Below are 57,671 nucleotides of genomic sequence, written 5' to 3'. Positions count from 1 at the left end.
GAACGTCAGGCAGCCTTGACGGTTAAGGTCACGCAGGATCGACAGTTGAGGGGGCGGAGCAGAACGCGCTCCGCCAATTTGCGAAGAAAGACCAGTGACGATGAATTATGTTTGTGCCCACGACGATGAGTTCGATCCGGATAATCCGATGGGCAAGCCGGACGTGCCCGAGCATGTGCAGGACGCGATCCGCACGCTGCTGGAATGGGCGGGTGATGATCCGACGCGCGAAGGCCTGCTCGACACCCCCAAGCGGGTTGGCCGCGCATGGCTCGAATATTGCGAAGGTTACAAGGAAGACCCGGCGATCCATCTCAGCCGCCAGTTTTCGGAAGTCGGCGGTTATGACGAGATCGTGCTGCTCAAGGACATCCCATTCCAGTCGCATTGCGAACACCACATGGCGCCGATCACCGGCAAGGCGGCGATTGCCTATCTGCCCAACAGGAAGGTGGTCGGCATTTCCAAACTCGCGCGGGTCTTGCACGGCTTTGCCCACCGGCTTCAGATCCAGGAGCGGCTGACCGCCGAGGTCGCGCAATGCATCTGGGACAATCTCGAACCGCACGGCGTGGCCGTGGTGATCGAGGCGCAGCATGGCTGCATGACCGGTCGCGGGGTGAAAACCCACGGGGTGGAGATGGTGACCAGCCGAATTCTTGGCTGCTTCCTCGAAGATCATCGCAGCCGCAAGGAAGTGATGAGCCTGATGGGCTATTGACCGTTTGGCCGGTCCGCGCACGGGGGATGAGTTATCATCACCCCATGATTGGCGATCTGGCTGCTGTTTGCTATATTCAGGTTGCGACCGGTCGCAAAAGGCCGGAGCACAGCAGGAGACACGATGATGAAGAAGCTCGCATTTGCGGGATTGGCGATCGGCATGTGCTTCAGCGCGCCGGCGTTGGCGCTTGAACACGAGATCGTGATCGATCATCCCGCCGGGCCGATTGCGGCAGATTATGAAGGCTCCGTTCGGGTCGAAACCCGTCAGGTCGGCACCGCCGGGGTGGCCGGGAGGCCTAGCACGTTGCGCTGTCAATGGAGCGCTGCGCTTGACCTCGAACGGACCGCGAAGCTGGGCGAGACGCTGCAAACGCGCCGCGTGATGACCCGTGATGATGTGGCCAGCGGCTCGACTTCGGGCTGGTGCAACAGCAGCGCAAGAACGATCGACCGGCTGGTCGAGGCCCGGCGCGATTCCTTCCGCAGCGCGATGCTCGCGATGGTCGAGCAGGATCGCACCATCATCCTTGCCGAGGCCGAAAACGCTGCCGTCAATGGTCGCGACGGCTGACCTGCTGGCTTGTGCCGGATCGCAAAAGATGCGGTTTTTTGGGGTGTCGCTTTTGTAGTGGAGCGGAGGCCGCGTCTGGAAGGCGCGCCGACGCCGACCCGGATGACTGACCGATAAGGGGTTGGGCGCAGGTTCTGTTTGCGATGCGGGCCAATGCGGCATAGTTTGCCTTCAGGGATCCGTTCGACTGCCTCTCAAAGGAGTTCTGTATGAATCGCAATCTTGCTTCTCGCCCTGCCTTTCCCGTTGTCATCGCCGCCGCGCTTGCTGGCGTGTTGGTTGCCTGTTCCAGCGAAGCCCCGACGCAAGCCCCTTCTGAGGCTGAGCCTGCGGTTCTGAAGGAACGGCATGATAATTTCGAAGCAATCGGCGATGCCTTCAAGGCAGTGCGCGGCGAGCTTGAGAAAGACACGCCCGATTTCGCGCTGATCGCGGCCAGCGCCACCGACATCAACACCCGTGCGGGCAACATCACGAACCATTTCCCGGCCAGCACCAGCGTCGATGATGGCTATGACACTGAGGCACTGGCGACGATCTGGGAAAAGCCCGAGGAATTTTCCGCCGCTGCGCAAAAGCTGGTCGATGAAAGTGCCCAGCTCGCCGCAGTCGCGGGCGAGGGCGACAAGGCGGCCGTTGGCGCCCAGGCGATGACCATGGGCGGCGCGTGCAAGAACTGTCACGATACGTTCCGGCTCGACGACGACAAGTAGGCCGATGAGCGCTCCGCTCGGCAAAACCGCCGTGACCGAGCCCGATGTCAGGGTATGGGATCCGCTCCTGCGGCTATGCCACTGGAGCTTCGCCCTGCTGATCCCGGCGATGTGGTGGACGGCGGAAAATTCGGCCTGGGGGTGGCACAGGCGGCTCGGGCTGGTGCTGCTCGGGATCCTCGTTTTCCGCGTATTGTGGGGCTTTGTCGGGCCTCAGACCGCGCGTTTCGCCAGCTTCGTCAAAGGGCCCGGCACGGTCATCGCTTATCTGCGCGGGCAAATGGCGGACGCCGCGACGCGGATCGGGCATAGCCCGCTGGCTGGCTGGAGCACGCTGGCACTGATCGGCGCGATGCTGCTGCAGGTGGGGATGGGGCTTTTTTCGGGCGATCCCTATGATGGGATGACGGGGCCGCTCAATCCGCTGGTCGGCGTGATGACAGCCGACATGCTGACCGATTGGCACGAGACATTCTTCAACGTGGTGCTTGGCCTGATCTGCCTACATCTCGCCGCGATCGTGTTTTACGCATCGGTCAAGCGCGAGGATCTGGTGACCCCTATGGTCAGCGGCGATCGCCCGCCAATGCAGGGCGTTACGGGCATCGGGCCAGTGCCGTGGCTGCGCGCGGGGCTAGCGATCATGCTGGCCGCCGGTTTTGCCATATGGATCGCCGCAGGGGTGCCGCCGCTGGGTTGAAGCGGCTGGGTTGAAGCGGCTGGGCTGAAACCGTGCTGCGATGAAAAAAGGGGCGCTTTCCTTTCATGGAAAAGCGCCCCTTTTCAGATTGCTACGGGTAGTGGTTCAAAGCTGGCCGAGCATGTGTTCAGCACTCGACACCTTGAAGTCACCCGGATCTTCGACGTTGATCTGTTCGACGACGCCATCATTGATGACCATCGAAAAGCGCTGTCCGCGCTTGCCCATGCCAAAGCCCGAAGCGTCCATCGTCAGGCCCAGCGCCTCGACGAAATCGCCGTTGCCATCAGCCAGCATGGTGATGGCGTCGCTGCCCGCGGCCTTGTTCCAGGCGCTCATCACGAAGGCATCATTCACGGCTGTGCCCACGATTTCATCGACACCCTTGGCCTTCAGATCGCCGGCCTTCTCGACAAAACCCGGCAGGTGCTTGGCCGAACAGGTCGGGGTGAAGGCCCCGGGGACCGAGAACAGCGCGACCTTCTTGCCAGCGAAATATTCGGAAGCCTTGACCTGCTGCGGCCCTTCGGCGGTGGCCTTGACTAGCGTGACATCGGGGAGCGTGTCGCCAACGGAAATTGTCATGTGCCTTGATCCTTCGTGACAGGGGGAAACTGTGCCTTCCTATAGCGCCCCAGCGGAGACGGGCAACAAATAGACATATAAAGATAAGTTTATATTTGCCTCTAAGGCAGGGTGCGGCTAGGGGCTGGCGGCAGGAAATCCCCCGCAATGCGTGCATTTGACGCAGGAGACAGACAAATGGCCACTCTCGCCCCGACCCAGGAATATGTCATCAAGGACATCGCGCTGGCCGATTTCGGCCGCGATGAAATCCGCATCGCCGAAACCGAAATGCCCGGCCTTATGGCGCTGCGCGAGGAATATGGCGCGGCCCAGCCCCTGAAGGGCGCGCGCATCACCGGTTCGCTGCACATGACCATCCAGACCGCCGTGCTGATCGAAACGCTGGTGGCGCTGGGTGCCGAAGTGCGCTGGGCGACCTGCAACATCTTCTCGACGCAGGATCACGCCGCGGCCGCGATCGCGGCAAGCGGCATCCCGGTGTTCGCGATCAAGGGCGAAACGCTGGCTGATTACTGGGATTATGTCGGCCGCATCTTCGATTGGGCGACCGACGAGAACCCCGATCTCACCTGTAACCTCATCCTCGACGATGGCGGCGATGCCACCATGTTCGCGCTGTGGGGTGCACGCCTCGAAGCGGGCGAGGAAATGGGCAAGCCGACAAACGACGAGGAAGTCGAATTCCAGCGCGCGCTGAAGGCCTTCGTCGCGGCGCGTCCGGGCTACCTCACCAAGACAGTCAAGGCGATTCTGGGCGTTTCGGAAGAGACCACCACCGGCGTAATGCGGCTCTACCAGATCGCCAAGCAGGGCAAGCTGCCCTTCCCGGCGATCAACGTCAATGACAGCGTCACCAAGTCGAAGTTCGACAACCTTTACGGCTGCAAGGAATCGCTCGTCGACGCGATCCGCCGCGCGACCGACGTGATGCTGGCAGGCAAGGTCGCCTGCGTTGCGGGCTACGGCGATGTCGGCAAGGGTTCGGCAGCCTCGCTGCGCGATGGCGGTGCCCGCGTGATGGTCACCGAAATCGACCCGATCTGCGCGCTGCAGGCGGCGATGGACGGGTTTGAAGTCGTGACGATGGAAGACGCCATCAAGCGTGCCGATATCTTCGTGACCGCCACCGGCAACGAAGACGTGATCACCGCCGAGCACATGATGAACATGAAGCCGATGGCGATTGTCTGCAACATCGGCCACTTCGACAGCGAGATCCAGATTTCGGCGCTTTCCAACTACAGCTGGAAGGAAATCAAGGAAGGCACCGACCTCGTCACCTTTCCCGATGGCAAGTCGATCCTGATCCTTGCCAAAGGCCGACTGGTGAACCTCGGCTGCGCCACCGGCCACCCCAGCTTCGTGATGAGCGCAAGCTTCACCAACCAGACGCTCGCCCAGATCGAACTGTTCACCAAGGCCGACGAATACGACAACGACGTCTACGTCCTGCCCAAGCACCTCGATGAAAAGGTCGCCGCGCTTCACCTTGAAAAGCTGGGCGTCAAGCTGACCCAGCTGTCGGGCAAGCAGGCCAGCTACATCGGTGTGCCGCAGGCTGGTCCGTTCAAGCCCGATCATTACCGCTACTGATCGTTTTCAGGCCCCGTTCTGTCCTCGGCTTTGCCCGGGACAGTGCGGGGTTGTGGCTTCAATGCCTTAACCCCGTTGCACTGACGCGTGCACGCGCATAGCGGTGAGGCGATGGACATTTCGCCGCTCTCGCTCGTGCTGATTGCGCTGGTGCTCGCCGCATGGGCGGTGGGCGCGGCGCTGGTGGTGCTGCGCGCCAGTCACGGGATGAAGCGTGCGCGGGCGCTCAAGGCCAGCATCAAGCGGATGCAGGCGCTGCTCGATGTCGCCCCGGCGGTGCCGCTGCTGGTGCGGGTTGACGGGCGGATCGAGGCGCCGGACAAGCTCGCGCGGCTGCTCGGTCTCAAGGCGATGCCGAAATATCTTTCCGAACTCGCCGCGCCGCCGGATGATGCCGGGGCGGGCGGGCTGGCACCCGAGCAGCTTGACCAGTTTTGGGCGCGGGTACAGGCGACCCAGAAAAGCGCCGCGCCCTTTCGCATGGCGCTCAATCCCCCCGGCTCGCAGCGCAGCCTTGCGCTTTTCGGCACGCTTGCCGATCCGCAGGTATCGCCCGGCGGCGCGGCGCTGGTCTGGGTGTTCGACTTTACCGAAAGCCACGCCGAAATGGCCCGCCTGCGCGTTGCCGCTGCGCGCGCAACCGGGGATTTTGCCGCGCTGGTAGGCCTGATCGAAGCCGCGCCCACGCCGATGTGGTTCCGTGGCAGCGACCTGTCGCTCCAGCTGGTCAACCAGGCCTATGTCGATGCCGTGGGCGGCGGCAATGCTGCCGAAGTGGTGGAAGGCCAGATCGAACTGCTTGAGCCCGAAGATGGGCGCAGTCCTGCGGAAATCGCGCGCGAAACGCTGCAAAGCCAGAACAAGTTCGAGCGCAGCGTTGCCGCCACCATCCACGGCGCGCGCCGCACCTTGCGGGTCAGTGATCTGCCGCTGGGGCACGAAGGCGTGGCCGGCTATGCCATCGATATAGAGGAACAGCAGCAGGTCGCGCGCGAATTCCGCGCCTTCCGCGATGCCCAGCGCGCGCTGCTCGATCAGCTTTCGGTCGGCGTCGCGCAGTTCGATGCCGAGGAGCGGCTGACCTTCGCCAACCGCCCGTTTCGCCGCCTGTTCGTGCTCACCGACGAGGCGATCGAGGCGCGCACCCCGTTCGAACGCTTTCTGGCCGAAGCGCGTGAACGCGGGCGGACGCCCGAAGTGCGCGACTTTCCCGAATGGCGGCGCGAACGGGCCGGATGGTTCGAGGCCAGCACCACGCTTGAGGAAGCATGGCCGCTGCCGGGCGGCACGCATTTGCGGATCGTCGCGCAGCCGCTGCCCGATGGGGGCCTTGTGCTGATCGCCGAGGATCGTACCGAGCAGCTTGCCCTTTCTGCCGTGCGCGACACGCTGTTGCGCACCCGCACCGCCACGCTCGACAGCCTGTTCGAGGCGCTGGCGATCTTTGCGCCCGATGGATCGGTGCAGCTGTGGAACCGCAGTTTTGCAGGCACCTGGGGTCTCACGCCCGAATTGCTCGACGCGCATCCGAGCGCCGATGAATTGCTGGGTGCGATCGGGCGCAATCTGGTGCGGCCTGAAGAGGCCGGACTGATCGGCGCTGCGGTGCGCGCAGCGACGCTCGACCGGCGCGAGAAGGGCGGACAGGTGGAACTGGCCGACGGGCGCACCCTGCGCTTTGCCGGGGTGCCGTTGCCCGATGGCAACGGGCTGCTGACGGTGCTCGACATCACCGCTTCGCAGAAAGCCGAACAGGCACTGCGAGAACGTGCTTCGGCGCTGGAGGAGGCCGACGCGGTCAAGGCGCGCTTCCTCGCCAACATGTCCTATGAATTCCGCACGCCGCTGACCACCATCGGCGGCTATGCCGAGTTGCTCAAAAGCGGAGCGGCACAGGGCCCCGAACAGGCGGGCGAATATGTCGATGCAATCCTTACTGCCGTGGAGCGGCTGACCGAGCAGGTCGAAAACGTGCTAGACCTGTCGCAAAGCGAGGCGGGGCTGCTGCCGATCCGCAAGGAACGGCTCGACCTGCTCGAATTCCTCACCACGCTGGTGCGTGAGCGTGAGGCGGCGATCATCGCAGCAGGTCTGAGCCTTGATCTCAAGGGACGCCGGGGCCGTGTCATCGATGGCGATCCGCGCCAGTTGGGCCGGGCGATCGGCAATCTGATCGACAATGCGGTTGCCGGAACCCCCGATGGCGGGCGCATCGTGATCGAGATCCGCAAAGCGCCCGAGGGCGGGGCCGGCGCAATGGAATTGCGTATCGCCGACAATGGCCGGGGCATGACGTCGCAGGAGCTCGCCCTTGCACAAGGTGGGGTAAAGCCAGGCATCGACGGTGCGCCCGAACGCCGTACCGGGCTTGGCATCCCGCTCGCCCGGCAGCTGGTCGAGGCGCATGAGGGGACGCTCGAGATCGCCAGCCGCAAGGGCGCGGGCACCACCGCAGTGATCCGCCTGCCGTGAAGGAAACGCGTGAGGCTTTGCCCGATCTGGCGGCAATGGCGGCCTATGGTGCGCGGGTCGCGGCACGGCTGCGGGCTGGCGATGTGGTGGCGCTGTCGGGCGGGTTGGGGGCGGGCAAGACCACTTTGGCCCGCGCGATCCTTGCAAGCCTCGGGCATGCAGGCGAAGTGCCATCGCCGACCTTTACCATCATCGAGACCTATGACAGCCCGAACTTGCGGCTGCCGGTGGTGCATGCCGATTTCTACCGGCTTGATCACCCGTCGGAACTGTTGGAAATCGGCCTCGACGATTATCGCGAAGGCGCGGCGCTGCTGGCGGAATGGCCCGATCACGCAGGCGGTTTCGCGCATGAGGCGGGATGCCTCGAAATCACGCTTCAACCTGCCGGAGAAAGCGGGGAGGGGGGACGGATTGCGATTGCCCGGGGGGCTGCGGATTGGGTAGGGCGGATGCCATGAATCAGCTTCCCGATGGCCTTGCCGAATTTGTCGCCCAAGCGGGCTGGGGCAATGCGCAGGTTCACCCGCTGCCCGGCGATGCTTCGTTCCGGCGGTATTTCCGGCTTCAAAGGGATGGCGAATCCGCGATGCTGATGCACGCTCCCCCGCCGCATGAGGACCCCGCGCCCTTCCTCCACGTTGCGCAGTGGCTCAACACCAACGGGCTGCGCGGCCCTGCGATCATTGCCGAGAATGCGGCGCAGGGCTGGGTGCTGACCGAGGATTTCGGCAATGACCGGATGCGTGACTGGCTGGACGCGAACTCCGCCGACGAGCGCGAAGCCTATGAAGCCGCGGTCGAGGCGCTGGTGGCGCTTCACCAGATCGCACCCGGCCCCTTTGCCCGCTACGACATGGCGACCTACAGCCGCGAGGCGGCGCTGCTGACCGAGTGGTATTGCCCGGCGCAGGGGCTTCACGTCGATGCGGCAGGCTATGCCCGCGCGTGGGACGAAGTACTTGCGCCCATGCTCGAACGCCAGACGCCCGGTGTGACGGTGCTGCGCGATTATCATGCCGAGAACATCATGCTGCTGGGCGGCAAGGCCGGGGCGCCGCAGGGCCTGATCGATTTTCAGGACGCGCTGGTCGGCCATCCGGCCTATGATCTTGTCTCGCTGCTGCAGGATGCGCGGCGCGATGTTTCCGAAGACCTCGAAACCGCAATGCTGCTGCACTATGCCCACCATTCGGGGCGCGCGGATGAGGATTTTCTTGCCGATTACGCGCGGCTCGGCGCGCAGCGCAACGCCAAGATCGTCGGCATCTTTACCCGGCTTGACCGGCGCGATGGCAAGCCCAGATATCTTGCGATGATCCCGCGCGTCTGGGCCGCGCTCGAACGCGATCTGGCCCACCCGGCGCTTGCCCCGGTGGCGCATTGGTTCGACGCCAACATTCCCGAACCCTTGCGTTTTGCCCACGGAGCCTTCGCGGCATGAGCGGCGGCGCGCTGGTTTCCGACACTGCAATGGTGCTGGCTGCAGGGCTGGGCAAGCGGATGCGCCCGCTCACCGCCAGCCAGCCCAAGCCGATGGTGCGGGTCGCGGGCCGGGCGCTGATCGACCACGCGCTCGATCGCCTTGCCGAGGCAGGGGTGGCGCGCGCAGTGGTCAATGTCCATTACCTCGCCGACGCGCTTGAAGCCCATGTGACCGCATGCCGGACGCTGCAGGTGACGGTGTCGGACGAGCGTGCGCAGCTTCTTGAAACCGGCGGCGGGATGGTGAAGGCGCGCGCCCACCTGCCTGATCCCTTCTTCGCCCTGAATGCCGACAACATCTGGCTCGACGGGCCGAACAACGCTTTTGCCGAATTATCGCGCCGCTGGAACCCGGAACAGATGGACGCGCTGCTGCTGCTGGTGCCGCATGCGCGCGCGGCCAATTTCAACGGGCCGGGCGATTTCCACATGGACCCGCTTGGCAAGCTGACGCGCCGCCGCGACGGGCGGATCGCGCCGTTCATCTATACCGGTATCCAGCTGGTATCGCAGCAATTGCTGCGCGATGCGCCTGAAGGGCCGTTTTCAACCAATATCCTGTGGAACCGCGCGATAGCAGAAGGGCGGCTTTATGGCCTGTCCTTCGGCGGGCTGTGGTTCGAGGTCGGCACGCCGCAGGCGATCCGCCCGACCGAGGAGGCCTTGCTGGGTGGCTGACCCGCGCCGCACCGGTCCGCTCGTCTATTCGATCGCCGCGCATCGCGGGTTTGCCGATGCGCTGGTGGCGGGGCTGGTCCCGCGCTACCGAGAGCCGGGTTTCGGGCTGGCTCGCCTGACGTTGCTGGTGCCGTCCAGCCGCGCCGCGCGCACCCTGTCCGAAGCCTTCATCCGCCATGCCGGGGAAACGGGCGAGGGCGGGCTGTTGATGCCGCGCATGATCGCGGTGGGCGATCTTGATCTTGACGAAAAACTGGGCGCGGCGCTCGATCCGCTGGGGGCGGCGGAGATTCCCCCGGCTTGCGACCCCCTGCATCGCTGGCTCACGATCGACCGGTTGATCGCTGAAGAGCGCGCCGCCGAAGGAATGGAGCCTTTGCCGGGCCGCGCGCGGCTCAATCTCGCGCGCGAAATGGCGCGGACAATGGATCGGCTGCTGGTCGAGGAAAAGCGCCCCGAGGATCTCACCAGCGACGCCGTGCTCGACCAGCTTGGCGGGATTGCCGGACACTGGCAGCACGCGATCCGCCTGTTTGCGCGGGTCAAGCTGCGCTGGCAGTCGGAGCTTGAGGCGCGTGGCCAGGTCGATGCCGCGACCCGGCGCAATCTGCTGTTTGACCGGGCCGTGCGGCGCTGGCGGGAAACGCCGCCGCCGCATCCGATCCTTGCCGCAGGCGTCACCAGCGCCGCGCCCGCGCTGGCGCGATTGCTGCGGATGATCGCCGAATTGCCAGGGGGCGCGGTGATTCTGCCTGACTTCGACCGCGAAATCAGCGATTCTGCTTGGGACGAACTGGGCCTTGCCGGTGCGGCGAGCGAGCCGGGCGGGGCGGTGTTCGGCGCGGGCGATGCGCTGACCCATCCGCAATACCACCTCAAGCTGCTGCTGGGCCGCATGGGCGTGAACCGCGCCGAGGTGCAGCCGTGGCACCGGCGCGGGATTGCCGCGGCCGAACCTGCGCGCAGCCGGGCGATATCCTCGTTGTTCCTGCCCCCGCTCGCCAGCCGGGCATGGGCTCAACTGCCCGCCGACAAACGCCGCCTTGCCGGGGTACGGTTGCTGACCAGTGCCACCATCGAGGAAGAGGCGCAGACCATTGCTCTGATGGTGCGCGAAGCGCTGGAGCAGCCGGAAAGGCGCATCGCCGTCGTCACCGCCGACCGGGGACTGGCGCGGCGGGTGGCGCAGCACCTCGAACGCTGGAACATTGCTGCTGATGACAGCGCCGGCCAACCGCTGGCACTGACCCCGGCGGGAAGGCTGCTGGGGCTGCTGGCGGCAATCGTCGCGCATGGCCCGGATCCTGCCAATCTGGTCGCGGCGTTCCATCATCCGCTGGTGCGCGGCTGGGACGGCGAGGCCCGCCGCGACTGGCTCAAGGGTCTGCGCGCCTTCGATCGTGAATTGCGTGGGCCTTCGCCAGCGCCCGGCATGGCGCCGCTGCGCGAGGCGGCCAGCGCGGCAAAGGTCGAAGCGTGGTGGGACGAGGCCGAGGCGCTGATTGCGCCGCTTGCCGATTGGCCACGCGAGATTGCTCTTGCCGAGGCGCTGAGCCGGCTTGCCGCTGCCGCAGAGGACTTTGCCCGCTCCATGGTGTGGGAGCGCGAGGACGGACGCGCGCTGGGCACCATGATCGCAGAGCTGCGCGAGCATTCGCAGGCGTCCGGCACGATGATCGAGACCGCTGATCTGGCGGGTATCCTGCGCGATGCGATGGACGAGGTGGCGGTGCGCCCCGGCTATGGCGGGCACCCGCGGGTTTCCATTTACGGCCTGCTTGAAGCGCGCATGGCCCGTGCGGATCTGGTGATCTGCGGCGGGCTGAACGAAGGCAGCTGGCCGCAGCCGCCCGGGGCAGACGCGCTGCTCGCGCCGCCGATCCTGCGCGCGCTTGGCGTGCCGGGATCGGAGTTCCGCATCGGGCTGGCCGCGCATGACCTGGCCGGCGCCATGGGCGCTCCGCAAGTGGTGCTGAGCCGGGCCTTGCGCGATGCCGAGGGGCCAACACTGCCTTCGCGTTTCCTGCTGCGGGTTGAGGCGCTGCTGGGTGATGATCTGGCCCAGGAACACCGCGAAAGCGCGATCCCGGCGCTGCTCCCGCATCTCGACCGGCTGCGCCCGGCCACCACCGAATATCCCCGCCCCGCGCCCGATCCTGCGCCTGGCTTGCGCGATGTGGCGATCAAGGTCACCGCGCTCGACCGGCTGCTGGGCGATCCCTACCAGTTCTATGCGCAGGCGATCCTCGATCTCAGGCAGCTTCAACCGCTCGCCGCTGATCCGTTCAGCGATCCGGCGCTGCGCGGCACGCTGGTGCATGATCTGCTGGACAAGTGGCACAAGCAACGCGCCGCCGATCCGGGCCTTGCGCTTGGCCCATTTGCCGCTGCGCATTTCGCGGCCGAGCGCGTCCACCCGCTGTTCCGTGCGCTGTGGCAACCGCGGCTGATCGCCGCGCTGGAACATTTCGAGCAATGGATTGCCGAGGATACCGCCGAAAGAGGGCGCACGGTGCTTGCCAGCGAGATTTCGGGCGCGATGACCTTTGATGGGGTCAAGGTGATGGGCCGCGCCGACCGGATCGACCGGCTGGCCGATGGCACACTTGCCATCGTTGACTACAAGACCGGCGCTCCTCCGGCGAAAAAGCAGGTGATGGCGGGTTATGCGCTGCAACTGGGCTTGCTCGGTCTGATTGCGCAGAACGGCCGGTTCGCGGACCGAGACTCCGGGCAGGTTGTCACCGGCATTCCGACCCGGTTCGAATACTGGTCGCTGCGCAAGGCCGATGGTGCGTTCGGCAAGCGCGAAACCCCGATGAAGGAGGGCAATGCCAAGACCGGCCTCCTGCCAGAAGAATTCCTGCCGTTCCACGCCGAGCAGCTATCGCGAGCGATCCGCGACTATATCAAGGGCAGCGCGCCCTTTCGTGCGCGCGAGAACCCCGATTACAAGGGCTATAATGAATATGACCAGCTGATGCGGCTGGATGAATGGATCGTGCGCCTGACCGAAAAGGAGCGCGAGGCATGAGCGGCGGCAACGGCTCGGTTTTCCCGCTTGCAGGCAACCAGCTGCTCGCCGCCGAGCCGCAGGACAATGTCTGGCTTTCCGCCTCGGCTGGTACGGGCAAGACACAGGTGCTTTCCGCGCGCGTGCTGCGGCTGTTGCTGCGCGAGGATGTGGAGCCGTCGCAGATCCTGTGCCTGACCTTCACCAAGGCCGGCGCGGCGGAGATGGCCAACCGCATCAATGCGGTGCTGGCGCGCTGGGTGCGGCTGCCTGCGGCCAGTCTGGCAAGGGAGCTGGGGTATCTCGGCGCGGATATCGGCCCGGCCACGCAGGAGCGCGCCCGCAGCCTGTTCGCACGCGTGCTCGATTGTCCGGGCGGCGGCCTCAGGATCGACACGATCCACGCCTTCGCGCAGTTCCTGATCGGCCATTTCCCGGAGGAAGCGGGCCTCGCACCCGGCACGCGGGTGATGGATGATCGCAGCCGCGAATTGCTGGCGCGCGAGGTGCTGGCCGAGATGGTCGAGGAGGCCGAGCGCACCCATGACGTGGCGGTGCTTGACGGGCTCGAACAATTCACCACCCGCAAGGACCCGGCGAGCCTCCACAACTGGCTGATGCGCGCCGCCGGGGCGCATGAACTGTGGGAAGGGCCGGGAAGCTGGCAGCCGCCCATGGCGGCGCGGGTGCGGCAACTGCTCGGCATGCCCGCCGATGCGGATGATGCCTGGGCAGCTGAGCCGCTCGATCCGGACATTTTCCCTGACGATGTGCTGCTCGCCCTGCTGCCTGCGCTCGATGGGTGGAAGGCCAAGACCGGGCAGGAGGCCGCGGGTTTTGTGCGCCACTGGCTGACGCTCGACCTTCCGGCGCGCGTCGCCGCTGTCGAGGGGTTCTACAAGACCCTGCTCAAGAAGGACGGCGACCCGCGCAAGATGGAGGGGGCGGCCAAGCTCGATCCCGACTTCACCCGCTATCAGGAGGACATTGCCGAGGCGCTGCGCATCCTCGAGGAACGCCGCGCGCTTGTCGCCTGCGCCGCGATCATCACCTCCGCGCTCGAGATCGGCCGCGCCTTCGCGCTCCGCTGGGAGGCGAGGAAGGCGCGCGAAGGCCTGCTCGATTTCGCCGATCTCATCCGCAAGGCCGCGACATTGCTCGGCAACAGCGAAGCCTCGGACTGGATCCGCTACAAGCTCGACCGCGAATTCGATCACATCCTGATCGACGAGGCGCAGGACACCAACCAGAGCCAATGGGACATCGTCGATGCGCTGATCGACGATTTCTTTGCTGGCGAAGGCGCGCGCGGCGACCGCTTGCGCACCATCTTCACTGTCGGCGATTACAAGCAGGCGATCTTCGGCTTTCAGGGCACCAGCCCGGAAAACTTCGCCCGTGCAAAGGAGCGGGTGAGCGCGCGCATTCTTGCCGCGCAGGAGGGCATCCGCGCCAGTCGCACCAATCGCCGCGTGCCGGGCTGGCGCGATCTCGACCTCGGCAAGTCGTTCCGCACTGCCGATATCGTGCTCGGCTTCGTCAACCGCATGATCGACCTGCTGGGCTTTTCCGCCTTCGGGCTCGACAAGCCGCCGCCGCAGCACGAAGGCGCGGTGCGTCCCGGCCTCGTCACGCTGTGGCCGCCGGTGGTTCCGGACAAGGCCGAGCGTGAGGCGGAGGACGAGGACGAAGATAGCAACGAGGGCGCGGGCGCGGGCGAGGGCGGGCGCGACTGGCTGCCGCGCCACGATACCCGGCTGGCCGAACGCATCGCCGCACAGGTGCATCGCTGGCTTACGGATGAACCTTTCGTTCTCGAAAAGAGCACCCGGCGCGCGGCGCAGGCGGGCGATATCATGGTGCTGGTGCGTCAGAGGAAGGAACTGGCCGCGCAGATCGTCGCCAAGCTGCACGCGCGCGGCGTGCCGGTGGCGGGCATCGACCGGCTGCGGCTGGGCGCGCCGCTGGCGGTCAAGGACGTGCTGGCGGCCCTGCGCTTTGCCGCGCAGCCGCAGGATGATCTGAGCCTCGCCAATCTGCTCGCCTCGCCACTGATGGGCTGGTCGCAGGACGATATTCTCGCCCATGTCCCGCGCCCGCCCAAGCTGCGCCTGTGGGATCACCTGCGCCGCGAAGATGCGCCCGCCTTTGTTGCGGCAAGCGCCGACAAGCTGCGCGATCTGCTGCGCCGCGCCGATTACCAGACCCCGCAGGCGCTGATCGCCTGGCTCCTGACCGGCCCCTGGCAGGGCCGCGCGCGGGCGGTCGAGCGGCTGGGGGCCGAGGCCAATGACCCGCTCGACGAATTGCTCAACGCCGCCTTTGCTTACGAGGCCGAACACTGGCCGAGCCTTGCCGGGTTTCTGGCGTGGTTCGATGCCGGAACGGGCGACCTTAAGCGCGATTCGGATGCCGCAAGCGGGCAGGTGCGGGTGATGACGGTGCACGGCTCCAAGGGCTTGCAGGCGCCGATCGTGATCCTTGCCGATGCCACCGGCGCACCGGGTGATCCGGGCGATCTGGCGCTGGCGGATGATCCGCTCGGGGTGGCAGGCGAAGCCGCGCGCAAGGTGCCGCTCCCGCCGCTGTCGAAGGACGAACGCAAGGGGCCGATTGCCGAGGCCGAGGAAGCTGCCCGGGCCGCCGCGATGCAGGAACACTGGCGGTTGCTCTATGTCGCGCTGACGCGGGCGGAGGAGGCGCTGTTCATTGGCGGGTCGCTCAATGACAGGGAAGCAAGGAAAGGCGTGCCGCATGACGATAGCTGGTATGCCCGCCTCGCGCCGCTGTTTGAAAACGAGGATCTGGCTGATCCGGTCTGGCACTGGCGCAAGGAATGGGGCGAGCGTGCTGCGCCGATTTTGCCCGATGATGGCGCTGTCGCCACCGGGGCTCCGCCGCCCGAACTGCCGCGCTGGATGACCACCCCGATCGGGCCCGAGCCGCGCCCGCCGCGTCCGCTTGCACCGTCTGCCGCGGGCGAGGAACAGGGCGCCGATCCGCCGCTCCCGCCCGAAGCAGCGCGCCATGCCGCGCGCCGCGGAAGCCTGATCCACCGGCTGCTCGAACGCCTGCCTGATGTCCCCGAGGCCGAACGTCCCGAGGCGGCACGGCGCTGGCTCGCGCGGCAGGCGGATGATCTGGCCGAGGACCTGCGCGAGGAAATGCTGACGGCGGCGCTGGGCGTGCTCGATCATCCCGATTTCGGCCCGCTGTTTTCGGCAGTGGCACTGGCTGAAGTGCCGCTCGCCGCGACGGTCGATAGCGTGGTGGTGGCCGGCACCGCCGACCGGTTGCTGATCGAGGAGGGGCGCATCACCGTGGTCGATTTCAAGACCACCCGCCGCCCGCCCGCCAGCATTTCCGACATTCCGCTGGCGACGCTCCGCCAGATGGCGGCCTATGTCGCCGCGCTTGAGGCGATCTATCCGGCGTGCGAGGTGCGTGCGGGTGTGCTATACACCCACGCACCCGCGCTGTTTGAACTCGCGCCCGAATCCCTGCGGCCTCACAAGAACGCGTTGCAGGCCGCGCAGCAATCCTTGTCGCCGCTGGATATTGAGTGAAAAGTCTCGCGCACTAGATTGCATTCACGCGTCCGGGGCTTCTATGCTTGCCGGCGAACAGGAGAATGCGAAATGGCCACCGTCAACGTCACCGATGCCAGCTTCCAGACCGATGTGCTGGGCAGCGAAACCCCCGTGCTGGTCGATTTCTGGGCCGACTGGTGCGGCCCGTGCAAGATGATCGCTCCCGCGCTTGAGGAAATCAGCGAGGAACTGGCCGGACAGGTCACGATTGCCAAGGTCGACATCATGGAGAACACCGATATCGCCGCGCAGATGGGCGTGCAGTCGATCCCGCTGATGGTGCTGTTCAAGAACGGCCAGCCGGTTGCCCGCAAGGTTGGCGCCGCACCCAAAGGCCAGCTCAAGGCCTGGATCGAAGGCGAGCTGTAATCGCCACAGCGTCATCCCGGTTTGCGCCGGGATTACGCAAGATCACTATCCGATCACCCGGGCGATGAATTCGTCCCAGATCGCCGGGCTGGACGCCCCGACCAGACCGGGCTTGTCCTGTTCGTCAACGCGGTATTCGCTCCCGTCGAGCCGCGCTGCTTTGCCGCCTGCCTCGTTCAGCCACAGCACGCCGGCGGCGTGATCCCAGGCAAGGGTGCGTTTGAAGCTGGAAACGTCGTTTTCCCCCAGCGCAAGGCGCGGATATTGCTCGGCGGCGCAGCGCGGGATGTCCACCAGCGAATAATGCGGGGCAAGTCTGGCATCGACCATCGCCGATTGTTCGGGGGTGAGGAAAATGCGGCTGACGGCGCTGACTGGCCGCTCCTGCCCGGTGGTGCGCGCGGTGATCCGTGTCCCATTCACGAACGCGCCTTCGCCTGCGCGGGTGTGGCAGAAACGATCCCTGTTCGGATCATAGATCCATCCCGCCACCGCGCGGCCCGCATCGGCGAGCGCGATGATGATCCCGAACGGCTCTTTCCCTTCGGCGAAGTTGGCGGTGCCGTCGAGCGGGTCGATGATCCAGCATTGCCCGGAAAGCGCCTCCAGCACGGCCTTGTCGGCATGGACAGCTTCCTCGCCCACCACGGCAACGCCGGGGGCAAGCCTGGTGAGCGCTTCGGTGAGAAAAGCCTCCACTTCGCGGTCGACGATGGTGACGGGGTCATCCACGCCCTTCATTTCGACCTCGTGATCGGCAAGCTGGCGGAAGCGCGGCAGGATTGAACGCTGCGCGGCAAAGCGCATAAGATCGCGGATTTCGTCATCCAGCGCGCTCATGACCGGTAATCCGCGTTGATCGCGATGTAGCCGTGGGTAAGATCGCAGGTCCAAACCGTAGCGTGGCCTTCTCCAAGGCCAAGATCGACCGCGATGTCGATATCCTCGCCCTTGAGATGCGCGGCAACCGGGGTCTCGTCATAATCGTCCACCGGGAGGCCGTTCTTCGCGGCCCACACACCGCCAAACGCGATTGAAAGCCGGTCGCGGTCGGCCGGTTCGCCCGCCTTGCCGACCGCCATGACCACGCGGCCCCAGTTCGCATCGCCGCCCGCGATGGCGGTTTTGACCAGCGGCGAATTGGCGATGGCCAATCCGATGCGGCGCGCGCTGTCATCGCTCACCGCGCCGCTAACGCGGATGGTGATGAATTTGGCGGCACCCTCGCCATCACGCACGACGGATTGCGCAAGATTGCGGCACACATCGGCGAGCGCTGCGGCAAAAGCGTCCGCGCCGGGGCTGTGCCAGCCTTCGATCCGGGCATTGCCCGCCCGGCCCGTGGCAAAAACAAGCACCGTGTCGCTGGTCGAGGTGTCGCCATCGACGGTGATGCAGCTGAAAGTCGCCGCATTGGCGCGTTCCAGCATCTCTTGCAAGAATACTGGCGCGATATCGGCATCGGTGAAGATGTAACCCAGCATCGTCGCCATGTCGGGCGCGATCATGCCGCTGCCCTTGATGATCCCGGCCAGTTCGACCCGCGTTTCGCCCAGCATCGCGCTGGCGCCTGCGCCCTTGGCAAAGGTGTCGGTGGTGCCGATCGCGACCGCGGCATCCTGCCAGCCGCAGGGCTGCGCGACCAGCGCCGCTGCGACCCCGGCCCGTGCCTTGTCCTTGGGCAGCGGCACGCCGATCACCCCGGTGGAGGAGACGAACACCTCGTCGGCCCCGCATCCCAGCGCTGCGCTCACCTGTGCCTGAATGGCCTCCACCGCCTCGCGCCCGCGATAACCGGTAAAGGCGTTGGCATTGCCCGCATTGACGATCAGGGCCTGTGCGCGTCCCCGTTTTACGGCCGCGCGGCCCAGTTCGACCTCGGATGATGCGCAGGCGCTTTTGGTGAAGACGCCAGCAATGCTGGTGCCTTCGGCCAGTTCAACATAGGTCAGGTCGCAGCGGTCCCATGCTTTGTAATGCGCGCGGGCGACACGCAAGGTCACCCCAGCAATCGCGGGCATGGCAGGGAAGGGGCGGGCAAGCGGAGAGCGGTCGATCTGCATGGGGCAAAGCCTCTAGGCGGGGGATGCCTTGCAGTAAATGCGCGAATGCCGGTGGACGAATGCTGCGGGATTCCCTATCTGGTTGCCACCATGACCCGGCAATTCTTCGCCCTTCTGGCCTTGCTTACCGGCCTTGCTGCGATTGGCAGCCCGGCGAATGCTGGTGTGGCGGCGTCACTGGCCGAAGCGCTGGCGTGCGATTCCAGCATTGCCGCTGCTGCCGGGGATGAGGCTGTCCGCGCAGAAACTGCGCCCGCGCAGGCCGTCCCGGCCACGATCCGCGAAAGCCGCGCTGCAGAAACGCCTGAACCACGCCCGGCCATGCCGGCGTCGCTGCGTCTGCCGGTGCTGATGGGGATCGAACGCGCCTACGAATAGGCGCCGTTTTCGTTGATTTCCCGATGCTTCCTGCGCTGCAACCATGCGCGCAACTCCCGCATAGATTCCGGCCCGCACACAGGGCTGCACCGCTTAAAGGCACGCCTGACACATGCTCAACACGATCATCAAATCCGTCTTTGGTTCGGCCAATGACCGTTATGTTAAATCGCTGCGCAAGCTTGTTTCCCAGATCAACGCCCTTGAACCGCAGCTTCAGGCGCTGTCCGATGATGAACTGAAGGCCCAGACCACCAAGCTGCGCGGCCTTGTCGATAATGGCGCCAAGCTTGACGACATCCTGCCCGAAGCTTTTGCCACCGTGCGCGAGGCATCGGTGCGGGTGTTCGGCATGCGCCATTTCGATGTCCAGCTGATCGGCGGCATCGTGCTCCACCGCGGCGAAATCGCCGAAATGCGCACCGGCGAGGGCAAGACTCTGATGGCGACGCTGGCGGTCTATCTGAACGCGATTGAGGGCAAGGGCGTGCACGTCGTGACCGTCAATGATTACCTTGCCCGGCGCGATGCGGCAGAGATGGGGCGGCTGTATAACTGGCTCGGCCTCACTGTCGGGGTGATCGTGCCCAGCATGCCCGAGGAAATGAAGCGCGACGCCTATCACGCCGACATCACCTACGGCACCAACAACGAATTCGGCTTTGATTACCTGCGCGACAACATGAAGCATGAACGCCTTGCCATGTGCCAGCGCCCGTTCAATTTCGCGATTGTCGACGAGGTCGATTCGATCCTGATCGACGAGGCGCGCACCCCGCTGATCATCTCCGGCCCCACGGAAGACAAGTCCGATCTCTATATCGCGCTGGACGAGGTCGCGCGCGAGATCCCCGTGGACTGGCTCGACATCGATGAGAAGGTCAAGCGCGTTCAGCTGACCGAGGACGGGCTGGAGGAAATCGAAAAGCTGCTGATCGAAAAGGGTCTGCTGGCCACCAGCAATCTTTACGATGTCGAGAACACCCAGGTCGTCCACCACCTTGATCAGGCGCTGGTCGCCGTTTTCGCCCGCAAGCGCGATACGGACTACATCGTCAAGGATGGCAAGGTCATCATCATCGACGAATTCACTGGCCGCATGATGGAGGGGCGGCGCTGGTCGAACGGGCTGCATCAGGCGGTCGAGGCCAAGGAAGGCGTGAAGATCGAGCCTGAAAACCAGACCATGGCCTCGATCACCTTCCAGAACTATTTCCGGATGTATCCCAAGCTATCCGGCATGACCGGTACCGCGGCCACCGAGGCAGCCGAATTCTGGGACATCTACAAGGTCGGCGTGGTCGAAATTCCGACCAACCTGCCGGTTGCCCGCATCGACGAGGAAGACGAATTCTACAAGAATACGGTCGATAAATTCGGCGCGATTGCCAAGGCGATCAAGGAGAAGAACGAGCTCGGCCAGCCGGTGTTGGTCGGCACGGTGTCGATCGAGAAGTCCGAATTGCTCAGCCAGTTCCTCGACAAGGAAGGCGTCGAGCATGCGGTGCTCAACGCCCGCATGCACGAACAGGAAGCGCGCATCGTTGCCCAGGCGGGCCGCCTTGGCGCGGTCACCATCGCCACCAACATGGCCGGGCGCGGCACGGACATCCAATTGGGCGGCAATATTGATTACCGCGTCCAGGATGAACTCGGTGAAATGCCTGAAGGGCCCGAGCGCGAAGAAGCCATCGCCCGGATCAAGGCCGAGGTCGCGGCTGAAAAGAAGCAGGTGATCGCCGCGGGCGGCCTGTTCGTGCTCGGCACCGAACGGCACGAATCGCGCCGGATCGACAACCAGCTGCGCGGCCGTTCGGGCCGTCAGGGCGATCCGGGCCTGTCGCGTTTCTACCTGTGTCTTGAAGATGACCTGCTGCGCATCTTCGGCCCTGACACGCTGTTTTCCAAGATGATGAAATCGAACCTCGCCGATGGCGAGGCGATCGGTTCCAAGTGGCTGTCGAAGGCGATCGAAACCGCCCAGAAGAAGGTCGAGGCGCGCAATTACGACATGCGCAAGCAGGTCGTGCAATATGACGATGTGATGAACGACCAGCGCAAGGTCGTGTATGAACAGCGCGCTGAGATCATGGATTCCGAAGCGGTCGATGATGTCGTGGTCGATATGCGGCATGACACGATCAACACCATCGTCGGCACTGCCTGCCCGCCGGGATCCTATCCCGAACAATGGGACATGGAAGGCCTCAAGACCAAGGTCGAGGACATCTTCGGCCTCCAGCCGCCGTTCGACGAATGGCTGGCCGAAGATCAGGTCGAACCCGAACTGCTCGAAGAACGTCTGCGGACGCTGACCGATGCGATGACCGAGGAAAAGATGGCCACCAACGCGCCGACCTGGCGGATCGTGGAAAAGGACGTGCTGCTGCGCCAGCTCGATTATCACTGGAAGGAACACCTCGCCACATTGGACGCGCTGCGGCAGGTGATCTGGATGCGCTCGATCGCGCAGAAGCAGCCGATCAACGAATACAAGCAGGAAGCCTTCGGCCTGTTCGAATCGATGCTCGATACCCTGCGCGAGGAAGTGACCAAGATCCTGTTCCGTGCAGAACTGCGGATCGAGCCGCCGCAGGTGCAAAGCTTGCCCGAACTGCCTGATTTCCTCACCGGCCATATCGACCCGCTGACCGGGCTCGACAATTCGAACGACGGTGACGGATCGGAACTGCGGCCCGAATTGTTCGGTTCGCTCGCCGGAAGCCCGCGGGCAGCTTCGGGGCCGGGCGGTGCCAATCCCGACAATCCCTTCGCCAATCTCGACATCAGCCGCAATGCGCCGTGCCCGTGCGGCAGCGGCAACAAGTACAAGCACTGTCACGGCGCGGTCGGCGCCAAGCAGATCGTCTGAGCCGCCACCAGCGCGCGGCAGGGGGCTGAACGATGATCGGGGCGGTGCCCGTGCTGCTGGTGTTCGGCTTCTTTGTCACGGCACTGCTTTATGCCAGTGTCGGGTTTGGCGGAGGGTCCACCTATTCGGCGCTGCTGGCCTTGTCGGGGCTGGATTACCGGTTGCTGCCGCTGGTCTCGCTCGCCTGCAACATCGTGGTCGTGGTTGGCGCCAGCATCCGCTTTGCGCGTGCGGGCATCACGCCGTGGCGGCCTGCACTGGTGCTGGTAGGCCTTGCCGCACCGGCGAGCTTTCTGGGCGGTCTGATACCGATCGGACGCGAGGCGTTCCTGACCTTGCTAGGAGCAAGTCTCGTGCTTACCAGCCTTACCATGCTGGTGCCCGTGGCCGAGGAACGCGCGGGCGAGCCGACCGGGTTTGCGCGGTTGATGCCGTTTGTCGCCCCGCCGCTGGGGTTCCTTGCCGGGCTGGTGGGGATCGGCGGGGGCATTTTCCTTGCCCCGCTGCTGCATCTGGCGCGCTGGCAGGGGCCGCGGGCCATTGCGGCGACGGCCAGCCTGTTCATCCTTGTCAATTCGCTGTTCGGTCTGGCCGGGCAGCTTATCAAGCACGGCCCCGGCATGATGGGGCAGGCAATCGGCGCGGCATTGCCCTTGCTGCTGGCGGTGATCATCGGCGGGCAGATCGGCAGCCTGCTGGCCGCACGCCTGTTGCCGCTGCAATGGATCCGCTGGCTGACGGCGCTGCTGGTGCTGGTGGTGGGGGCAAGGCTGCTCGCCGGGGTCTGAAGACCTGTCTGAAGGCCGGTGTGAAGGCCGTATCCCTCATTCTTCCGCCCGCAAAACGTGGATCTGGTAATAGCCACCCGGGCCGCGGGTGCTGACAAGGCTCAGCCCGCGCGCGGCGGCGATGCGCGCGGCGGCTTCGCCCATGGTGACGCGCGGGGCCACATGGAACCTCGCCAGCCACGCGCGCAGCATCCCCGCGAGGGGGCCGGGCAGGCCCGCAAGATCGCCGAAATCGACCACGTGCAGCGTGCCGCCCTTCGCCAGCACACTGGCCGCATGATCCAGCGCGGCTTCCCAGTCGGGGATCATCGACAGCGAATAGGACAGCACGATCCGTTCAAAACCCGGCTCGCCCAGCAGGGCGTGCGGATCGAAGGCACAGGCATCGCCTTGGCCCAGCCGCGCCGCCGTGCCCAGCGCGGCGCGCGCGCTCTTGAGCATTTCTGCCGAGATATCGAGGCCGAACAGGCGCACACCCGGCCATGTCTTGCCGATCCTTGCCAGGTTGCGGCCCGTCCCGCAGGCGACTTCCAGCACCCGCATCCCCGGTTGCGCCGCCAGCCCGGAAATCAGGGCGTCGCGCCCGAACAGGTAGTATTTGCGCGTGACATCATAGATATGGCGCTGCCCGCGATAGACCTCGTCCATCAGCGCGGCGTGGCCGGGGTTCGATCCGGAACTGCCGGATGCCATCAGGCCAGCTCGTAAACATGCACGCCGCCATAGATCGATGAACGATCGCGGCGGGTGAGATCGGCAGAGGTTTCGTCGAGATAGCGCCACTGGCCCAGTATCTCCGCATCCAGCCGCCCTGGCAGCAGGCTGGGTTCAGCCGCGGTGCGGAACAGCACGCGTGCGCCGGGGCGGCTGGCGCGGGTGATCCGGTGCCACAGATCGTCAAGCTGGGCGTTGTTCATCCAGTCCTGCGCATCGAGCAGCACGAACCGGTCCAGGCTCGCCTCCTCGCGCGCGCCGATCCAGTCGGCCATGTTGGCGCGGGTCACGTCGAGCCGGTCAACCCGATCTTTCATCGCGTCCCAGTTGGCGCGCTGGAGATAGGGCGGCAGCGGCGCGCCCTCGGCCCGCGAATAGCCGCGCCCGAAGGCCTGCCAGGCGAAGTAGTTATCTTTCACCGCGAAATCGCAGGCGAGCTTTTCCAGCCGCCGCCGCAGCACTTCGGCCATGCGTTGATCGCCTGCGAGGTGTTCGAACTGCGCTGGCGGAATGCCAAGCCCGAACAGTGAGGCGGGCTGATCGGTCAACCAGCGGATGAACGCCTTGTCGAACACCGGGGCCAGTTCGCGTTCGAACACGTCGCGCTGTTCTTCCAGCGTCTGCGCCTCCAGCACATTCGACAGGTCGATCTTGTAAAGCTTGGCAAAGACATGGGCCAAGCCGATGAAATTGCCGAGCAACCCCTGCCGGTAAATGCCACGCGTGAAGTATGAGATGCGCCTGCGCCCGCGGATGTCGCGCTTTTCCCAATAGGCGCGGCTGTCGGCATCCAGATGCGGCGCGATCATGGTCTTGTAGACCGCGCTGTTTTCCTTGTGATCGGCATGGGCGAAGAAGCGGTGGAACCGCTCGTAATTGGGCAGGTGCCGGATCGCCGCGATCTTGAGCCGTCCCAGTGCCACGTGCGCCTTGTTCAGATCAACCGCGGTCACGCTGGCGGGATTGGCGGTGAGATAGGACAGCGCGTTGCAACTGCCGCTGGCGATGCACATCACGCGGGCTTCCGGGTGGATATCGAGCCCTTCCATATCCACCACCGGGTCTTCCCAGATCTGGGCATAGACCAGCCCCCTGAACGCCAAGGCGAAAGCCTTGTCGAGCAGCTTGTCGCCAAGCCCTGCGTCCTTGCGCATCACCGCATCCTCGATGATCCGCTTTGCCTGTGCTGCCATGCGACCCTTATCCTTCCTGACGTCGCCTTCCCTTACGGCAAGCAGCGATCATTACGCGGCAATCATAGGGGCGGAGCGTGTCGGCAATATGACGCTATCGGCCACTATCCTTCCGACAGCATCCGCGCATAGGCCGCCGGATCGGCATTGCCGCCGGTCAGCATGATGACGGTATCGGCGTCCACCGGCACCTTGCCCTCCAGCGCCGCCGCCAGCGCCGCCGCGCCGCCGGGTTCCAGCACGAGCCGCAGGTTGGCAAAGGCAAAGCGCTGGGCAGTGCGCACTTCGGCATCGGTCACGGTCACGCCGGGTTCGGCGCGGTTTTTGAGCAGGTCGAGGTTGAGCGATTTGGTCGCGGTCGGTTGCAGCGCGTCGCAGATGGTCGTGGGCGCGTGCGGGCCGGCATGGATGATTTCGCCCGCAGCCAGCGCCTGCCCGACCATGTCCCAGCCTTGCGGTTCGACAATGTGGATCGCGCTGCCGGGCGCGCCCAGCGCCAGCCCCGCCGCCAGCCCGCCTCCGCCGCAGCAGGCGATGATCCGGCTGGGCGCGCGGCCCAGTTGCGCAGCCGCCTCGATCGCGGCGCTGCCTTGCCCTTCGATCACCCACGGATCGCCAAAGGCATGCACCAGCGTGCCGCCACGTTCTGCGATGAGTTCGGCTGCGACCGCGTCGCGGTCCTCGCCTGGGCGTTCATACAGCACCACCTCGGCCCCCAGCGCCCGTGTGTTGGCCAGCTTCACCTGCGGCGCATCGCGCGGCATCACGATGGCCGCGTCTATGCCCAGCCGCCGGGCCGCCCAGGCCACGCCTTGGCCATGATTGCCCGATGATACCGCGACAACGCCGCCTGCGCGTTCTTCCGGCGAAAGGTTGACCAGCCGCCACCACGCGCCCCTGATCTTGAAGGCGCCGATGGGTTGCAGGTTGTCGGCCTTCACCCATGCGCGAACATCACCGATTGCCACCGGCAGCAGCGGCGTGGGTGGCAGGATGCTGGCGATGGCTTGGGCGGCGGCCTGCACGCCTGCGTTTGTGGGGAGTCGTTCAGTCACGGGTTGGGACCTGCCTGTAGGAGACACATGAGACACTGTCCTGAAGCAGAAAACCCGCCCACGCGCAAAGGCGGTGTCGCGGGCAGGGCGGGATAGGCAGGGGCGGGGCGGGCAGCAGCGGGCATTCCGGCATCATCGCAATTCACGCCCGTGTAGGAAATGCGGATCATTTGTCGCCTCGCGCGCATTACAGTAGTGCGTTGCCGCAGTGCTACGTTTCCGAAAACCGGTTCCCACTTTTCGGAGCAATGCTCTAAAGCGCGCGCAAGATTCGCATTACGAAAGGTTCTTATGATGTCGGCAGCACAATCCAGCCCTGTACGCAAACCGGTGCTTGTGATCGGTGCGGGCGGGGTGAGCTCGGTCTGCGTCCACAAGATGGCGTTCAACCCGGATATCTTCCCCGAAATCCACCTTGCCAGCCGCACCAAATCAAAATGCGATGCGATTGCCGCGAGCGTGAAGGCGCGCACGGGCCGCAATGTCGCAACCTATGAAATCGACGCGGAAGAAGTCCCGGCGATGGTGGGCCTGATCCGCAAGACCGGGGCGGGATTGGTGGTGAACCTCGCGCTGCCCTATCAGGATCTGCCGATCATGGATGCCTGCCTTGAAGCGGGCGTGGATTACCTCGACACCGCCAATTACGAGCCCAAGGACGAGGCCAAATTCGAATATCACTGGCAGTGGGCCTATCACGACCGTTACAAGGATGCAGGCCTGATGGCCTTGCTGGGGAGCGGTTTCGATCCGGGCGTCACCAGCGTGTTCACCATGTGGCTCAAGAAGCACAAATTGAAGACCATCCGCCAGCTCGACATTCTCGATTGCAACGGCGGCGATCACGGCCAGCATTTCGCCACCAACTTCAACCCTGAAATCAACATCCGCGAAGTGACCGCGCCCGCGCGCCACTGGGAAAACGGGGAGTGGGTGGAGACCCCGGCCATGTCGAACAAGGTCGAATTCGACTTCGAGGCGGTCGGCCCGAAGAACATGTACATGATGTATCACGAGGAGCTGGAAAGCCTCGCCCGCTTCGTCCCCGAGCTGGAGCGTGCGCGGTTCTGGATGACCTTTGGCGATCAGTACATCACCCACCTCACAGTGCTGCAGAATGTCGGCATGACCTCGATCGAGCCGGTGCGCTATCAGGGCAAGGATATCATCCCGCTGCAATTCCTCGCTGCCGTGCTGCCCAAGCCGGAAAGCCTTGGTGAGACGACCAAGGGCAACACCAATATCGGCGTGATCGCCACCGGCGAGGCGCTGGACGGATCGGGCGAGAAGACGTTCTACATCAAGAACATCTGCAGCCACGAGGCCGCCTATGAGGAGACCGGCAACCAGGCGGTCAGCTACACCACGGGCGTGCCAGCCATGATCGGCGCGGCGATGATGGTGCGCGGCGATTGGCAGGGTGAGGGCGTGTTCAACATCGAACAGATGGACCCCGATCCCTTCATGGACATGCTGAACGCGCACGGCTTGCCGTGGACGGTCGAGGAAATGGATGGGCCGGTCGCGTTCTGAGTTTTTCGTTTCTCGCCGAGGCGCAGAGGAAAGAGAGGCAGGGAGAAGGGCGACGGATGGAGATTGATGAACTTTCCGGCATCGTCGTCGATGAATGCATTGCCCTTCACCGTGAGCTTGGACCGGGTCTCTTCGAGAATGTTTATGAAGCCGTCCTTGCCGGACGACTTGAAAAGCGGGGCTTAAGCGTTTTGCGCCAGTTTCCCGTTCCAGTGGAGATTGACGGGCAGATTTTTGACCCGGCTTTTAGTGTCGATATTCTGGTGGAGGGCAGGCTCGTTCTCGAAATCAAGGCAGTCGAGCGTCTCTCTCAGACGCATATCCGCCAATTGCTGACATATCTTCATCTTCTCAAACAGCCAGTAGGGCTGCTGCTCAATTTCTCCCACGGAACGATGAAGGACGGCATTCGCCGAGTGTCCAACGATCACAACTCCAGCTAATTTCTCCCCGTCTCTCTTTCCTCTGCGTCTCTGCGAGAAACCAAAAGGATTGCCAATCCCATGCAAACCAAAGCCGGTGATCCGGGCGCCTTTGCCCATTTTGAGCTGTCGCGTGTCGATAGCCCCGCCTTCGTGGTCGATGCGGCCAAGCTGCGCGCCAATTGCCGGGTGCTGGCGGACGTGCGCGATGCGGCGGCAGCGGACGGGGCGGATATCAAGGTGTTTGCGGCGCTGAAGGCGTTCAGCATGTGGTCGGCGGCGCCGATCATCGGCGAATATCTCGATGGCGTGTCCACCTCCGGCCTGTGGGAAGCGCGGCTCGCGAGCGAGTTCTACGATGGCGAAATCGCCACCTATTCCGCCGCCTTCAAGCCTGAAGAGCTGGAGGAGATCTGCCGCCTGTCCGATCACGTGATCTTCAATTCGCCCTTCCAGCACAGCCGCGCCCGCCTGATCCTCGACAACGCGGCAGCCAATGGCGCTCCGGTCAGCGTCGGCCTGCGCATCAATCCGCAAGTCGCCACTGGAGAGGTTGCGAAATACGATCCCAGCGCGCCCGGATCACGGCTCGGCTTCCCGCTCGACCAGCTGACCGAGGAACACATGGAGGGGGTGGAGGGCATCCATTTCCACAACCTGTGCGAACAGGACTTCGAGCCGCTAAAGGCCACCTGGGACCGGGTGTTCGACGTGATCGAACCGTTCTTCGGGCAATTGAAATGGATCAACATGGGCGGCGGCCACCACATCACCCGCGCCGATTACCAGCGCGATGAACTGGTCGAATTCCTGAAGGATGCCGCCGAAGATACCGGCTGCCAGATCATCCTGGAACCGGGCGAGGCGGTGGCGCTGGATGCGGGCATTCTGGTCGGCACGCTGCTCGATACGATGTTCAACGAAGTCCCCGTCGGCATTACCGATATCAGCGCGACCTGCCACATGCCCGATGTGCTGGAGGCACCGTATCGCCCCGCCATGCTGGGCGAGCTTGGCGATGACACCATGATCCCGATCCGGCTCGGCGGGCCGTCTTGCCTCGCGGGGGATGTGATCGGCGATTACCGCCTGCCGGTGCCCGCCGAACCCGGCGCGCGGTTCGCGTTCCTTGATCAGGCGCATTATTCGATGGTCAAGACCAACACTTTCAACGGCGTAGCATTGCCATCGATCTGGATGTGGGACAGCGAAACCGATGCGCTCGACTGCATCAAGCGGTTCGACTACGAGGATTTCCGGGATCGCTTGAGCTGACCCGGCATTGCCCGGCCAGTGGGCTGTGGGAGGCCATATGAAATTTGCATCCATCTTCGTCGCGGGTGCGCTGGCGCTTGCAGCCGCACCTGCCGCAGCGCAGGATTATGTTGCCGATCAGGTGAAAAAATCCGTGGTCACCGCCGATCTCGCCGCCGTCGTCGGATCGCTGGGCCATCAGGTCATCGAAGCGGGCGAGGGCGACGAGGTGCTGGTCATCGCCGAAGACGCCAACCAGCTGAAATATGCCCTGATCGGCACCGCCTGCGATGCCGATGACATAAGCGGGTGTCAGGGCGTGATGATGCTGGCGCAGTTCGATCTGCCGCCCGGCACGACCTATGAAACGGTGGCCAATGCCAATCTGCAATATGTCGCGCTCAACATCTGGGTCGATTTCGAGCAGAAGTCACTGGGCTTTGCGCGCTATGTCGTGGTCGATCACGGGGTGACCATGGCCAATATCCGGGAAAACGTGAATGTGCTGCTCGGCCTTGCGCAAGAGGCCTATGCGGTCGCTGCGGGCGAGCAATAGGACGCGGATCTAAAGCCCCTTGCGGCCGAAACCGGCGGCCCGGCGCGGCTGCACCAGCGCGGCAGGCGCGGCCAGTTCCTCGCCCGGTTGCTGATCATGCAGCGCGCGCGGCTGGTCGGGTTGCGGCATCCGCGCCTCGCCCAGCACCCGCCCGCGGGTGGTCTGGTTGATTGCCACCGCCAGCCCCGCCAGCGCGGCGAATTGTTCGGCGGTCTCTTCGGCCCGTGCGCGGTCCTGGGTTGCATCCATCGTGCCGCTTTCGAACAGGTTCTTGCCTTCAACCGCAAGGATCACCTCGCTGCGGCTGAACAAGGCGCGCAGTTCCTTCGCCCCGAAGGCGTTTTCCAGCCGCAGGAGATGTTCGATATACGAAGGGTGTACCAGCACGCGGGCTTCGATCCCGTCATCGCTGAACAGGGCAAATTTTTCGGCAAAGGCCGGGTGCACCTGATCAACCCGATCCAGCCGGTGCCCGTCAAAGCTGACCGTGTCCGCCGCGCCGCCCAGCCCGAGCCACTTGCGGTGCTTGCCCGCGCGCTGCAACAGCGTGGTCGAACGGAACGGGCGGCCAAACCCCATCTGGATGATCACCCCGCGAAACACCGTCACCCAGCGGCGATTCTTGCCCGACCCGCGGCGTTCTTCAAGATGGGCTTCGTACAGATTGAAGCCATGCCCTTCGAGCGTGCCGTGCCAGCGATCCTCGAAGCTGGAGCGCTGGAAGGACGGCACCAGTTCGTAACGCTTGGCCGCCTCGAATTCGGCGCCCGGTTCGACTTCGTGATCATAGGCAATGCCAAGGCTGCGGGCGATGGCCGAATTGATGCCCACCTTGATCTGCTTCTTGGCCTCGGCAATCGGCTGATAGCCCCACACGCCCACGCCAATGATCCCGCCGATGCTGGCGATCATCCGCAGCCCGGCCAGCGCTTCCGGCCCGAACCAGAGGAATGCCAGCGGCGGTAACAGCAGCACCGTCCCCCAGGTCCAGCGGTTGGCAGCCTGTTCCTTCGCGGCGGCGCGCATGTCGACCTGCGAGGCCAGCCATTCGCCCAGTTCGCCCTGCATCAGATTGTTCACATTCGCATGCATGACATTGGGTTTAGCGCGATTGCGTCTGCAATCCCTTAACATTTTCAGGTTATGTCCGCAGCAAGACATTGGAGTGGTTGCATCATGGTTGATATTCTTGGCTCGTTCTGGAGTTCTGCGATGCTGGTCATCGCGGTTGGTCTCGTGCTGCTGTTGATCGGTATCTATAATAGTCTTGTGCGCCTGCGGCAGAATGTGCGGCAGGGCGTGGCGGATATTGATGCGCAGCTGCGCCAGCGCCATGATCTGATCCCCAACCTGGTGGAGACGGTGCAGGGCTATGCCGGGCATGAAGCGGGCACCTTGCAGGCGGTGATTGCCGCGCGCAGCGCTGCTTCGCGGGGCGATCCGTCATCGGGAAGCGAACAGCAGCTGCGCGTCGCGCTCGACAACCTGCTGGCGCTGGGTGAGGCCTATCCCGATCTCAAGGCTTCGGCAAATTTCCAGTCGCTTCAGAACGAACTCGGCGATGTCGAGGACAAGCTGGCCGCTGCCCGCCGTGCGCTGAACGCCGCGGTCGCCCGGTTCAACAGCGCACGCGAAGCCTTCCCGGCGGTGCTGTTTGCCGGATTGCTCGGGTTCGGCGAGGCCGATTTCCATCGGCTCGACGACAGCGAAAAGGGCACGGTCGATCAGGTGCCACGGATCGCTTTCTAGAGCGTTTTCGAGCCGGACGGAACGCCCGGCGGCTCGGAAAGCGCGGCAATCAAGAGCGTTTTCGAGCCGGACGGAACGCCCGGCGGCTCGGAAAACGCTCCAGATGCGACGGATCGCATCAAAATCCGGAACTTTCAGGCCATGCTCCGTTATTGGGGCATGGCCTGTCTTTCAAAAGCATCAGTTCTGCCCGGACCGGGCGTTTTTTCGTTTGCAATTTGGCCGCCACACCCTAAATGCGCGCTTCCGCTGCCCCAAGGGGACTTCCAAACCGCAAGGCAGCTTGTCGTTTTATGGTTTCAACAAACCGTTTTGGGGGTCCCTTGAGTTGCACATCTATCCCGATGCCAAGGCTGTAGTCCGCGACCTTCGTCCGGACGAACCCGTCATTCTCAATCGCCCGCATGCCGCGCGGCGCGCCGCCCGTTTCTTCGTCGAGAAGTTCCCGGGCAAGGTGCTCTATGCGGTGAAGGCCAACCCTGCTCCCGATCTCATCGAGGTGCTGTGGAGCGCTGGCGTGACGCATTATGATGTCGCCTCGATTGCCGAGGTGCGGCTGGTGCGCGGGCTGCTGCCGCAGGCTGTGCTGTGCTTCATGCACCCGGTGAAGACCCCGGCGGCCATCGCGGAAGCCTATTTCGATCACGGGGTGCGCACCTTCAGCCTCGATTCGCTTGAGGAACTGGCAAAGATCGTCGACGCCTGCCGTCACCCCGAAACCGGGGAGCCAGCGCGCGATCTGCGCCTGTGCGTACGGCTGCGTGTGTCGAGCGAGTATTCGGAACTGTCGCTGGCGTCGAAGTTCGGCTGCGATCTTGTCGAAGCGCCCGCGCTGCTGCAGCAGGCCCGCCAGCATTGCGACTGGCTGGGCGTGTGTTTCCATGTCGGCAGCCAGGCCATGACCCCCTTTGCTTTCGTGCAGGCGATGGACCGCACCCGCGCCGCGATTGCCGAGGCGAGCGTGGTGATCGACATGATCGATGTCGGCGGGGGCTTCCCGAGCGCCTATCCCGGCCTGGAACCGCCGCCGCTGGAAGATTACTTCGCGATCATCGCGCGCCATTTCGAAGCGCTGCCGATCGCCTACAACGCCGAGCTGTGGTGCGAACCCGGCCGCGCGCTGAGCGCGGAATACAGCTCGATGATCGTACAGGTGAACAAGCGCCGCGGCGAGGAGCTTTACATCAACGATGGCGCATACGGCGCGCTGTATGATGCTGCCCACGTCGCATGGCGTTTCCCGGTGAAGGCGCTGGAAGACGACCTGATCGAGGACGATGCCGATTTCGCCTTCTACGGCCCGACCTGCGACGATGCCGATTACATGAAGGGGCCGTTTGTTCTGCCTGCCGACATTCAGGCTGGCGATTACATCGAAATCGGCATGATCGGAGCCTATGGCGCGGCGATGAAGACCGGCTTCAACGGCTACGGCGCGGCGCAGGTCGTGATCGTTCAGGACGAACCGATGATGAGCCTGTTCAACGGCACCCGCGTGCGCGAGGCGAGCGATAATGTGGTGAGCCTGAGGTAGGCTTGGCCGTTGCGCGAAATTCCGGTTTTCCGCCAGCCTGACCGGGTCGCGCGTGCCGCTGATCAAGCCGGCAAGGCGGGACTTGTGACGATGGTTTCCTGATCGGGGCAATCAGCCATGCTTTGCGCTTGCGCCGGGACTGCGCCATCGATGCTCAACGCGAAAGCCTGCAGCAATTCGCGGTCGAAGTGGCCGGTTGATGCATACATTATCGCCAGGGCCTCAGCCGGGGACGACGCGGTCTTGTACGACCGGTTCGAGGTCAGGGCATCATACACATCGCAGATCGCGCCCATGCGGGCGATCATCGGTATATCTTCGCCGGCAAGTCCCAGCGGATAACCCGATCCATCGATCTTCTCGTGGTGGAGGCGCGCGACATCGGCGGCTGCGGCGGGCAGATCCGAAACATTCTGAAGCATCAGAAAGCCTTCCTGCGCATGGGACTTCACCCGTTCGAATTCGTCATCGGTCAGGGCGCCCTGCTTGTGCAGGACCTGTGCCGGAATCCGCATCTTGCCGACATCGTGCAACAGACCGGCCAGCCCGCATTCACGCGTTTCAGTCTCGGGCATGCCAAGATGCCGGGCAAGCTTGATCATCAAGGCGCAGACTGCCACCGAATGCAGGTAGGTATATTCGTCCGCCGTCTTCATCCGGATTACATCAAGCAGCATGTTTTCCCCGCGGTCGAACATGCCATCGATTTCCCTGACCAGCGACAGCGCCTCTGCAACCGGAACAGCCTTGCCGAGACGGGCTGAATCAAACAGCTGTGTCACAACCGATTTTGCGCGTGATACCGTGCGCACTGCACGCGCGTGCTGCACGCGATCGGCACGCGTGATCAGCCGCGATCCCGGAATGAAGCGCCGACCCGGTCGCTTGTCGCGATTCTCGCCGATGCGGTGCACGATATAGGGCTCAGCGTCTGCATCTGGCTCCACCTCGTCGATTGGCCCGACCCCCAGCTCATCGTCGATCTCGACATAGGGGATCGCGCAATTGCGGAGCCTGTCGACTTCCGCCTGCGAGGTGAGCGTGAAGCGCTTGCGCCAGAAGGGATGACTGAAAAACGAGCCACCGAAACTGCAGACGTACATTCCGATCCGGGCTTGTTCGGGATTGATACGCCTTATCACGCTTATTGACCTTGTTTGCTGAACCGTTTCGCTGCCTGTTCATTTACCCCTTGTCATTGCAGGCCCGGCTGAACGCGATCCCCGTTGGAAATACGTAGACCGGGGACAGAATTCGTTCACATTGACGGGCAGCACAACCGCGCCGTCGTGGCCCGTTCAGGTCTTGCTGATCGACTGTTGGGAAGCCAGCACAAGCCTCGAACGGACCCCTCCCAAGGTACCGAAACCGAGCGGCGCTGCCGAAACCCCGGCAAGCGGCGCGGGGAAGAATGTGGGGAGGTGTGGGGTATCGTCCCGGCAACTATCTGCCATCATGCAGAAAGCGGGAAAGAAATGGCTCCCCGAGTAGGATTCGAACCTACGGCCAAGTGATTAACAGTCACCTACTCTACCGCTGAGCTATCGGGGAGCAACTCTTCCAAGCGGTCTAAGGAAGAGCGGAAGCGCGCCTATATGGGGCAAGGCGGCGGATTGCAAGGGGGTTTTGGCGAGCTTCGGGGCGGTTTGGCTGCCAAGGGATCGGTGAAGCAGCAAGTCGCCATCCGGGCCACGCCTGGCGGCCTGCAACCTGTGCCTCGCAGGTGTTCGGTCGCCTTACCCGGTCACGAATTGTTCGGCGACGATGCGTTCCTCAAGGCTCTGTCCGGGGTCGAACAGCAAGGTCAGCGCAATGTCGTTGGCGATCGCAAGGCGTACCTCGGCGATGTCGCGCAGTTCCTTCTGGTCGGCGACAGCCGCCACCGGGCGCTTGGCCGGGTCGAGCACCTTGAGGATGATCTTCATCCGGTCAGGCAGGATTGCCCCGCGCCAGCGCCGTGGACGGAACGGGCTGATCGGGGTGAGGGCGAGCAGCTTGCTGTCCAGGGGCAGGATCGGGCCGTTGGCCGAAAGGTTATAGGCGGTCGAACCGGCCGGGGTCGATACCAGCACCCCGTCGCATACCAGCTCGGCTATGCGCACCCTGTCGCCCACCGTGACCTCGATCTTGGCGGTCTGGCGGGTTTCGCGCAGCAGCGAAAGTTCGTTGATCGCGCAAAAAGCGTGGCATTCGCCGTCCTGCGTGATCGCCTCGATCCTGAGCGGCGAGATGCTCCAGCGCCGCGCCCGCGCCACCCGCGCAGCAATCGCGTTGCGCCTGTCATAACGGTTCATCAGGAAGCCGACGGTGCCAAGATTCATGCCATAGGCCGGGATCACCCGACCGGCGTCGATCATCGCGTGGAGCGTGTGCAGCATGAAGCCGTCACCGCCCAGCACCACCACCGCGTCAGCCTCTTCAAGGGGCACCCATTCGCCCTGCCGGGACAGGGTCTCGCACGCCTCCTGGGCGCGCGGGGTATCGGACGCCAGCAGCGCGAGACGTTCGAAAGGTGCTGGATTGCTCGCCATGTTCCCCCTCCCCGGGTGCCATCGCCGATCGTGCCACTTATCCCCGGCGCAGTGCTAGCAGAGCGCCCTGATGTGCCAGATTCGGTCGGATTGCAATTGATGCACGCCAATCGCAGGATGCGCGGCTATAGGTGATGCTGAAAGGGCGCAGATGGAACAGGGCCGGTCATCATTGCGCGGCACGGCGCGCGGCACGTTGCCCGGTGTTCGGCCCGGCATGCTGGAGGCCGATCTGCTGGGCGCGCTTGACCGGCGCGAGATCGAGGTTCTGTTCCAGCCGCAATTCGCCTGCATCAGCGGTGCGGTGGTCGGGGGCGAGGCGCTGGCGCGCTGGCGCCATCCGACACTGGGGGCGATCGGCGCGCGCGATCTGTTCGCGATTGCCGAACGCGCCGCGCTGGTCGCGCCGCTTTCACGCCATGTGGTTGCGCGCGCGCTGGAGGAAGCGGGCACCTGGCCGGACAATCTCACCTTGTCATTGAACATCACGCCCGAGGAACTGGGCGACCCGCGTTTTGCCGCCGATTTCGCCGCGTTGATCGGCCAGTCCGAAATCGCGCCGCAGCGGCTGATGCTGGAGATTACCGAGGACCTGCTGCTGCGCAATCTCGCGCAGGCGGCCAGCGCACTGAAGGCGCTGCGGGGGCTGGGCTTTCGCACCGCGCTGGATGATTTTGGCGCGGGCTTCTGCAATTTCCGCTACCTGCGCGAACTGCCGCTGGATGCGCTCAAGCTTGACAAGGCGATGGTCGATGGCGTCCCCGGCGATCCGACCGCGCTGGCGGTGCTGCGGGCGATCATCGCGCTGGGCAAGGCGCTGGGTCTGGCGATCTATGCCGAAGGGATCGAAAGCGAAATCCAGCGCGCCGCGATCACCGCCGAAGGCTGCGATTACTGGCAAGGCTTCCTGCGCGCCCAACCGATGCCGAGCGACAGCATGCTGGCACTGGCGCGCACAGCGCGCGGCATGGGCCACGGATGACGGGCAGCTTTGCACGGGCGTGACCGGGCCGGGCCTGAGGCGAACAGGCGGTATCGTCGGCCTTGATGGTAAGCCAGGCCAAGGGCTGACTGCGATTTCCTTGGGTCTTGGCTGCTGCTTGCCTGCCTGACCGGCCCCGCGCGATCGATCATTACACCACAAGCCGCAGCGGCCCGCTTTCCGGGTCCGTGAGCCATTGCAGCCGGCGCGACCGGGCCGGTTGCAGGTTGCCTTTTGCAGGCATGGTCAAGGTCTACATATCTTGACATTGCAAAATGTTAGACAAAGTTGACCGTGTGACAAGAAATGCAACACGCAAAGAGCATTAGGCCGCGGACGCCGACTCGATGCCTACGGCCGTTTCACGCCTTCGTGCTGCGGTTCATAGTGAATGGGATGTCCATGCTAAGTGCAGCTTGGGGAACAAGGCTGGGGCCATTACCAAGTTTCTTCGGATGCCGTAATCTGAGAAGGAAGTTCGCCAAACAGCAGCAGATGACGCCAAGCTTTACCCGACCGGCCTGACGGAAGGCCAGGCTCTGGAAATCAACGAAGGTTTGAAGTGGGGGACGCGTATCTATTTCGCGATTGCCCTTGCGGCGCATGTTCTGGCGTTCATTTTGACGCCGTGGCTTGGCTAAGGGAGATAGAACCATGAACGAAGGTCGTATTTTCCTTTATGTCAGCCCCGAATGTGATCCTGCCGATCATGTTTCTCATTCTGGTACTGACATCACTCACCGTGCATTTTGCCATTCTCATCAACACCACATGGTTTGGCGATTTCTTTCAGGGAAGTGCTGGCGAGTTTGCTGCCGCACCGGCCGCAGCCGATGCGATGGCGGCGGCTCCGATGGAAGAGGCGGCACCTGCCGCTGATGCTGCGGAAGCTGCTCCGGCGCGCTAAACGGTCAGAACCCGGCCTGTCTTCAAAGGGCCGGCATCACGATCAGAAAGACCCGGCAGCCAATGCCGGGGCTTTTTTATGCGTCGAACGCATGGGTCAGAACGCCGGTTTGGTCAAAGTCGGCAGGATGCTCATGCGCGCGGCGCAACCCCGGCCACAGCCTTGGGGCGGCGAAGCAATGGCACCATCATGATCAGCGCCGCAGCCAGCAGGATCATCTCGAGCAGGTAGACCAGGATGTATCCATTGGTAACCGGTGGCCATGCGTCCGACAGAATGATGCTGCGGCCCACATCACGAATGATCCCGCCCATCGCAGCGCCGATCCCGGCGGCGGTTGCCTGCACCGCCCCCCATGCACCCAGCGCCATGCCGATCTGGCCTTTCGGGGCATGGCGCATTGTCGCGGTCAGCGTGCCATGGCCGAACAGGCCGGCCCCGCATCCGATCAGCAGCACCCCGATCGAGAACACCGAGGCAGACTGCATCGGCGCTGCGGCGATGATCATCGCGAAGGCGGGCAAGCCCATCAGTGCGCCCACGCCGGACATCCTCACCGGATCACTGCCGCGGCTGAGTATCTGTGATGCCATGGTAAATCCCACCAGACTGCCGCCCGCAAGGATGGCCGTCAGCCGGGTGGTCGTGCCCACCCCGAGGCCCAGCGTCTGACCGCCATAGGGTTCAAGCAGCACATCCGACATGGTGAAGGCCAGCGTCCCGACGCCGATCACCAGCAGACGCCGCCGGGCCTGACCCTGCACAATGAACATGTCCCAGCTTTGCCGGAAGGTCGCGGGGGCTGCAGCCTGATCGGCCATCAAACCGCCCGAGTTCAGCGCCTCCTGTTTCCATGTCGCGATCAGGTTGAGCAACAGGGTAATCAAGGCGCAGGCCTGAATCACCTGAATCAGGCGGCCCGGGGTGAAATCGGCAAGAAATGCTCCAAACGCCAGCGCCGCGACAATCGAACCAACCAGCAGGCTGACATACATCAGCCCGACCACATTGGCCTGCTGGTCTTCGCGCGCCAGATCGGTCGCCAGCGCAAGGCCCACCGTTTGCGTGATATGCACGCCGACCCCGACCAGCAGGATCGCAGCCGCTGCACTGATCTGCCCGATCCATGACGGCCAATCGGCCGATTGCAGCGCGCCTGAAAGAACCAGCAGTGCAAAGGGCATCAGCGCAAGGCCGCCGAACTGGATCATGGTGCCGCGATAGATGTAGGGCACCCGGCGCCAGCCAAGCGCCGATCTATGCGTGTCCGAGCGAAAGCCGATCAGCGCACGAAAAGGCGCGAAAAGCAGGGGCAGGGCCAGCATCACGCCGACAATCGTCGATGCAACCTCAAGCTCGACGATCATCACCCGGTTGAGCGTGCCGACCAGCAGGGTAAGCGATATTCCGACCGAGAACTGGATCAGCGAAAGACGCAGCAGGCGCGACAGGGGCAGATTGTCATCGGCTGCATCGGCAAAAGGCAGCACCCGCTTGCCCCAGCGCGTCCAGATCGAGATCAGTTTTTGATCGAGCCGATTCACCGCTGCTCTTTCGACCTTGCATAATTTTCACGTCACGTTGCAAGGCGATATAGGTTGCGCCGCAGGTCCGCAATGGGCTGCGCTTCGCCGGGTGTGGCTTTGTTCCTGCAAACCCGCCTTTCGGTGATCAGGCCGCGGCTTTTTCCCGCTTCGCCTTCGCCGCTTTCTTCACGATTCCGCTCAGCCCCTTGGTCAGCTGGAACAGGCCGTTCAACCGGCTTTGCGGATCGCCCCATGCGCGGTTGATCACCAATTTCATGTCGGGGCGCAGCTTGGCGGTGTCCTTGCCGCCATCATTGAGCCGCTCGACATAGGCTATCAGGCCCAGCGGATCGGGGAAGTCGTCCTTGTGGAAGGTCACCAGCGTGCCGCGCGCGCCGACGTCGATCTTGGCGATGTTGGCACCGATCGCCTGATGCTTGATCTCGATCAGGCGGATGAGGTTTTTCGTGGGCTGCGGCAGGTCGCCGAAACGGTCGATCATCTCGGCGGCAAGGCTTTCGATCTCGTTCTGCCCATCGGCTTGATTGAGACGGCGATAGAGCGCCATGCGCACCGCCAGATCGGGCACGTAATCCTCGGGAATCATGATCGGCGCATCGACGGTGATCTGGGGTGAGACCTTGTCGCGCGCAGGCTCCAGCCCCATTTCGCCCGCCTTGGCGGCCAGAATCGCCTCCTCCAGCATCGCCTGATAGAGCTCGAAGCCGACTTCGCGGATATGGCCCGATTGTTCATCGCCGAGCAGATTGCCCGCGCCGCGAATGTCCAGATCGTGGCTGGCGAGCTGGAAGCCTGCGCCCAGCGAATCGAGATCGCCCAGCACCTTCAGCCGCTTCTGCGCAACTTCGGACAGGGCGACGTCTTTCTCATGCGTCAGATAGGCATAGGCGCGCAGCTTCGCCCGGCCCACGCGCCCGCGCAGTTGATAAAGCTGGGCGAGGCCAAAGCGGTCGGCGCGGTGGATGATGATGGTGTTGGCGGACGGAATGTCGAGCCCGCTTTCGACGATGGTGGTCGATAGCAGCACGTCATATTTGCGATCATAGAACGCGCCCATCCGTTCCTCGACTTCGCCGGGGGACATCTGGCCGTGGGCCGAGACCGACTTGATCTCGGGCACGTGTTCGCGCAGCCATTCCTCGACATTGGCCATATCGGAAATGCGCGGCACCACGATGAAGCTCTGCCCGCCGCGATGATGTTCGCGCAAAAGCGCTTCGCGGATCACCATGTCATCCCATTCCATCACATAGGTCCGCACCGCGAGCCGATCCACGGGAGGGGTCTGGATGGTGGACAATTCGCGTAGGCCCGACATCGCCATCTGGAGCGTGCGCGGGATCGGGGTGGCGGTGAGGGTCAGCACATGGACATCGGCGCGCAGCTGTTTCAACTTTTCCTTGTGGGTGACGCCGAATCGCTGTTCTTCATCGACGATCACGAGGCCCAGGTTCTTGAACCTGGTGGACTTCGAAAGGATCGCATGGGTGCCGACGACCAGATCGATCTGACCGCTTTCCAGCCCTTCGCGGGTCTCGGTCGCTTCCTTGGCCGCGACCAGCCGGGACAATCGCCCGACCTTCAAGGGGAAGCCGGCAAAGCGTTCGGCAAAATTCTGGTAATGCTGGCGGGCGAGGAGGGTGGTGGGGGCGACAATCGCCACCTGCTGCCCGGCCATCGCCGCCACAAATGCCGCGCGCAAGGCCACCTCGGTCTTGCCGAAGCCGACATCGCCGCACACCAGCCGGTCCATCGGGCGGCCGCTTTCCAGATCGCCCAGCACATCGGCGATGGCGCGTTCCTGATCCTCGGTCTCAGACCACGGGAAACGGTCTGTGAACTGGTTGAGGCTGGCTTCCTCGCTGGCCAGCACCGGGGCCTTGCGCAGCGCGCGGGCGGCGGCGACCTGCATCAGTTCGCCCGCTATGGCGGTAATGCGCTCTTTCAGCCTGGCGCGGCGGCGCTGCCATGCCTCACCGCCCAGCCGATCCAGAGGGACGGCCTGTTCGGATGATCCGTAGCGGCTGAGAACGTCGATGTTTTCGACCGGGATGAACAGCTTGTCTCCGCCGGCATATTCCAGCGCGACGCAATCATGCTGGCTCTTGCCCACCGGGATCGGTTCGAGCCCGAGATAGCGCCCGATTCCGTGTTCGATATGAACCACCAGATCGCCGCGCGACAAGGCCTGAAGTTCGGCAAGGAAAGCGTCGGAATCCTTGCGCTTCTTCTTGCGCCGAACCAGCCGGTCGCCCAGCACGTCGGCTTCGGTCAGGAGTTCGAGCGTGTCGCTGGCAAAGCCGGTTTCCAGCGGCAGGACGACAACCGCGACCTTGCCTTTTGCGGCCAGACCCAGCCCCTGCTGCCAGCTGGTCGCCAGCACGGTGGGCGCGCCGGCCTCTTCCAGGATCGACGCGATGCGGCGCGCGCTGCCGGTGGAATAGGCCGCGAACAAGGGCTTGCGCCCGCCCTTGGCGACAGCCTGCAAATGCGCAGCGGCGGCTTCATAGACATTTTCGGCCCGGCCGCGTTCGGGCGCAAAATCGCGCGCGGAACGGAACCCGAAATCGATGGTGGCCGCGCCTTCATCGGCGGCAAAGCCGCTGGCGCGGTGGGCCGGGGCGGCGGCAAGCGCGGCGTCGAACTCGGCGCGGGCAAGATAGAGCGCATCGGGGCTGAGCGGGCGGTAACTGCCCTTGCGTTCTCCCGCGATCCGCCCGCGTTGGGCGTGGTAATCGGCAATATCGGTCAGCCGTTCCTCGGCCGCGCCCAGCGCGGCCTGATCGATCACCACCAGATCCTGCGCGCCCAGATGATCGAATATGGTGGCCAGCCGTTCCTCGAACAGCGGCAGCCAGTGCTCCATGCCCGCCAGCCGCCGCCCATCGGACACCGCCTCGTATAGCGGATCCTGCGTGGCATTGGCGCCAAACATCTCGCGGTAACGGCTGCGGAACCGTTTGATGCTGTCTTCGTCCACCAGCGCCTCGGACGCGGGCAGCAGCAGATGCGAATCGACCCGCTCGACGGTCAGCTGAGTGGCGGGGTCGAACAGGCGCAGGCTTTCCAGTTCATCCCCGAAGAAATCGAGCCTGAGCCCCGCATCGAGGCTGGAGGGGAAGATATCGATGATTGACCCGCGCACCGCAAATTCGCCGTGGTCGATCACGGTATCGGTGCGTGAATAGCCCTGCCGGGTCAGCAGCGCGGCAAGACTGTCATGCCCGATTTGCACGCCGGGGCGGAATTCGCGCACAGATTCGCGCACCCGGAACGGGGTAATCACCCGCTGGAGCACGGCATTGACCGTGGTGACCAGCAATTGCGCGCCAGCCGCCGGATTCTGCAGGCGGTGCAGCGTCGCCAGCCGTTCGGCGCTGATCGACAGGGCGGGGCTGGCGCGGTCATAGGGCAGGCAATCCCACGCCGGGAAGGTCAGCACCTCGACTTCGGGCGCGAAGAACCGGGCCGCCTCGGCCGCGGCGCGCATTGCTGCCTCGTCCGGCGCGATGAACACCGCGCGCTGCCCGCCTTTCACGCCCTGCGCCGCGCGCGCAAGATCCGCCAGCACCAGCGGCAGGCTGCCGCGCGGCAGCGAGGACAGGGTCAGCGGCTCGCGCGCGGCAAGGATGCGGGAAAGGTCGGGCATGGTCTATCCAGTCAAGCCCCGCCGCCGGGGGAGGTTCCCTTCAGCAGGCGGAGCCGGTGCGCCCCTAGCGGGGAATCTCAACGTAATCGAGTTTCTGCATGGCGGTGAGCAGATCGCCGGCCAGATGTTCCGGTGGTGCCGCAGAGCCAAGCGCCCAGGCCATCACGTCGACATCATCTTCGTCCAGCAGGGCTTCGAACCACGCCAGTTCGGCCTCGGTCCATGTCGCATGGTAGCGATCATAGAAACCGCCGATCATGTAATCCGCCTCGCGCGTGCCGCGATGCCAGCTGCGGAACTTTGCCCGCGCCATTCTTGCTGCGAGGGGGCGCTGGTCGGAAGAGGGGGTGTCAGTCATCCCGCTCACCTAGCCACAGGTCTGCGCCGCTTCAACTCGCAAAGACGCAGCAGTGGTGATAGCGAATGCGCGCAATGCGCCCTGAAGAACTCAATCCGCTGTTCGCCGAAGTCGAGACGTTTGAAGGCGTCGGACCGAAGCTGATGAAGCCGCTCGGCAAGCTGGGCCTCGCGCGGGTCAAGGATGTTGCCTATCACCTGCCCGAACGCTTTGTCAGCCGCCACGCGATTGCCGATCTGGACGAGGGGGGCGAGGGCGAGCAGGTGATCATCGCGCTGACCCCGGTGGAACACCGCGCCTCGCGCCCTGGAAGCCGCGGGCCGTACCGGGTGCTGGCGCAGGATGCGGCAGGAAATATCTGCGCGCTGACATGGTTCGGCAAGGCCGCCTACACCGCGAAAAAGCTGCTGCCGGTGGGGGAGACGCGGTGGATCGCCGGGCGGCTCGATCGCTATGGCGACATGCTGCAGATCGTCCATCCCGATCATGTCGAGGTGGAAAGCGCTGCCAACATGGGCCGCTTGTCAGAGCCGGTCTATCGCCTGTCCGAAGGGCTGACCCAGCCGCGCATTGCCGGACTGGTGGAACAGGCGCTGGCGCGGCTGCCGGAACTGCCCGAATGGATCGAACCCGGACAGCTTGCCAAGGCGGGATGGCCCGCATGGCGCGATGGACTGCGCACGGCCCACCAAAGCACCGATGACAAGGCGCGTGATCGGCTGGCCTATGACGAATTGCTCGCCAACAGCCTCGCGCTGCTGCTGGTCAAGGCCGAAGGGCGGCGCAGACGCGGGCAAGCCTTGGTGGGCGACGGAGCCTTGCGGGCAAAGCTGCAACTGCCCTTCGCGCTGACCGGCGCGCAGGCGCGGTCGATCGCCGAGATCGAAGGCGATATGGCGCAGGAAGCCCCGATGCTGCGGCTGCTGCAAGGTGATGTCGGCGCGGGCAAGACCGTGGTGGCCCTCAACGCCATGCTGACCGCGGTCGAGGCGGGCAAGCAGGCCGCGCTGCTCGCCCCGACCGAAATCCTTTCCCGCCAGCATTTCGAAACCCTGCGCACCATGTTGCGGCCCACCGGGGTGGAAATCGCGCTGCTGACCGGGCGTGCGAAAGGCCGGGAACGCGAAAGCATCCTGATCGGCCTGATGGATGGCTCGATCCAGCTGCTGGTCGGCACCCACGCGATCTTTCAGGACACGGTGAATTACCGCGATCTGGGGCTGGTGGTGGTTGACGAACAGCACCGCTTTGGCGTCGCGCAGCGGCTGGCGCTGGCCGCGAAAGGCCGCCGTGCGCCGCATACGCTTGCGATGACAGCAACCCCGATCCCGCGCTCGCTTACGCTGGCGCAATATGGCGAGATGGACGTGAGCCGGCTGGATGAACTGCCCCCCGGACGGCAGGCGATCGACACCCGCGTGATACCGCAGGATCGGATGGAGGACGTGGTCGAAGGGCTCGCACGGCATCTTGCCGGGGGGCAGCAGGCCTACTGGGTCTGCCCGATGGTGCGCGAGATCGACGGGGTGCCCGATCTGGCCGACATCGCCGCTGCCGAGGCCCGCTATGCCGGTCTGAAAGAGCGGTTCGGCGATGCGGTGGTGCTGGTTCACGGCCAGCTGCGGCCCGAGGTCAAGGATGCGGCGATGGAACGTTTCGCCAGCGGGCAGGCCCGGCTGCTGGTGGCGACCACGGTGATCGAGGTCGGCGTGGATGTGCCGGCGGCCACGCTGATGGTGATCGAACAGGCCGAACGGTTCGGTCTTGCCCAGCTGCACCAGTTGCGCGGCCGGGTGGGGCGGGGGGCCGAGAAATCCACCTGCCTGCTGCTGCGGGGCGGCGAATTGTCCGAAACGGGCCGCGCGCGGCTGGCGCTGATGCGCGAGACGCAGGATGGGTTCCGCATCGCCGAAGAAGATCTCGCGCTGCGCGGCGGCGGCGAATTGCTTGGCACAAGGCAATCGGGTGAGGCGGCGTTTCACATCGCCAGCCTCGATCAGGTGCAGCGCATGCTGCCGCTGGCCCATGCCGATGCCCGCTTGCTGATGGAGCGTGACGGCGGGCTGACCAGCGCCCGCGGCGAGGCGGCGCGGCTGCTGCTTTATCTGTTCGAACGGGACTGGGGCGTGCAGCTGCTGCGCGGCGGCTAGAATATTGCTCCAGATTTCTGGATGACCGCGTTTTCCGAGCCTCCGGGCGTTCCACCCGGCTCGAAAACGCATTAAAGCACCGCGTGGATACCTTCGCGCGCAAAGCGGAGGGCAAGGCCTTCGGCAGCCTCGGCGATTTCGTCCCAGACGCTGGCGAACTGCGCCTCGTCACCATAATAGGGATCGGGGATGGACTGGCCCCTGCGGTCTTCAAGCACGTCCATCAGCAATGCGATCCGGGCGGTCTTATCGCGCGGGGTCTGCGCCCGGATGCCTGCCAGATTGGCCTCGTCCATGGCGAGGATGTGGGTGAAGCGGAAAAAATCCTCGCGCGCGATCTGGCGGGCGGCCTGTCCGCCGATATCGACCCCCCTGTCGCGAGCGGTGGCAATGGCGCGCGGATCGGGCCGGTTGCCGATGTGATAGGACGCAGTTCCGGCCGAATCGACATGGCATTCCAGCCCGTGACGCGCCGCTGCTGCGCGGAATGCGCCTTCTGCCATCGGTGACCGGCAAATATTGCCCAGACACACGAACAGCACCGACAATTGATCGTGCCCACTCGCCTGCATGACTGCGTGTTATTACGGGTGCGCCGATATGTCCAGCCAACAATATTACAACTTTAAAAAGCTGTAAATCAGCATGATAGCAGGAAATATCGGGGCAGGCCGAGCATCTGGACGGAGCCCCGACAGATCAGGCTGCGGCGGCTGGCAGTGGGGCGGTGCTGGCGAGCACTTCCTCGGTGATCCGGCGGATATTGACCTTGGCCTTGAGCCGCGCGCCCAACAGCGCAGTGCCCGATACCTTGCGTTGCACGAACAGGGTTTCGATCGGCGGAAAGGCCCAGGTGTCCTTGTCCTGCGCGATGGCATAGCCTTCTTCGCGCAGCAACGGGATGAAGGCCCGGTCGCCAAAATCGAACGGGGCATCCTCGCGCATTTCGTTGATGACGATGTCGATCATCCTGTTCACCCGTTCGGGGTGCTTTTCCGCGACGATCGGCATCATGAATCCGGCCTCGATCGTGGCCACAAGCACCTCCTGCGGATTGCCTTCAAGCCCTGCGAGCAGCATCTTGCGATAGCCATTGGCAACCGCCGGATCGACCGGGCGGCATGCCCCGAAATCGAGAAGCACGATCTCGCCCGTCTCGCGCCGATAGCGGAAATTGGCGAAGTTGGGATCGGTCTGCATCAGCCCGAAATCGAACAATTCGCGCGTCACCAGCCGGATCAGCCGGGCAAAGACTTCATCGCGGCGTTCGGGCGGCTCCTGCCCGAGTTCCTCGATCGAAACGCCATCTTCAAAACTCATCGCCAGGATTGATCCGCGGGTCAGGCCTTCGTGCAGGCGCGGCACGACAAAGCCTTCCACACCCGCCAGCCGTTCACGATACAGTGCCATCTGTTCGCCTTCGCGCTGGTAATCGGCTTCCTCGTGGAGCTGCTGCTTGGCGGCGGCCATCAGCTTTTCCATCTCCAGTTCGGGCGGGGCGAACCCGGCAATTTTCAGCAGGGTGATGACATTGTCGACATCGCTGTCGATGCTTTTGGCGACGCCGGGATATTGCACCTTGATCGCCAGTTCCTCGCCATCGCGGGTCAGCGCCTTGTGCACCTGCCCGATGCTGGCGGCAGCGATCGGGCGGGGGTTGAACCAGCGAAACTGCTTGCGCCAGTCCGGCCCCCATTCCGATTTCAGCACGGAATCAAGCTGCCTGGTCGGCATGAAATTGGCCTGATCGCGCAAGGTGGCAAGAATTCTGGACAGCTCGTCGGGCAGGAAATCGCCTGCGTCCAGACTGATCATCTGTCCCATCTTCATCGCCGCGCCGCGCAGGTGCGACAGGCGGTCGGTCAGGCGTTGGACATTGCCGGGGGTCAGGATCAATTCGCGCGCCGACACGCTGTCCCCGCTCGCCAGCCGCCGCGCGCCCTCGGCCATCATGCCGCCCGCCACCCCGCCGACCAACCGCCCGAAGGTGCCAAAGCGCGCAATCCGGCCCGATGGCACGGCGCGCTGACGCGAACGGTCTTCGGGCAGCTTGTCGAAATCGGGGATCTGGTCGTCTTCGGCCACAGGGAAGGCTTTCCATTTGCGAGAGGCTTTGTCCGGCAACGGTCAGGCAGCGGCCACGTTCCGGCTGAAATGGGGTCCCCCGGCTATTGCACAACTAGGAAATGCACAGGCCGCCATCCACGGGCAGGCACTGCCCGGTGATGTAATCGCTGTGCGACGAGGCAAAGAACACCGCCAGCCCTTCCAGCCCGGCATGATCACCGGGACGGCGCAGCGGGATGCGTTTTTGCATCCATTCGCCAAAGCGCGGGTCAGCCTTGGCGGTGATATCGGTTTCGTAATAGCCGAAAAGCAGGGCGTTGGCGGTGATCTGATGGCGGGCCAGTTCGAAGGAGGCTGCGCGGGTAAGGCCGTTGAGCGCGGCCTTGGACGCGGCATAATCGGATGAACGGTTGACCCCCATGATCGATTGCCCGGAAGATGTGGCGATCAGCTTGCCGCCGGCATCGCCATCCTGCGCGCGGGTGATCATGTGGCGGGTCACGTGCTTGTAGACCAGCGCCGCGCCGCGGGTGTTGATCGCCATGGTGTGATCCCAGCCTTCGGTGGTGATATCGGCGATTGCCGTGCCCGCACCCGAAATCCCGGCATTGGCAAAGCAGATATCCACGCGTCCGAGGGCTGAAAGCGTTGCCGCCATAGCGGCCGCGATGTCCTCCTCGGCGGCGATGTCGCAGGTGAGCGTGATCGCCTCGCCCTTGCCAAGCGCGGCAAGTTCCGTGCGCGCGGCGGCGTTTCTGGCTTCGTTGCGCGCCCAGATCGCGACATTGGCACCCGCCTTGGCGAGGCCCCGCGCCATAGCGAGGCCAAGCCCGCGATTGCCCCCGGTGATGATGGCCGTGCGGCCCGACAGATCGAACAAGTCCATGGGCCGCGTCGTGGCGCAATCGGGCGGATGCTGCAAGAGCGCGGGAACCTCCCGGCGGCCCGATCTTTTCTGCCACCATGGATGCACCCCTTCCGGTTTCCGCCTCGTCGCTGTCTCCCGCTGCCCGGACGCTGGGTTATGCGGGCCTGCTGCCGCAGATTATCTGCCTTGGCATGGTGCTGACCGGCCATGAATGGCGTTTTGTCGCGATTGCTGGCGGGTTTGCCTATGCTGCGGCGATCTTCAGCTTCCTTGGCGGGGTGTGGTGGGGGCAGGCGGTGCACAGCGGCCGGGCGACCGCCGGGGCCTATGCGGTGTCGGTCATGCCAAGCCTGCTGGCGGTGGGCCTGTTCCTGCTATGGACCTTTGGCTGGGAATGGCCCGGCCCGGCGCTGCTCTACCTCGGTGCGCTGATCCTTGGATCACCCCTGATCGATCGGGCGCTTGGCTTTGCACAAGGGGATTTCCTGCGCCTGCGCTGGCATCTCTCGGTAGGCCTTGGCAGCCTGACCATCGCGCTCGGCCTGCTGGCCGGACAGGCAATCTAGCCGCCGCATTGCTGCACATTGCCCGGGGACGACAGGTCGACCCGTCGGGGTCCAGTTTCCAGCCCAGAGCCGCTTCGTTTGTGATGCATTAACCATTACCCGCTAGGGAAAACTTGGGTTTCATCCGGATTTCAGGCGCTCCATGATTTCATCACTGGCATCACTGACGGCATTCCTGCGGCGCAGCTTCGGCTTTGCGGACGTTCCCTCGCCTGTGCCGGGTGATCCAAAATCGCAGCAATCGGGTGAGGCGCTGCTGCGGCGCAAGCGCACCAAGGTGGCGATCCTTGCGATCCTGTTCGGGATTATATCATCGGCGATCGAACTGCCGCTGCCGGTGGAAGATGGCTTTCGGGCCGCCCGCGCGCAGCTCCGATTGCGCCCTGCGCCGCAGGATATCGTCGTGGTCGCCATCGACGACGCCTCTCTTGACGAGTTGCAGGTTGCCATACCTTCGCGGTTTCATGACAGCGCGGTGATCGACCGTCTGATCGATGCCGGCGCTCAAAAGGTGGTGTTCGACCGCGCCCACGCCGATCCGGAAACGCCCGCAGCCGATGCCATGTTTGCCCAGACGCTTGAGGCGCAAAGGGGCAAGGTCTGGCTGGGCACAACATCTCCGGTGGATACCATGCTACAGAAAAGCGACGGGATTCTCCCTGCGCCGCAGTTCAGGTCCAAGGCGAACTGGGCAGGGATGGATGGCTGGGGCGCACCATTCGCGCTTTCCTCGACCTTCCCCACCCAAATAGTGGTTGGCGGACGTGATGTGCCGTCGATTTCCGCTGTGCTTTCAGATTATCGTGGCACGCCATTGGCGCGGTACCGACCCGACTATGCTTTCAGGGTTGAGACAATTCCCACCGCAAGATTTTCCGATGTCCTCCACGGAAGGTTTGATGTTGATGCCTTCAAAGGCAAGAATGTCGTCATCGGCAACACCTTCGTCGCGAATCCAGACTTCTACAACCTGCCGTTTTACGGCAAGGTTCCCGGCGTCTATTTCCATGTGCTGGGCGCGCATACGTTAAAGCGCGGCACGCCGGTTGATCTCATGTGGGTTCCGGCGATCCTCATCGCCGGGATAGCAATTGCATCGCTGGCATGGTCGCGGTCGCGTTCGCCCCGACCGGTGTGGTTCGCTTTCTTCGGCCTGCCGGGCCTTGCGCTGATTTTCGACGAGCTCGGCGTCAATATTGATATCATGTCTGCCATGTTGGCCCTGCTCGGCGCGGGCATCGGGTTCCGGCGGCTTGCACAGAAATATTACAGCAGCGAAGTCAATGCGATGACGACGACGGCCTTGAGCCTGGAGACAGCCAATGGCGAACATGATGTATATGCGCTCAAGATCGCCAGCCTCGCAGAGATGTCGGAAGACTGGAGCGCACGTGAACTGGGAGAATTCGTCAACACACTGATCACCTATGTAAAGGGGCCGGGCGAAGCAGGGGATGTGGCGTTCGAGCGGGATATGCTGGTGTGGCTTGGCCCGCGCATGGACCCGGTCAGTCTTGATCGCCATGCCGATGGTCTTGCGTTGATGCTCAAGACGATCATCAGTCATGAATGGCGCTCGGCCAGCAGTTCAGCAGCGCTCGGGATAGACACCAATTATGCCTTGCCGCTGGGTCAGCGCATCAAGAAGGCGATGCAGGCGGCTGACGAGGCAGCCAATCGCGGCGTCCGGTTCATCATCAACAACCCGGCCTATCTGGAAGCGCGCAACCACCGGATCGAAATCATCCGGGTGCTCGAAAAAGGTCTCAGGGAACGCTCGATCGGTGTGGCCTACCAACCCAAGGTCGATCTTGCTTCAGGCCGGATTGTCGGGGCTGAAACACTGATCCGCTGGCATGCTGAGGGGGGCGGTTATGTCAATCCTCAGGAACTGGTTCTGGCAGCTGAAGCCAATGACCGGATCAACGAGCTGACAATCGCGGTGATGGAAACGGCGCTCGCGGAAGGGCGGCATGCGATTGCCCTTGATCCGCAATTCAAGCTTGCGATCAACATGTCGGCCAAGAGCCTGAGCGATACGCACCTGCTGTTTGACATGATGACGGTTCTTGGGCGGCATGGTTTTCCGGCAGAGAACCTGATGCTGGAACTGACCGAGACCGCCAAGCTTGAGGACGCGCGGATCGCGCCTCAGATCGAGGTGCTCAAGCAACGCGGCATTTCGCTGTCGATTGACGATTTCGGCACCGGGCAATCGAATCTCGAATATATCGAGAAGCTGCCCAGCTCGGAGCTCAAGATCGACAAGAAATTCGTGCAGCATATGGCCAGCTCGGAAGAAAGCCGCGCCGTGGTGCGCGCCACGATTGAGATCGCCCATTCGCTCGGCAAGGTCGTCGTGGCCGAGGGGGTCGAGGACGAGGCTGTCGCGGCCGCGCTTCGTGCGATGGGCTGCGATCTCGCTCAGGGTTTCCTCTATGCTCCTGCAATCCCCATGTCGGAGCTGCTGGTCATGATGGGAACGAGCCAAATCGCAATTAACTCTTGATTAAGGTTAATTTTGTGTTAACTCTTGTGGGTCCTTAACCTACAGGAGGCAGCTATGTGGGGTTGGTTTTATCACATTTTCGGCGTGCGCTAGGGCACGGCCGAACGAATAGAAGCCCCGGGCAACCGGGGCTTTTTTCGTTTCTGCTTCCGATAATCTGTGGTTCACGCGGGTTTTCGGCCGCCGGATGGGCCGCAACGCCGCGCGCCCGGCCCCGGATCAAGCGTCTTCTCGCAAGACGATAATTGGTCGGGGAGAGAGGATTCGAACCTCCGGCCCCTGCCTCCCGAAGACAGTGCTCTACCAGGCTGAGCTACTCCCCGACCGTGTCGGTCCCGCATGGGCAAATGCCCGCGCGGGTCGAGGCAAGGCGCGCCCTATAGGTGTGGATGAGCACAGTGGCAAGCGGGCAATTGCGCGCCTATAGTGACCATCATGGCCAGCGCTGCGATTCCCCGTTCCGATGCTGCAAATCCCCATCCGGAGCAGCAATATCTCGATCTGATGCGCGCCATCTGGGAGACCGGGAGCGAACGGATCGATCGCACCGGGATCGGCACGCGTTCTGTGTGCGGGGCCATGCTGCGGTATGATCTGGCCGAAGGCGCGATGCCGCTGCTGACGACCAAACGGGTCTACTGGAAGACCGCGACGCGCGAATTGTTGTGGTTCCTGACCGGAAGCACCAATATCCGCCCGCTGGTGCAGCAAGGCGTGAAGATCTGGAACGAATGGCCGCACGCGAACTATGTCCGCGAGGCGGGCGAGGACATCAGCATCGATGATTTCGCCGCGCGAATCGCCGAGGACGAAGCTTTCGCCGCGCGCTGGGGGGATCTGGGGCCAGTTTATGGCAAGCAATGGGTGGACTGGCCGACCTACCGCTATCGCCCCGACGGCCTGTACGAACAGGGCGAGGGCATCAATCAGGTCGCCGCTGTTATCGAAAGCCTGCGCTCCAGTCCCGGTAGCCGCCGCCATATCATCGAAGGCTGGAACGTCGCCGAGCTTGACCGGATGGCCTTGCCCCCGTGCCACAAGACCTACCAGTTCCATGTCGCAGGCGAGGGTAAGGACGCGCGGCTCAACTGCCTGCTCTATCAGCGCAGCTGTGATGTTGCGCTGGGCCTGCCGTTCAACCTGTGGTCGGCGGCGTTGCTGACCCGCATGGTGGCGCAGCAGGTGGACATGGCACCGGGCGAGCTGGTGTGGATGGGCGGGGACGTGCACCTCTACCGCAATCACGCGCATCTGATCGAGGAACAGCTTGCCCGCGCGCCGCAGGGCCATCCGCGGCTTGAGATCACCCGCAGGCCGGAAACAATATTCGATTACCGGATCGATGATTTCGTGGTGCATGATTACGCCCCGCTGCCCCCGATCAAGGCACCTGTTGCGGTCTGAGGACAGCGTTGCGCCGTGCTTGACCGCATGGGGGTGTTGAAATAAAAATACACGGTCAAGCAATGATTGCACTCCGTCCGCGCGGATGCAAAGCTGTTGGGAGAGCGCTGCCATGGCCGATCCGGCCGATCCTGCGAACCAGCCCGCGCCAGCGGGTGAGGGCAATCGACCAGCGCTTGCGCTGCATGTGCCCGAACCGAATTATCGCCCCGGCGACACGGTCGATTTCTCGGATATCGCCATCGGCACAGCAGGCGCGCAGCCGCGTCCTGATGAAAGCGCGCATCCCTCGCAGATGGGCGAGCTTGCCTATAGTCTGATCCGGGTGCTGGGCGATGACGATCAGGCGCATGGCCCCTGGAACCCGCGGCTAGACCCTGAAACCTTGCGCCAGATGCTCGGCCACATGGCGATGGTGCGGGCGTTTGATGAACGCATGTTTCGCGGGCAGCGGCAGGGCAAGACCAGCTTTTACATGAAATGCACCGGTGAGGAGGCGACCTCGATCGCGCCTGCCATGGCGCTGGCGAGCGATGACATGGTGTTCCCGTCGTACCGCCAGCAGGGCATCCTGATCGCGCGCGGCTATCCGCTGCTCGACATGATCAACCAGATCTATTCGAACAAGGCCGACAAGCTCAAGGGACGCCAGCTCCCGATCATGTATTCGAGCCGCGATCACAGCTTCTTCAGCATTTCCGGCAACCTTGCCACGCAGACCCCGCAGGCGGTCGGCTGGGCAATGGCGAGTGCGATCAAGGGCGATAGCCGGATCGCCGCAACCTGGGTGGGCGAGGGGTCCACCGCAGAAGGCGATTTCCACAGCGCCTGCACCTTTGCGGCCGTTTATAATGCACCGGTTATCCTCAATATTGTCAACAACCAGTGGGCGATCTCCAGCTTCAGCGGCTTTGCCGGGGCGGAACGCACCACCTTTGCCGCGCGCGGGCTGGGATATGGCATCGCGGCGCTGCGGGTGGACGGCAATGATGCGCTCGCCTGCTTTGCCGCGGCGCAATGGGCCGCCAACCGCGCGCGCGCCAATCACGGCCCGACGCTGATCGAATATTTCACCTACCGCGCGGAAGGCCATTCGACCTCCGATGATCCCTCCGGCTACCGCAGCGCGCAGGAACGCGAGGAATGGCCGCTTGGCGATCCGGTGACGCGGCTCAAGGCGCACCTCATTGCCATCGGTGAATGGGACGAGCAACGCCACGCAGGCATGGATCTGGAATGCGCCGAACTGGTCAAGGCCACCACCAAGGAGGCCGAGAAGAACGGCATCCTCGGCCACGGCCTTCACCACCCGTTCCACACCATGTTCGAGGATGTCTACGAGGAGCTGCCCTGGCACCTTGAAGAACAGGCCGATCAGGCGATCCGAGAACGTATCGCCAAGTTCGGCACCGAAAGGCCCTTCGGATGAGCGACCAGACTGAAGCCGCAGCCGCCGCCGCGTCCGACACCGCCCCCGAACGCCGCCTCAACATGATCGAGGCGATCAACGAAGCGCTCGACATCATGCTCGCCCGCGATCCCGACGTCATCATCATGGGCGAGGATGTCGGCTATTTCGGCGGTGTCTTCCGCGCCACGGCGGGCTTGCAGGCCAGGCATGGCAAGACCCGCGTGTTCGACACCCCGATCAGCGAATGCGGCATCATCGGCGTGGCGGTGGGGATGGGGGCCTATGGCCTGCGCCCCGTGCCGGAAATCCAGTTTGCCGATTACATCTATCCCGGCCTCGACCAGCTTATTTCCGAAGCCGCGCGGCTGCGTTACCGTTCGGCGGGCGACTTCATCGCGCCCCTCACCGTGCGCTCGCCCTTCGGCGGGGGTATCTTCGGCGGGCAGACCCACAGCCAGAGCCCGGAGGCGATTTTCACCCATGTCAGCGGTTTAAAAACGGTCATCCCGTCGACCCCGCATGATGCCAAGGGGCTGCTGATCGCGGCGATCGAGGATAATGATCCGGTGATCTTCTTCGAGCCCAAGCGCATCTATAACGGTCCCTTCACCGGTTTTTACGACAAGCCGGTCGAGCCGTGGAAAAAGCACGCCGACAGCGTGGTGCCTGAAGGCTATTACCGCATCCCGCTGGGCAAGGCGCGCATCGTGCGTGCGGGCGAGGCGATGACGGTCCTGACCTATGGCACCATGGTCCACGTCGCCGAAGCGGTCTGCACCGCCAAGGGTGTGGATGCCGAAATCATCGACCTGCGCACGCTGGTGCCGCTGGATATCGAAGCGATCGAGGCTTCGGTGGAAAAGACCGGGCGCTGCATGATCGTCCACGAAGCGACCCGCACCTCGGGCTTCGGCGCGGAGCTTTCCGCGCTCGTCACCGAACGCTGTTTCTACCATCTCGAAGCCCCGGTCGAACGCGTGACCGGCTTCGACACGCCCTATCCCCACAGCCTCGAATGGGCCTACTTTCCCGGCCCGATCCGCATCGGCGATGCCATCGACAAGCTTCTGAGCGAGTAACCGCACCATGGCGAAGTTCATTTTCAAGATGCCCGATGTGGGCGAAGGCGTGGCTGAGGCGGAGGTCGTCGAATGGCACGTGAAGATCGGTGACCGGGTCGAGGAAGACCAGCATCTGGTCGACGTGATGACCGACAAGGCGACGATCGATATCGAAAGCCCGGTGGCGGGCACCGTGGTGGAGGTTGCAGGCGAGGTCGGCGATGTGGTCGCGATCGGCGCGATGCTGCTGGTGATCGAGGTTGAAGGTGCGGCTGAGGCTGAGGCTGAGGCTGCGCAGATCGAAGATGATATGTCCGATGCTCCCGAGCAGCCGCTTCCCCTCGGGGAAGGGGTTGGGGATGGGGGCTCCACGCCCGAACCGGAAGAAACCCCCGCGCCGTCGAACTCCCACCCCACGACCCCCTCCCCACGCGGAGGGGGAGACAAAGTCCTCGCCTCCCCAGCCGTCCGCCAGCGCGCGCGCGATCTGGGGATCGATCTGGCCGAGGTGAAGCCCGCCGATGATGGCCGCGTCCGCCACGGCGATCTCGATGCTTTCCTTGCCTATAATGCCGAGGGTGGGTTTGCTGCGGCGGGCAAGGCGCGGCCGGACGAGACGATCAAGGTCATCGGCCTGCGCAAACGCATTGCCCAGAACATGGCCGCGTCCAAGCGCAACATTCCGCATTTCACCTATGTCGAGGAATGCGATGTCACCGCGCTTGAGGAACTGCGCGCACAGCTCAATGCTGCGCGCGGGGAAAAGCCCAAGCTGACCATGCTGCCGCTGCTGATCCGGGCGATCTGCAAGGCGCTGCCCGATTATCCGATGATCAATGCGCGTTATGACGACGAGGCCAATATCGTCACCCGCCATGGCAGGGTGCATCTCGGCATGGCATCGCAGACCGATGGTGGCCTGATGGTGCCGGTGATCCGCGACGCGCAGAGCCGCAACCTGTGGCAATTGGCGCGCGAAATTGCCCGGCTGGCCGAGGCGGCGCGCACCGGCAAGGCAACCTCGGAGGAACTCTCCGGTTCAACCCTCACGATCACCTCGCTCGGCCCGCTCGGCGGGGTGGCGACGACGCCGGTCATCAACCGGCCCGAGGTCGCGATCATCGGTCCCAACCGCATCGTCGAACGTCCCATGTTCGTGCCCGACGGGATGGGCGGGGAGCGAATCGTCAGGCGCAAGCTGATGAATATCTCGATTTCCTGCGATCACCGCGTGGTCGACGGATATGATGCGGCCAGCTTCGTTCAGGCGATGAAGAAGCTGCTCGAAACGCCGGTTCTGCTGCTGGCCGACGAGGGGTGAAAAAATAGCGCCGCACGCGGGCAGGAGGGCGTTGACAGCCTTTGCGCCCAAGCCTAATGGCGCTGCTCCACGAACGGGGCGGCTGCGGCCGGAACCGTTCGCGGCCAGAGAAATGCGCGGGTGTAGCTCAGTTGGTTAGAGCGCCGGCCTGTCACGCCGGAGGTCGCGGGTTCGAGCCCCGTCACTCGCGCCACTTCTCCTTCCCCTTCAGAACAGGTCTGCGTAGGTCACAGTCTCCGCATCCGCGGGCAGGCTGACCAGCAAGCCGTCTTGCGCGATCCGGATATCGCCGCGGTAATGCTTGGCCGCGTCACCGAGGAAGGTGGCATTTAGCAGGCCCAGCGGCGGGGCGGGGATCATGTGGTAATAGACCAGCTCGCGCGCCCCGGCGGCCTCGGCGACCTTGGCGGCTTCTTCGGGCGTGGCATGGTATGATGGGATGTCGGCCATGATCTTGGCCGCGCCCGCATTGCCCCGCCTGCCTGCAGCGCGTCCGATCTGGCCGACCAGATCGGGGTTGAGCGCCTCGTGGAACAGCACGTCTGCGCCGCGCGCGAAGGTGCCGAGCGGCGGGTGGTAGATTGTATCCCCGCTGACCACCACCGAACGGCCCTTGTAATCGACGCGGTAGGCATAGGCGTGCTCGACCGGATCATGCGGCACCCTGAGCGCGGTGACGGTGACGCCGTCTGCTTCGTAGACAACACCGGAAGCGAGAGCCTCGGGCGTGAATTCCCGTGCCGCGCCGCCGAAGCCGGCGGGGCGTGCTGTCTCCGTGCCATGGTGAGCGATGCGAAGTTCGCGGTCGATGCCATAGGCCGTGGCAAAACCTTCCACCACCTGCGCGGTGCCGGGTGGGCCGTGAACCGGCAGCGGCGCACCCCGGCCGCCTGCCATCCAGGCCTGCAGCAGCAATTCGCCCACCCCGTCGATATGGTCGGAATGCAGGTGGGTGAGGAAGGCGCCTTCCAGCCGGTCCATCGGAAAGCCCATTGCCCCCAGCTTGCGCACCGATCCGGACCCGGCATCGAACACAAGCCCGGTGCGTCCGGCCAGCACGGCAATGCAGGGGCCAGCGCGGTTCTCGTCGGGCAGCGGCGATCCGGTGCCGCAGACATAGGCGTGCAATCCATCGGGAAGGGCGGCCGAAGGATCAGTCCCAGCGCGTTCGTTGATGGCCTGAGCGAACAGGCGTTCGCCGATCGCGCGCTGGCCGAAGACCAGCCCCAGCCCACCCGCCAGCACCAACACCAGTATCAGCCCGATCGCGATGCGTTTTGTCACCTTGTTCCCCTGTCCCTGTCCCGTGTATGGAAGGCGCCCGCACGGCTGGCAAGGCTTTCGCTGCGTGGCGGGCCTCAGGACAGGGGAGGGCTGTCCTTCGGTGCGGGCGGCGCGCTCCAGCGGCCGGTTTCCATCCAGATCAGAAACCGTTTGAGCGGCAGCAGCCAGACGAGGCCAAGCACCACATAGATGATCGTCTGCGCCCAGCCCGGCCAGCTTCCGATCAGCCCCGGCGCATAGCGGGCAACCACCACGCCATAGACCATCAGTCCCATGAACAGGCCGAAGATACCGAGGGGAATTCGCCAGGTCGGGGTTTCGCGCATCAATTGAGTCCGTAGATCCGGGTGGGGGTGATCACCGCGTCGAGCGGCACGTCGTGAGGTTCGATCGGCAGGTCGGCGCAAAGTTGCACGTCCCATGCCAGCCCAATCGTCAGCCTGCCGG

The 57,671-nt window shown here is 64.1% G+C and carries 49 protein-coding genes and 3 tRNA genes (1 of these 52 cut by a window edge); 32 read left to right on the top strand and 20 right to left on the bottom strand.

What is annotated here, in order from left to right:
• Window positions 1-100: 100 nt before the first annotated feature.
• From folE to BUA05_RS02070, 4 genes are all read left to right on the top strand, one after another.
• Window positions 101-721 carry a GTP cyclohydrolase I FolE gene (gene folE / locus BUA05_RS02085; RefSeq protein ID WP_072673006.1) on the top strand — a complete coding sequence of 207 codons (621 nt, stop codon included), beginning with the start codon at window positions 101-103 and terminating at the stop codon, window positions 719-721.
• Window positions 722-847: 126 nt separating this feature from the next.
• Window positions 848-1,297, top strand: a complete 450-nt coding sequence (locus tag BUA05_RS02080; protein WP_143150233.1) for a hypothetical protein — start codon at window positions 848-850, stop codon at window positions 1,295-1,297.
• Window positions 1,298-1,506: 209 nt separating this feature from the next.
• Window positions 1,507-2,010, top strand: a complete 504-nt coding sequence (locus BUA05_RS02075) for a c-type cytochrome (RefSeq protein WP_072673005.1) — start codon at window positions 1,507-1,509, stop codon at window positions 2,008-2,010.
• A 4-nt stretch (window positions 2,011-2,014) separates the two neighbouring features.
• The gene (locus BUA05_RS02070) at window positions 2,015-2,710 is read left to right on the top strand and encodes a cytochrome b/b6 domain-containing protein (protein WP_072673004.1); all 696 of its coding nucleotides are present in this window, start codon (window positions 2,015-2,017) and stop codon (window positions 2,708-2,710) included.
• A gap of 105 nt (window positions 2,711-2,815) precedes the next feature.
• On the opposite strand, the gene BUA05_RS02065 is transcribed toward BUA05_RS02070, so the two are convergent.
• Window positions 2,816-3,295, bottom strand: coding sequence for a peroxiredoxin (locus BUA05_RS02065; RefSeq protein WP_072673003.1), 480 nt, complete (start codon window positions 3,293-3,295; stop codon window positions 2,816-2,818).
• 177 nt (window positions 3,296-3,472) lie between these two features.
• On the opposite strand from BUA05_RS02065, the gene ahcY reads away from it, so the two are divergent.
• The 8 genes from ahcY to trxA all read left to right on the top strand — a co-directional run bounded on the left by ahcY (window position 3,473) and on the right by trxA (window position 16,498).
• The gene (gene ahcY, locus BUA05_RS02060; RefSeq protein WP_143150232.1) at window positions 3,473-4,891 is read left to right on the top strand and encodes an adenosylhomocysteinase; all 1,419 of its coding nucleotides are present in this window, start codon (window positions 3,473-3,475) and stop codon (window positions 4,889-4,891) included.
• 111 nt (window positions 4,892-5,002) lie between these two features.
• Window positions 5,003-7,363 (top strand): PAS domain-containing sensor histidine kinase, encoded by a 2,361-nt coding sequence (locus BUA05_RS02055; RefSeq protein ID WP_072673001.1) that lies wholly within the window; start codon window positions 5,003-5,005, stop codon window positions 7,361-7,363.
• Window positions 7,360-7,824, top strand: a complete 465-nt coding sequence (gene tsaE / locus BUA05_RS02050; RefSeq protein WP_072673000.1) for a tRNA (adenosine(37)-N6)-threonylcarbamoyltransferase complex ATPase subunit type 1 TsaE — start codon at window positions 7,360-7,362, stop codon at window positions 7,822-7,824. The genes BUA05_RS02055 and tsaE overlap by 4 nt, the downstream gene beginning before the upstream one ends.
• Window positions 7,821-8,807, top strand: a complete 987-nt coding sequence (locus tag BUA05_RS02045) for an aminoglycoside phosphotransferase family protein (RefSeq protein ID WP_072672999.1) — start codon at window positions 7,821-7,823, stop codon at window positions 8,805-8,807. Before tsaE ends, BUA05_RS02045 begins: the two co-directional genes overlap by 4 nt.
• Entirely contained in the window at window positions 8,804-9,526 is a 723-nt protein-coding gene (locus BUA05_RS02040) for a nucleotidyltransferase family protein (protein WP_072672998.1), read from the top strand. Before BUA05_RS02045 ends, BUA05_RS02040 begins: the two co-directional genes overlap by 4 nt.
• Window positions 9,519-12,560 carry a double-strand break repair protein AddB gene (gene addB / locus BUA05_RS02035; RefSeq protein WP_072672997.1) on the top strand — a complete coding sequence of 1,014 codons (3,042 nt, stop codon included), beginning with the start codon at window positions 9,519-9,521 and terminating at the stop codon, window positions 12,558-12,560. Before BUA05_RS02040 ends, addB begins: the two co-directional genes overlap by 8 nt.
• Window positions 12,557-16,105, top strand: a complete 3,549-nt coding sequence (gene addA / locus BUA05_RS02030) for a double-strand break repair helicase AddA (RefSeq protein WP_072672996.1) — start codon at window positions 12,557-12,559, stop codon at window positions 16,103-16,105. Before addB ends, addA begins: the two co-directional genes overlap by 4 nt.
• Window positions 16,106-16,177: 72 nt before the next feature.
• Window positions 16,178-16,498, top strand: coding sequence for a thioredoxin (trxA, locus tag BUA05_RS02025; protein WP_072672995.1), 321 nt, complete (start codon window positions 16,178-16,180; stop codon window positions 16,496-16,498).
• Between the two features lie 45 nt (window positions 16,499-16,543).
• Here trxA and BUA05_RS02020 read toward each other — a convergent pair whose 3' ends face one another.
• Entirely contained in the window at window positions 16,544-17,338 is a 795-nt protein-coding gene (locus BUA05_RS02020; RefSeq protein WP_072672994.1) for an inositol monophosphatase family protein, read from the bottom strand.
• A complete protein-coding gene (argJ, locus tag BUA05_RS02015; protein ID WP_072672993.1) occupies window positions 17,335-18,561 on the bottom strand; it encodes a bifunctional glutamate N-acetyltransferase/amino-acid acetyltransferase ArgJ in 1,227 nt (408 codons plus the stop codon). The genes BUA05_RS02020 and argJ overlap by 4 nt, the downstream gene beginning before the upstream one ends.
• Before the next feature lie 45 nt (window positions 18,562-18,606).
• Between argJ and BUA05_RS02010 the strand changes: the two genes are divergently transcribed.
• The 3 genes from BUA05_RS02010 to BUA05_RS02000 all read left to right on the top strand — a co-directional run bounded on the left by BUA05_RS02010 (window position 18,607) and on the right by BUA05_RS02000 (window position 22,599).
• Window positions 18,607-18,939, top strand: coding sequence for a hypothetical protein (locus tag BUA05_RS02010; RefSeq protein WP_072672992.1), 333 nt, complete (start codon window positions 18,607-18,609; stop codon window positions 18,937-18,939).
• 112 nt (window positions 18,940-19,051) lie between these two features.
• Entirely contained in the window at window positions 19,052-21,811 is a 2,760-nt protein-coding gene (secA, locus tag BUA05_RS02005) for a preprotein translocase subunit SecA (protein ID WP_072672991.1), read from the top strand.
• 32 nt (window positions 21,812-21,843) lie between these two features.
• Window positions 21,844-22,599, top strand: coding sequence for a sulfite exporter TauE/SafE family protein (locus BUA05_RS02000; RefSeq protein WP_072672990.1), 756 nt, complete (start codon window positions 21,844-21,846; stop codon window positions 22,597-22,599).
• A 36-nt stretch (window positions 22,600-22,635) separates the two neighbouring features.
• Here the strand turns inward: BUA05_RS02000 and BUA05_RS01995 are convergent, their stop codons facing one another.
• From BUA05_RS01995 to BUA05_RS01985, 3 genes are all read right to left on the bottom strand, one after another.
• Window positions 22,636-23,292: a class I SAM-dependent methyltransferase gene (locus BUA05_RS01995; RefSeq protein ID WP_072672989.1), complete on the bottom strand. Its 657-nt coding sequence runs from the start codon at window positions 23,290-23,292 to the stop codon at window positions 22,636-22,638.
• A complete protein-coding gene (locus BUA05_RS01990; protein ID WP_072672988.1) occupies window positions 23,292-24,506 on the bottom strand; it encodes a BtaA family protein in 1,215 nt (404 codons plus the stop codon). The genes BUA05_RS01995 and BUA05_RS01990 overlap by 1 nt, the downstream gene beginning before the upstream one ends.
• Window positions 24,507-24,610: 104 nt before the next feature.
• On the bottom strand, window positions 24,611-25,561 hold the full coding sequence (locus tag BUA05_RS01985; RefSeq protein ID WP_072672987.1) for a threonine ammonia-lyase: 951 nt from the start codon (window positions 25,559-25,561) through the stop codon (window positions 24,611-24,613).
• 294 nt (window positions 25,562-25,855) lie between these two features.
• Here BUA05_RS01985 and BUA05_RS01980 point away from each other — a divergent pair, with 294 nt between their 5' ends.
• The 4 genes from BUA05_RS01980 to BUA05_RS01965 are packed head-to-tail and all read left to right on the top strand — an operon-like array spanning window position 25,856 to window position 29,326.
• Window positions 25,856-27,094: a saccharopine dehydrogenase family protein gene (locus BUA05_RS01980; protein WP_072673085.1), complete on the top strand. Its 1,239-nt coding sequence runs from the start codon at window positions 25,856-25,858 to the stop codon at window positions 27,092-27,094.
• Window positions 27,095-27,150: 56 nt separating this feature from the next.
• A complete protein-coding gene (locus BUA05_RS01975) occupies window positions 27,151-27,537 on the top strand; it encodes a GxxExxY protein (RefSeq protein ID WP_072672986.1) in 387 nt (128 codons plus the stop codon).
• Window positions 27,538-27,597: 60 nt separating this feature from the next.
• Window positions 27,598-28,791: a carboxynorspermidine decarboxylase gene (locus BUA05_RS01970; protein ID WP_072672985.1), complete on the top strand. Its 1,194-nt coding sequence runs from the start codon at window positions 27,598-27,600 to the stop codon at window positions 28,789-28,791.
• A 37-nt stretch (window positions 28,792-28,828) separates the two neighbouring features.
• Window positions 28,829-29,326, top strand: a complete 498-nt coding sequence (locus BUA05_RS01965) for a YbjN domain-containing protein (protein WP_072672984.1) — start codon at window positions 28,829-28,831, stop codon at window positions 29,324-29,326.
• A gap of 9 nt (window positions 29,327-29,335) precedes the next feature.
• Here BUA05_RS01965 and BUA05_RS01960 read toward each other — a convergent pair whose 3' ends face one another.
• Entirely contained in the window at window positions 29,336-30,418 is a 1,083-nt protein-coding gene (locus tag BUA05_RS01960) for a DUF3137 domain-containing protein (protein ID WP_072672983.1), read from the bottom strand.
• Between the two features lie 84 nt (window positions 30,419-30,502).
• Between BUA05_RS01960 and BUA05_RS01955 the strand changes: the two genes are divergently transcribed.
• Both BUA05_RS01955 and BUA05_RS01950 read left to right on the top strand, forming a co-directional pair.
• Window positions 30,503-31,075, top strand: coding sequence for a LemA family protein (locus BUA05_RS01955; RefSeq protein ID WP_086616573.1), 573 nt, complete (start codon window positions 30,503-30,505; stop codon window positions 31,073-31,075).
• Between the two features lie 328 nt (window positions 31,076-31,403).
• Entirely contained in the window at window positions 31,404-32,609 is a 1,206-nt protein-coding gene (locus tag BUA05_RS01950; protein ID WP_072672982.1) for a type III PLP-dependent enzyme, read from the top strand.
• Between the two features lie 62 nt (window positions 32,610-32,671).
• Here BUA05_RS01950 and BUA05_RS01945 read toward each other — a convergent pair whose 3' ends face one another.
• The 3 genes from BUA05_RS01945 to BUA05_RS01935 all read right to left on the bottom strand — a co-directional run bounded on the left by BUA05_RS01945 (window position 32,672) and on the right by BUA05_RS01935 (window position 35,140).
• Window positions 32,672-33,751: an HD-GYP domain-containing protein gene (locus tag BUA05_RS01945; protein WP_072672981.1), complete on the bottom strand. Its 1,080-nt coding sequence runs from the start codon at window positions 33,749-33,751 to the stop codon at window positions 32,672-32,674.
• A gap of 334 nt (window positions 33,752-34,085) precedes the next feature.
• Window positions 34,086-34,160 (bottom strand) — tRNA-Asn (locus BUA05_RS01940).
• 185 nt (window positions 34,161-34,345) lie between these two features.
• Complete coding sequence (locus BUA05_RS01935) at window positions 34,346-35,140, bottom strand: NAD kinase (RefSeq protein WP_072672980.1); 795 nt, start codon at window positions 35,138-35,140, stop codon at window positions 34,346-34,348.
• A gap of 151 nt (window positions 35,141-35,291) precedes the next feature.
• Between BUA05_RS01935 and BUA05_RS01930 the strand changes: the two genes are divergently transcribed.
• The 3 genes from BUA05_RS01930 to BUA05_RS01920 all read left to right on the top strand — a co-directional run bounded on the left by BUA05_RS01930 (window position 35,292) and on the right by BUA05_RS01920 (window position 37,029).
• Window positions 35,292-36,122 (top strand): EAL domain-containing protein, encoded by an 831-nt coding sequence (locus tag BUA05_RS01930; RefSeq protein ID WP_072672979.1) that lies wholly within the window; start codon window positions 35,292-35,294, stop codon window positions 36,120-36,122.
• A gap of 521 nt (window positions 36,123-36,643) precedes the next feature.
• Window positions 36,644-36,763, top strand: coding sequence for a light-harvesting protein (locus BUA05_RS01925; protein ID WP_072672978.1), 120 nt, complete (start codon window positions 36,644-36,646; stop codon window positions 36,761-36,763).
• A 53-nt stretch (window positions 36,764-36,816) separates the two neighbouring features.
• Window positions 36,817-37,029, top strand: coding sequence for a light-harvesting protein (locus tag BUA05_RS01920; protein ID WP_143150231.1), 213 nt, complete (start codon window positions 36,817-36,819; stop codon window positions 37,027-37,029).
• A 131-nt stretch (window positions 37,030-37,160) separates the two neighbouring features.
• On the opposite strand, the gene BUA05_RS01915 is transcribed toward BUA05_RS01920, so the two are convergent.
• From BUA05_RS01915 to BUA05_RS01905, 3 genes are all read right to left on the bottom strand, one after another.
• Window positions 37,161-38,573, bottom strand: a complete 1,413-nt coding sequence (locus BUA05_RS01915; RefSeq protein WP_072672976.1) for a PucC family protein — start codon at window positions 38,571-38,573, stop codon at window positions 37,161-37,163.
• Between the two features lie 127 nt (window positions 38,574-38,700).
• Entirely contained in the window at window positions 38,701-42,225 is a 3,525-nt protein-coding gene (gene mfd, locus BUA05_RS01910; RefSeq protein WP_072672975.1) for a transcription-repair coupling factor, read from the bottom strand.
• 64 nt (window positions 42,226-42,289) lie between these two features.
• Window positions 42,290-42,583 carry an FAD assembly factor SdhE gene (locus BUA05_RS01905; protein WP_072672974.1) on the bottom strand — a complete coding sequence of 98 codons (294 nt, stop codon included), beginning with the start codon at window positions 42,581-42,583 and terminating at the stop codon, window positions 42,290-42,292.
• Between the two features lie 74 nt (window positions 42,584-42,657).
• Between BUA05_RS01905 and recG the strand changes: the two genes are divergently transcribed.
• A complete protein-coding gene (recG, locus tag BUA05_RS01900) occupies window positions 42,658-44,733 on the top strand; it encodes an ATP-dependent DNA helicase RecG (RefSeq protein ID WP_072673083.1) in 2,076 nt (691 codons plus the stop codon).
• Between the two features lie 71 nt (window positions 44,734-44,804).
• Here recG and BUA05_RS01895 read toward each other — a convergent pair whose 3' ends face one another.
• The 3 genes from BUA05_RS01895 to BUA05_RS01885 all read right to left on the bottom strand — a co-directional run bounded on the left by BUA05_RS01895 (window position 44,805) and on the right by BUA05_RS01885 (window position 47,686).
• Window positions 44,805-45,305 carry a low molecular weight protein-tyrosine-phosphatase gene (locus tag BUA05_RS01895; RefSeq protein ID WP_072672973.1) on the bottom strand — a complete coding sequence of 167 codons (501 nt, stop codon included), beginning with the start codon at window positions 45,303-45,305 and terminating at the stop codon, window positions 44,805-44,807.
• A gap of 127 nt (window positions 45,306-45,432) precedes the next feature.
• On the bottom strand, window positions 45,433-46,818 hold the full coding sequence (locus tag BUA05_RS01890; protein WP_178139128.1) for an ABC1 kinase family protein: 1,386 nt from the start codon (window positions 46,816-46,818) through the stop codon (window positions 45,433-45,435).
• Window positions 46,819-46,912: 94 nt separating this feature from the next.
• On the bottom strand, window positions 46,913-47,686 hold the full coding sequence (locus BUA05_RS01885) for an SDR family NAD(P)-dependent oxidoreductase (protein WP_072672972.1): 774 nt from the start codon (window positions 47,684-47,686) through the stop codon (window positions 46,913-46,915).
• Window positions 47,687-47,763: 77 nt separating this feature from the next.
• On the opposite strand from BUA05_RS01885, the gene BUA05_RS01880 reads away from it, so the two are divergent.
• Window positions 47,764-48,234 (top strand): DUF3429 domain-containing protein, encoded by a 471-nt coding sequence (locus BUA05_RS01880; RefSeq protein ID WP_072672971.1) that lies wholly within the window; start codon window positions 47,764-47,766, stop codon window positions 48,232-48,234.
• 142 nt (window positions 48,235-48,376) lie between these two features.
• Window positions 48,377-50,743, top strand: a complete 2,367-nt coding sequence (locus BUA05_RS01875; RefSeq protein WP_072672970.1) for an EAL domain-containing protein — start codon at window positions 48,377-48,379, stop codon at window positions 50,741-50,743.
• A gap of 246 nt (window positions 50,744-50,989) precedes the next feature.
• On the opposite strand, the gene BUA05_RS01870 is transcribed toward BUA05_RS01875, so the two are convergent.
• Window positions 50,990-51,066 (bottom strand) — tRNA-Pro (locus BUA05_RS01870).
• 112 nt (window positions 51,067-51,178) lie between these two features.
• On the opposite strand from BUA05_RS01870, the gene BUA05_RS01865 reads away from it, so the two are divergent.
• The 5 genes from BUA05_RS01865 to BUA05_RS01845 all read left to right on the top strand — a co-directional run bounded on the left by BUA05_RS01865 (window position 51,179) and on the right by BUA05_RS01845 (window position 56,133).
• Complete coding sequence (locus tag BUA05_RS01865) at window positions 51,179-52,147, top strand: thymidylate synthase (protein ID WP_072672969.1); 969 nt, start codon at window positions 51,179-51,181, stop codon at window positions 52,145-52,147.
• A 112-nt stretch (window positions 52,148-52,259) separates the two neighbouring features.
• Complete coding sequence (locus BUA05_RS01860) at window positions 52,260-53,576, top strand: 3-methyl-2-oxobutanoate dehydrogenase (2-methylpropanoyl-transferring) subunit alpha (protein ID WP_072672968.1); 1,317 nt, start codon at window positions 52,260-52,262, stop codon at window positions 53,574-53,576.
• Window positions 53,573-54,637 (top strand): alpha-ketoacid dehydrogenase subunit beta, encoded by a 1,065-nt coding sequence (locus BUA05_RS01855; RefSeq protein WP_072672967.1) that lies wholly within the window; start codon window positions 53,573-53,575, stop codon window positions 54,635-54,637. Before BUA05_RS01860 ends, BUA05_RS01855 begins: the two co-directional genes overlap by 4 nt.
• 7 nt (window positions 54,638-54,644) lie before the next feature.
• Window positions 54,645-55,940, top strand: coding sequence for a dihydrolipoamide acetyltransferase family protein (locus BUA05_RS01850; RefSeq protein WP_072672966.1), 1,296 nt, complete (start codon window positions 54,645-54,647; stop codon window positions 55,938-55,940).
• Between the two features lie 116 nt (window positions 55,941-56,056).
• Window positions 56,057-56,133: transfer RNA gene (locus tag BUA05_RS01845), tRNA-Asp, on the top strand.
• A gap of 14 nt (window positions 56,134-56,147) precedes the next feature.
• On the opposite strand, the gene BUA05_RS01840 is transcribed toward BUA05_RS01845, so the two are convergent.
• The 3 genes from BUA05_RS01840 to BUA05_RS01830 all read right to left on the bottom strand — a co-directional run.
• Entirely contained in the window at window positions 56,148-57,224 is a 1,077-nt protein-coding gene (locus BUA05_RS01840; protein ID WP_072672965.1) for an MBL fold metallo-hydrolase, read from the bottom strand.
• Window positions 57,225-57,298: 74 nt separating this feature from the next.
• Entirely contained in the window at window positions 57,299-57,550 is a 252-nt protein-coding gene (locus tag BUA05_RS01835; RefSeq protein WP_072672964.1) for a DUF2842 domain-containing protein, read from the bottom strand.
• A protein-coding gene (locus BUA05_RS01830; protein WP_072673081.1) for a 5-formyltetrahydrofolate cyclo-ligase crosses the window boundary here: on the bottom strand, window positions 57,550-57,671 show its end. The gene runs 457 nt beyond the window's last position; 122 of the gene's 579 nt are visible here — the last part of the coding sequence; its start codon lies off the right edge, out of view — the gene reads right to left on this strand; the stop codon is at window positions 57,550-57,552. Before BUA05_RS01830 ends, BUA05_RS01835 begins: the two co-directional genes overlap by 1 nt.

The organism is Erythrobacter sanguineus, from assembly GCF_900143235.1.
In the GTDB taxonomy this organism is placed as follows: Bacteria; Pseudomonadota; Alphaproteobacteria; order Sphingomonadales; family Sphingomonadaceae; genus Erythrobacter; species Erythrobacter sanguineus.
Note: the sequence above shows the minus strand (reverse complement) of the source record. Positions and strands in the feature narration are given on the sequence as shown.

Coding starts and splice junctions, on each gene's coding strand:
- mfd (WP_072672975.1), bottom strand. CDS start 42,225: ATGCCCGACCTTTCCCGCATCCTTGCCGCGCGCGAGCCGCTGACCCTG.
- BUA05_RS01995 (WP_072672989.1), bottom strand. CDS start 23,292: ATGGCATCCGGCAGTTCCGGATCGAACCCCGGCCACGCCGCGCTGATG.
- BUA05_RS02045 (WP_072672999.1), top strand. CDS start 7,821: ATGAATCAGCTTCCCGATGGCCTTGCCGAATTTGTCGCCCAAGCGGGC.
- secA (WP_072672991.1), top strand. CDS start 19,052: ATGCTCAACACGATCATCAAATCCGTCTTTGGTTCGGCCAATGACCGT.
- BUA05_RS02080 (WP_143150233.1), top strand. CDS start 848: ATGAAGAAGCTCGCATTTGCGGGATTGGCGATCGGCATGTGCTTCAGC.
- BUA05_RS01855 (WP_072672967.1), top strand. CDS start 53,573: ATGAGCGACCAGACTGAAGCCGCAGCCGCCGCCGCGTCCGACACCGCC.
- folE (WP_072673006.1), top strand. CDS start 101: ATGAATTATGTTTGTGCCCACGACGATGAGTTCGATCCGGATAATCCG.
- BUA05_RS02020 (WP_072672994.1), bottom strand. CDS start 17,338: ATGAGCGCGCTGGATGACGAAATCCGCGATCTTATGCGCTTTGCCGCG.
- BUA05_RS01885 (WP_072672972.1), bottom strand. CDS start 47,686: ATGGACTTGTTCGATCTGTCGGGCCGCACGGCCATCATCACCGGGGGC.
- BUA05_RS01850 (WP_072672966.1), top strand. CDS start 54,645: ATGGCGAAGTTCATTTTCAAGATGCCCGATGTGGGCGAAGGCGTGGCT.
- BUA05_RS01880 (WP_072672971.1), top strand. CDS start 47,764: ATGGATGCACCCCTTCCGGTTTCCGCCTCGTCGCTGTCTCCCGCTGCC.
- BUA05_RS01835 (WP_072672964.1), bottom strand. CDS start 57,550: ATGCGCGAAACCCCGACCTGGCGAATTCCCCTCGGTATCTTCGGCCTG.
- BUA05_RS02000 (WP_072672990.1), top strand. CDS start 21,844: ATGATCGGGGCGGTGCCCGTGCTGCTGGTGTTCGGCTTCTTTGTCACG.
- BUA05_RS01860 (WP_072672968.1), top strand. CDS start 52,260: ATGGCCGATCCGGCCGATCCTGCGAACCAGCCCGCGCCAGCGGGTGAG.
- BUA05_RS02070 (WP_072673004.1), top strand. CDS start 2,015: ATGAGCGCTCCGCTCGGCAAAACCGCCGTGACCGAGCCCGATGTCAGG.
- BUA05_RS01875 (WP_072672970.1), top strand. CDS start 48,377: ATGATTTCATCACTGGCATCACTGACGGCATTCCTGCGGCGCAGCTTC.
- BUA05_RS01975 (WP_072672986.1), top strand. CDS start 27,151: ATGGAGATTGATGAACTTTCCGGCATCGTCGTCGATGAATGCATTGCC.
- ahcY (WP_143150232.1), top strand. CDS start 3,473: ATGGCCACTCTCGCCCCGACCCAGGAATATGTCATCAAGGACATCGCG.
- BUA05_RS01965 (WP_072672984.1), top strand. CDS start 28,829: ATGAAATTTGCATCCATCTTCGTCGCGGGTGCGCTGGCGCTTGCAGCC.
- BUA05_RS02055 (WP_072673001.1), top strand. CDS start 5,003: ATGGACATTTCGCCGCTCTCGCTCGTGCTGATTGCGCTGGTGCTCGCC.
- BUA05_RS02075 (WP_072673005.1), top strand. CDS start 1,507: ATGAATCGCAATCTTGCTTCTCGCCCTGCCTTTCCCGTTGTCATCGCC.
- BUA05_RS01935 (WP_072672980.1), bottom strand. CDS start 35,140: ATGGCGAGCAATCCAGCACCTTTCGAACGTCTCGCGCTGCTGGCGTCC.
- BUA05_RS01980 (WP_072673085.1), top strand. CDS start 25,856: ATGTCGGCAGCACAATCCAGCCCTGTACGCAAACCGGTGCTTGTGATC.
- BUA05_RS01895 (WP_072672973.1), bottom strand. CDS start 45,305: ATGCAGGCGAGTGGGCACGATCAATTGTCGGTGCTGTTCGTGTGTCTG.
- argJ (WP_072672993.1), bottom strand. CDS start 18,561: ATGCAGATCGACCGCTCTCCGCTTGCCCGCCCCTTCCCTGCCATGCCC.
- addA (WP_072672996.1), top strand. CDS start 12,557: ATGAGCGGCGGCAACGGCTCGGTTTTCCCGCTTGCAGGCAACCAGCTG.
- BUA05_RS01905 (WP_072672974.1), bottom strand. CDS start 42,583: ATGACTGACACCCCCTCTTCCGACCAGCGCCCCCTCGCAGCAAGAATG.
- recG (WP_072673083.1), top strand. CDS start 42,658: ATGCGCCCTGAAGAACTCAATCCGCTGTTCGCCGAAGTCGAGACGTTT.
- BUA05_RS02040 (WP_072672998.1), top strand. CDS start 8,804: ATGAGCGGCGGCGCGCTGGTTTCCGACACTGCAATGGTGCTGGCTGCA.
- BUA05_RS01865 (WP_072672969.1), top strand. CDS start 51,179: ATGGCCAGCGCTGCGATTCCCCGTTCCGATGCTGCAAATCCCCATCCG.
- BUA05_RS02065 (WP_072673003.1), bottom strand. CDS start 3,295: ATGACAATTTCCGTTGGCGACACGCTCCCCGATGTCACGCTAGTCAAG.
- trxA (WP_072672995.1), top strand. CDS start 16,178: ATGGCCACCGTCAACGTCACCGATGCCAGCTTCCAGACCGATGTGCTG.
- BUA05_RS01955 (WP_086616573.1), top strand. CDS start 30,503: ATGGTTGATATTCTTGGCTCGTTCTGGAGTTCTGCGATGCTGGTCATC.
- BUA05_RS01930 (WP_072672979.1), top strand. CDS start 35,292: ATGGAACAGGGCCGGTCATCATTGCGCGGCACGGCGCGCGGCACGTTG.
- BUA05_RS02010 (WP_072672992.1), top strand. CDS start 18,607: ATGCCGGTGGACGAATGCTGCGGGATTCCCTATCTGGTTGCCACCATG.
- BUA05_RS01970 (WP_072672985.1), top strand. CDS start 27,598: ATGCAAACCAAAGCCGGTGATCCGGGCGCCTTTGCCCATTTTGAGCTG.
- BUA05_RS01990 (WP_072672988.1), bottom strand. CDS start 24,506: ATGGCAGCACAGGCAAAGCGGATCATCGAGGATGCGGTGATGCGCAAG.
- BUA05_RS01960 (WP_072672983.1), bottom strand. CDS start 30,418: ATGCATGCGAATGTGAACAATCTGATGCAGGGCGAACTGGGCGAATGG.